This window comes from Streptomyces sp. NBC_01092 (assembly GCF_045039535.1).
GTDB lineage: Bacteria > Actinomycetota > Actinomycetes > Streptomycetales > Streptomycetaceae > Streptomyces.
In genome coordinates, this window is sequence record NZ_CP108659.1 from 5579577 (window position 1) to 5636522 (window position 56946).

The window sequence follows — 56946 nt, forward strand, 5'->3', positions numbered from 1 at the left end:
GTGCGCCGCTGGGCCGTACGAAGAAGATCGCCGCGGCGCGGACGGCCTCCTCCGCGCGCGGCTGCACGCCGAGCCGGTCCCAGTCGACGATCGCGGCCGGAGCGTCGCCCCGGTAGAGCAGGTTGTAGGGGTGGAAGTCGCCGTGCACCCAGCCGACCGAGGCACCGTGCGGGGGACGTCGGCCGGCATGCCGCTCCAGGAGCTCACGGCGTTCCAGGAGGCGGTGCCGGGCGAGTCCGTCGAAGCAGTCGGCGGGGCGGTGGCGGCGGACCCGGGCGAGCAGGTCGTCGATGAGGCCGAAGGTGTCGGCGGGGTCGGCGCTCTCGGCCGGCGCCCGCCCCTCCACCGGCATCACGCGCTCCAGGCTCGCGTGCACCACGCCCAACAACGCCCCAAGGCGCTCGCACTGCCCGCGCGTGAGCTGACCGCCGTGGCGGTGCCGTCCGTCGATCCAGGGGTGCAGGGCGTACGCGTGGCCGCCGACGAGGGCGACCGTCCGTCCGGCGCGGTCCGCCAGCGGTGGGGCCACCGGGACGCCGAGGTCGGCCAGGCGCTGGGTCGCCCGGTGCTGGCGGGCGATGGCGGCCGGGTCGGCGGTCTCGGGGTCGTGGTGGTGCTTGAGGAAGTAGCGGCCGCGGGTCGTGCGCAGCCGGTAGCCGCGGTTCAGCAGGCCCTGGTCGACGGGATCGCAGGCGAGGACACAACCGGCGGCGTACTGGCGGAGAAGGGCGCCCAGAGGGGGCGCGTGAGGCACAAGCGGTGGTACACAGGAGCGCGGCACGCGCCGATGCTAGGGCACGGGCGGATTCCGTGAGCTGGGCGTTGTCACAGCCAGTCGCTGCCGGTCGCCGTCAGTCACTTCCGGTCGCAGAACCGATCAGCACACCTTTTGCAATTCTTGATCGTTTTTGCCGAGCTGGAATACCCGGACATTTCCTTCTTCGTGCGCGAGGGCCATGTCACACCGACTGAGTGATCTGCCCCTCGACTGCTCTTCCCGTGGCCTGGCTCACCGATATAACGTGCCGTTGTTCCGGCCCCCTGCAAGGCTGTGACCAGGAGTTGTTCCCGACTTTCGAGATTTACTTGGAAATCCAAGCAAAATCGCAGGTCAGGAGGGGTTTCACAGAAATGTGGAGCACTGGGTAACGTGCTTTTTGCAGGGCGCTCGCCGGGGCACCTGTCACGCCTGTCCCCATCGAGCCGCACCCCACCCCGTGCGTCCGTAGGGCTGCAGGTGAGCCGCACTGGCACCCGGCGAACCCGGGTAGGCCGGACCGACGGAGGAGCACACGTGACCGTGGAGAGCACTGCCGCGCACAAGCCGCGACGCAGCGCCGGTACCAAGAGCACGGCCGGCAAGACAACCGCAAAGAAATCGCCGAGCACCGACCCCGAACTCGTGCAGTTGCTGACGCCCGAAGGCAAGCGCGTCAAGAACGCCGAGTACGACAAGTACGTCGCCGGCATCACTCCCGAAGAGCTCCGCGGCCTCTACCGCGACATGGTGCTCACCCGACGCTTCGACGCCGAGGCCACCTCCCTGCAGCGCCAGGGCGAGCTGGGCCTGTGGGCGTCGCTGCTCGGCCAGGAAGCCGCCCAGATCGGCTCCGGCCGGGCCACCCGCGAGGACGACTACGTCTTCCCGACCTACCGCGAGCACGGCGTCGCCTGGTGCCGCGGTGTCGACCCGACCAACCTGCTCGGCATGTTCCGCGGCGTGAACAACGGCGGCTGGGACCCGAACAGCAACAACTTCCAGCTCTACACGATCGTCATCGGCTCCCAGACGCTGCACGCCACCGGCTACGCGATGGGCATCGCCAAGGACGGCGCCGACAGCGCGGTCATCGCCTACTTCGGCGACGGCGCCTCCAGCCAGGGCGACGTGGCCGAGTCCTTCACCTTCTCCGCGGTCTACAACGCCCCCGTGGTGTTCTTCTGCCAGAACAACCAGTGGGCGATCTCCGAACCGACCGAGAAGCAGACCCGGGTGCCGCTCTACCAGCGCGCACAGGGCTACGGCTTCCCCGGCGTCCGCGTCGACGGCAACGACGTCCTGGCGTGCCTGGCCGTGACGAAGTGGGCGCTGGAGCGCGCCCGCAACGGCGAGGGGCCGACGCTGGTCGAGGCGTACACGTACCGCATGGGCGCCCACACCACCTCCGACGACCCGACGAAGTACCGGGCCGACGAGGAGCGCGAGGCCTGGGAGGCGAAGGACCCGATCCTGCGCGTTCGCCGGTACCTCGAGGCTTCAAACCACGCGGACGAGGGATTCTTCGCGGAACTGGAGACCGAGAGCGAGGCGTTGGGCAAGGGAGTGCGCGAGGCGGTCCGCGCCATGCCGGACCCGGACCACTTCGCCATCTTCGAGAACGTGTACGCGGACGGGCATGCGCTCGTCGACGAGGAACGCGCCCAGTTCGCCGCCTACCAGGCGTCGTTCGCGACTGAATCTGATAGCGGCTCCGCCGCGGTTTCGGGGGTCTGATCATGGCAGCCGAAAAGATGGCTCTGGCCAAGGCGATCAACGAGTCGCTGCGCCGCGCCCTGGACTCCGACCCCAAGGTCCTCATCATGGGCGAGGACGTCGGCAAGCTCGGCGGCGTCTTCCGCGTGACGGACGGCCTCCAGAAGGACTTCGGCGAGAGCCGCGTCATCGACACCCCGCTCGCCGAGTCCGGCATCGTCGGCACCGCGATCGGCCTCGCCCTGCGCGGCTACCGCCCCGTGGTGGAGATCCAGTTCGACGGCTTCGTCTTCCCGGCGTACGACCAGATCGTCACGCAGCTCGCGAAGATGCACGCGCGCTCGCTCGGCAAGGTCAAGCTGCCGGTCGTCGTCCGCATCCCCTACGGCGGCGGCATCGGCGCGGTCGAGCACCACAGCGAGTCCCCCGAGGCCCTCTTCGCGCATGTGGCGGGCCTGAAGATCGTCAGCCCCTCGAACGCCTCGGACGCGTACTGGATGATGCAGCAGGCCATCCAGAGCGACGACCCGGTGATCTTCTTCGAGCCCAAGCGGCGCTACTGGGACAAGGCCGAGGTGAACACCGAGGCGATCCCGGGCCCGCTGCACAAGGCGCGCGTCGTCCGCGAGGGCACCGACGTCACCCTGGCCGCGTACGGCCCGATGGTGAAGCTCTGCCAGGAGGTCGCCGACGCGGCCGCCGAGGAGGGCCGCAGCCTGGAGGTCCTGGACCTGCGCTCGGTCTCCCCGCTCGACTTCGACTCCATCCAGGCGTCCGTCGAGAAGACCCGCCGTCTGGTCGTGGTCCACGAGGCCCCGGTGTTCTTCGGCTCGGGCGCGGAGATCGCCGCCCGGATCACGGAGCGCTGCTTCTACCACCTGGAGGCCCCGGTGCTGCGGGTGGGCGGTTACCACGCCCCGTATCCGCCGGCGCGTCTGGAGGAGGAGTACCTGCCTGGCCTGGACCGGGTGCTCGACGCCGTCGACCGTGCCCTGGCGTACTGAGGAGAGGGTCGTGACGACGATGACTGAAGCGTCCGTGCGCGAGTTCAAGATGCCCGACGTGGGCGAGGGACTCACCGAGGCGGAGATCCTCAAGTGGTACGTCCAGCCGGGCGACACGGTCACCGACGGCCAGGTGGTGTGCGAGGTCGAGACGGCCAAGGCGGCCGTCGAACTGCCCATCCCGTACGACGGGGTGGTCCGTGAGCTGCACTTCCCCGAGGGCACGACGGTGGACGTCGGCATGGCGATCATCGCCGTGGACGTCGCGGGCGGGACGGCGCCTGCCGCGCCTGCCCCGGCCGCGCAGCCGGAGGCCATGCAGGAGGAGCCGAAGGAGTCGGCCAAGCCGGCGGGCTCGGGCCGCCAGCCGGTCCTGGTCGGCTACGGCGTGGCCCAGACCTCGACGAAGCGCCGCCCCCGCAAGGGGGCCGACGTCCCGCGCCAGGAGCCCGCGGCGCAGGCCCTGCAGGCCGAGCTGAACGGCCACGGTCACGGTCCCGCCGCGGCGGTCGCCCCGCCCCGGCCGCTGGCCAAGCCGCCGGTGCGCAAGCTGGCGAAGGACCTGGGCGTCGACCTGGCCACGGTGACGCCGACCGGCCCCGACGGCATCATCACCCGCGAGGACGTCCACGCGGCGGTGGCCCCGCCGGCCCCGGCCGCCGAGCCGGTGCCCCAGGCCGCCCCGACCGCGCCGGCCGCCGCGCCCGCCCCGGCGCCGTTGGCCACCTACGACACGGCGCGCGAGACCCGTATCCCGGTCAAGGGCGTCCGCAAGGCGACGGCCGCGGCGATGGTCGGCTCGGCGTTCACGGCACCGCATGTCACGGAGTTCGTGACGGTGGACGTGACGCGCACGATGAAGCTGGTCGAGGAGCTCAAGGAGGACAAGGAGTTCGCGGGCCTGCGCGTGAACCCCCTGCTGCTGATCTCCAAGGCCCTGCTGGTCGCGATCAAGCGCAACCCGGACGTCAACGCGTCCTGGGACGAGGCGAACCAGGAGATCGTGCAGAAGCACTACGTGAACCTGGGCATCGCGGCGGCGATCCCGCGCGGCCTGATCGTCCCGAACATCAAGGACGCCCACGCCAGGACCCTCCCGCAACTGGCCCAGGCGCTGGGTGAGTTGGTGGCGACGGCGCGGGAGGGCAAGACGACCCCCGCCGCGATGCAGGGCGGCACGGTCACCATCACCAACGTCGGCGTCTTCGGCGTCGACACCGGCACCCCGATCCTGAACCCCGGCGAGTCCGCGATCCTCGCCATCGGCGCGATCAAGCTCCAGCCGTGGGTCCACAAGGGCAAGGTCAAGCCCCGCCAGGTCACCACCCTGGCGCTCAGCTTCGACCACCGCCTGGTCGACGGCGAGCTGGGCTCCAAGGTGCTGGCGGACGTGGCGGCGATCCTGGAGCAGCCGAAGCGGTTGATCACCTGGGCGTGAGCCACGGGCGACAGCGAAAGGGGCGGCCACCCTCGGGTGGCCGCCCCTTTGCGTGTGACGCGGGGGTCAGCTGATGCGGGCGTAGCCGTAGCTGATCAGCTTCTTCACATCGGTCGTGCGGTTGGCCTCCGAGGAGGCGGTCAGCACGGCGCCCATGACCTGCTCGCCGTTGAGCGTGGCGGCGAAGACGAGGCAGTACTTCGCCTGGGTGCCGGAGCCGGTCTTGATGCCGAGGGTGCCGTTCCAGCCGAGCAGGGCGTTGGTGTTGTTCCAGGCCGCCATCGTCCGGGTGGAACCGGTGCTGGTGATCGTCTTGGCCGTGTAGGACTTCGTCTTCACGACGGCCTTGAACGTGGTGCTCTTCATCGCGCTGCGGGCGAGCTTCGTCAGGTCGCGCGGCGTCGAGTAGTTCGAACCATTGCTTATGCCGTCGAACGAGTCGAAGTGCGTGTTGGTCATGCCCAGGCTCTTGGCCATGGTGTTCATCTTGCCGATGAAGTTGGCCGTGCGGGCCTTGACCGTCGTGCCGGTGCCGAACTTGTCGGCGAGGGACATCGCGGCGTCACAGCCGGACGGCAGCATCATCCCGTAGAGGAGCTGACGCACGGTGACCTTGTCGCCGACGATCAGCCGGGCCGACGAGGCGCCCTTGGAGACGATGTAGTCGCTGACTTCCTTCCTGATCGTGACCTTGGTGTCCAGGTTCAGGTTCGTCTGCGAGAGCACGACCTTGGCGGTCATGATCTTCGTGGTGGAGGCGGTGAGCCTCTTCGTGTCCGCGGCCTTGGTGAAGAGGGTCGCGCCGGTCGCGCCGTTCATCAGGTATCCGCCAGGGGCGGTGATGGTGGGCGTCGTCACGGCCTGCGCGGGAGCCGCGGTGAGGGCTCCGGTGACGAGGACGGCTCCGGTCGTCACGGCGACGGCCGCGGCTCTGCGGATACGGAGGCCCTTGGTGGCAGTTATCAACTGAAATACCCCGATTGCGTCGAATGCCCCGAATATGCGGCCGAGTTGAAGGGGAAGAAAGTGGGGCCGCACGTGTGTGACATGTAAGTAGCACAGAAGGTTGTGCGGCAGCCGACGCCGATGTTGCTTCTTTGCCCGAGGATTTCGTCACGGTCCGCATGATGGACCGACGCCGCGATGCGTACGTGTTGTATCTATGCTGTGGCCATGCCTTCCGCCCCGCCCGCGCCCGTCAAGCAGCCACCCGCCGCCGACCGTGTCTACACCCACGTCAAACAGGGCGTACTGGACCGCCGTTACGAAGGCGGGACCCTGCTCACCGAGGGCGAGCTGGCCGAGGCGACCGGCGTCTCGCGCACCCCGGTGCGGGAGGCGCTGCTGCGGCTGGAGGTCGAGGGGCTGATCAAGCTCTACCCGAAGAAGGGCGCCCTGGTCCTGCCGGTCTCCGCGCAGGAGATCAAGGACGTCGTGGAGACGCGGATACTCGTCGAGGAGCACGCGGCGCGCAAGGCCGTCCCCGCGCCCCCCGGCCTCATCGAGCGCCTGGAGGAACTGCTCGACCGGCAGAAGGCACAGGCCGCCGCCGGCGACCTCGCCGCGGCCGCCGTCACCGACCGCTGCTTCCACGCGGAGATCGTCCGCAGCGGCGGCAACGAGATCCTGTCCCGGCTCTACGACCAACTGCGCGACCGTCAACTGCGCATGGGCGTCGCCATCATGTACTCCCACCCCGACCGGATCGCCAAGACCCTCGCCGAGCACGAGGAGATCCTTCAGGCCCTGCGCTCCGGCGACCCCGAGGCGGCCGTCGAGCTCGTCCACCGGCACATCGACTGGTTCTCGCACCTCGCGCGAGGTGAGGAGCGATGAGGTCCGCCGCACTGCCCGGCGACCCTCCGGGCGGCCGCCGCGCCGTCGCCATCTGGGGCATCGGCGTCTCGGTCTACTTCGTCGCCGTCATCTTCCGTACGTCACTGGGGGTCGCCGGCCTCGACGCCGCGGACCGCTTCGACGTGAACGCCTCCGCCCTGTCGACCTTCTCGATCCTCCAACTGCTCGTGTACGCGGGCATGCAGATACCCGTCGGCCTGCTCGTCGACCGGCTCGGCACCAAGAAGGTGCTGGCCATCGGCACGGTGCTGTTCACCATGGGCCAACTCGGCTTCGCCTTCTCGCCGTCGTACGGCACCGCCCTCGCCTCGCGCGCCCTGCTGGGCTGCGGCGACGCGATGACGTTCATCAGCGTGCTGCGACTCGGCACCCGCTGGTTCCCCGCCCGGCGCGGTCCGCTGATCGCCCAGCTCGCGGGCCTCGTGGGCATGGCCGGCAACCTCGTCTCCACGCTGGTGCTGGCGCGGCTGCTGCACGGGGTCGGCTGGACGGCGGCGTTCGCGGGCAGCGCGGGCGCCGGCGCCGTGGTGCTCGTCCTGGCGCTGCTGTTCCTGAAGGACCACCCCGAGGGACACGAGCCGGAGCCGCTGCCGCACCAGGGCGCGGCGTACGTACGACGCCAGGTCGCCGCGTCCTGGCGGGAACCGGGCACCCGGCTGGGACTGTGGGTGCACTTCACGACGCAGTTCCCGGCGATGGTGTTCCTGCTGCTGTGGGGGATGCCGTTCCTGGTCGAGGCGCAGGGGCTGTCCCGGGCCACGGCCGGTGAACTGCTCACCCTCGTCGTGCTGTCCAACATGGTGGTGGGCCTGGTCTACGGCCAGGTCGTGGCCCGGCACCACGAGGCGCGTCTCCCGCTGGCGCTCGGCACCGTCGCGGCGACGGCGGCGCTGTGGGCGACGACGCTTCTGTGGCCCACCGAGACGGCACCGATGTGGCTGCTGATCGTGCTGTGCGCGGTGCTCGGAGCCTGCGGGCCGGCCTCGATGCTCGGTTTCGACTTCGCCCGGCCGGCGAACCCGCCGGAGCGTCAGGGCACGGCGTCCGGGATCACCAACATGGGCGGTTTCGTGGCCTCGATGACGACGCTGCTCGCGATCGGGGTGCTGCTGGACGCGACCGGGGACGACTACACCATCGCCTTCTCGGTGGTCTTCGTCCTCCAGGCGCTGGGCGTCAGCCAGATCCTGCGGCTGCGGAAGCGAGCGGCCCGCAGGGAGCGGGAACGGCTGGTCGCCAGCAGAGTGGAGACCGTGCACGTTCCCGCGTGAGCCCGAGCGCGGCTCAGAGAGCCGGGACGAGTGTGAGGTAGGCGAGTCCCAGCACCCCGCGGTAGCTCATCCACTGGGCGCGATGGCGGTCGAGGCGCTCACGGGTCTCGTCCGCCAGGGGGTGACCGGGGTGCTGGGCCAGCCACACCTCGAGGTCCGCCTGATACGCCGCCTCGAACTCCTCCCACTCGTCGAGGTTCGCCGTCTCCGTCCACTCGGGGCGAAAGCCCGCGGCGACCACGAGATCGAGGAGAGTGGCGAGGTCGAAGTGGTCGGTGACCTGGGCGCCCGGCCACATGCCCGCGAGCTCGGCGGGGGTCGGAGTGCGCTGCCAGAAGCCCTCGCCCAGCAGGACGCGGCCGTGGTCGCTGACCAGGCGGCGCAGTTCACGCAGGGCTTCGAGGGTGTGGTCCGGCGCCGGGGCCGTGCTCAGGGCCTGGCTCGCACCCACGCACAGGACCAGGTCGGCGGGGCCGCGAGAGGTCCCCGTCGCGGATTCCTCGACGAACTCGACCCTGCCCGCCAGCCCTCTGTCCTCGGCGATACGGCGGCCCCGGGCCAGGTCCTCGGCATGCACGTCCACGCCGACTCCGGTCGCCGCGGGGGCGGCAGCCAGGGTGCGCAGCATCAACTCGCCCCAGCCGCAGCCTATGTCGAGGACGGTGGTGGGCTCCGCCCGGGTGAGCCGCTCGACGAGAGCGTGGGCCCGTGCCTCGGACAGGGGGCCGTGGAAGGTCAGGCGGGTGAGGCGTGGGGGGTGGCCGGCGGTTGCCTCGGGTGCAGTGTTGATCTCTGTGTCTGTCACGGCGGGACCGTAACCGGGGGCGGGGAGGGAGGGACAGCGGTTTTTCCCGCCTCCCCGCCCGGGCCCGGCTCGGGCGCCGCCGCTACTGCGTCACCGCTACTGCGTCACCGTGAAGTTCCGCAGGATCGCCGCCGTCAGGTCCGCGTCGCCCTCCGCCTTCAGCCGGTCCGCCACCGACTCCGCCGTCACTCGGCCGCAGGCCAGACGGACGTAGGTCTCCCAGTCGAGGGTGAGGGTGGCGGCGGGGCCGAGCGCGGGGGCCGTTTCGAGCGTGCCGCGGCCCTGGATGTCGACGCGGATCGTGCGCAGGAACTCGATCGGGCCGTGCACGTCGAAGACGATCGCCGAACTGCGGGGCGCGTCGGCCTTCACGGCGACGATGTCGGGCAGCTGGCCGAGGAGGACGTCCCGGGCCACCTGCGCGCCGGGGGAGTCGAGGTTGCCGGGACGGCCGAGGGCGGCACGCAGGTCCTGCTCGTGCAGCCACACGTTGAACGCGTGGCCCCGCATCGACTCCTCGAAGGTGAGCTCCGCGCCGAGCGGACCGCGCACCTTCGTGCCGGGATCACGGGACTCGTTGCGCAGCTGCCGGTTGCGGCGGATGATCGTGTACTCGAGCTCCGAGGTCATCTCCGGCGCCGTGTGGTGACGGCGGACGTCGACCTGCATCTCCATGTACCGCTGGTGGTCGTTGGTGACGTGGTAGAGGTCGCGCGGGAGCGTGTGGATGGGGCGCGGGTCGCCGAGCATCTCGCAGTCCAGGCCGATGACATGCGAGACCACATCACGCACCGACCAGCCGGGGCAGGGCGTTCGCCGGTTCCACTCGCCCTCGACGAGGGGCGTCACCAGCTCGGATATCGCTTCGATGGAGTGGGTCCAGGCGTCGGCGTAGGGCTGGAGGGTGGGATGCAGACTCACGGAACGGGACCCCTCGGCGGTTGGTACGTGGTACGCGGGCAAGTGGTGGCGTCGGTGCCAGTGGGAGGTGGCGGTGGGAGGTGGCGGCTGTCGGCGGGTGTCTGAAACTCCCCCAAGTTCTCGGCTGCGCTCGAACAGGGGGGACCCCCAAGTTACGCTGCTGTGAGGCACCCCGGCAGTGCTTTCGTGTGACGATCGTAGGCCCGTATGAACGGCTCGAATGCCAGGACGGTGGTAGTGTGCGCGCCTCTCTGCTCCAGATCGACGTCAACGAGGGCGAATCGGTCGAATCGCGCCGTACGCGCGTGGCCTCACTGGTACGGGAGCAGGCCGGCAGGGCCGACCTCGTCGTTCTGCCTGAACTGTGGACGACCGGAGCCTTCGCCTACGAGCAGTTCGCCGACGAGGCCGAGCCGCTCGAAGGCCCGACGTACGAAGTGATGGCGAAGGCCGCGAGCGACGCGGGCGTCTGGCTGCACGCGGGCTCGATCCCCGAGCGGGACCCGGACGGACCGCTCTACAACACCTCCCTCGTCTTCTCCCCCTCCGGCGATCTCGCGGCCGCCTACCGCAAGATCCACCGGTTCGGCTTCGACAAGGGCGAGGCGGTGATGATGGCCGCGGGCGAGGAACTCGTGACGGTCCGGCTGCCCGAGACCACACTGGGCGTGGCCACCTGCTACGACCTCCGATTCCCCGAACTCTTCCGCGGCCTCGTCGACGCCGGCGCCGAGACCCTGGTCGTCCCGGCGGGCTGGCCGGAGCGCCGCCGGGCGCACTGGACGCTGCTGGCTCAGGCGCGGGCGGTGGAGAACCAGGCGTTCGTGCTCGCCTGTGGAACGGCCGGGACGCACGCCGGAGTTCCGCAGGCCGGTCACTCGATCGTGGTCGATCCGTGGGGCGAGGTGCTGGCGCAGGCCGGTGCGGGGGAGCAGGTTCTCAACCTGGAGTTCGACCCGGGCAGGGTCGCCGTGACACGGGATCAGTTCCCGGCGCTCAAGGACCGCATGCTGGGACTGGCGGCGCCGCGCCGCTGACGGCGGGGCCGGTCACGGGGGCGGGACGGTCACGGGGGCGGCCTCAGTCGTCCCTCCGCTCCTTCTCCGCCAGGTGGATCACACACACCGTCACCGCGATCAGCAGCGCCGGATCCGCGTCGTCCCGTACGACGTCCACGCCGTACGTCTCCCGGACGTGCATCCAGCGCCTGGAGACGACGGCCAGCAGCTCGCCGTCGTACTCGATGGCGAACTCCCGGTCCAGGATCTTGCCGCTGACGTCGAGTTCCGTGCTGCCGTCGGCCAGGGCCACCCGGTAGTGGTTGCGCAGCAGGGACAGCCGTTTGCGGCGGATCGTGGCGAGCGGCGCACCGCCCCGCTCGATCACCATCGTGTCGCGCAGGGCGAACATCTTCTGGTGGATGTCGATGACGACATGCCCCTGGGTGTCCTTCAGCTCGAAGGTGTCCCGCAGCCGCATCGCCTTGCCGTCGACGAGGAACACCTTGCTGCCCCGGTCGTCCTCGATCCAGTAGTCGTCACCGAAGCCGAGGAGCCGGTCGCGTACGAGGAATCTCATGACATCAGGGGTTCCCCGCCACCCGGTCCGAAACGCCGCCTGTAGGCCGACGGGCTGAGCCCGGTCGCCTGCGCACGTGGGGCCGCCAAGTGGACACGCCCGCCTCGGGAAGCGCGAGGCGGGCGTGTGCTACCACTGCTCCGGTGACCGGGGCGTCAGCCGCGTCCGAGGCCCGGGTTGGTCGTGGTGCCGTAAGCGGTGATGGTCCTGGACCTGTCGGCCTTGAAATTGATGTTCCCGACGTTGAACCAACCGGGGCCCGTACGCCACTTCCCCTTCACACTGACCTTGATGTGGGCGTTCTTGACTACGCCGATGTTCCAGCACCCACCGCCGGGACGCTCAATCGTGGAGTTGAATGATTGGCCATGTGCCCCGCGATACTTGCCGTGAAGGACCGCATCGTAATTGCCCGTCGCGCAGAACTTGAGCGTCACACGCTGCGGCCCTGCTGCGGCCGCGGATGCGGAGGTTGCCATGGTTGCCCCCATCACAACCGTTGCAAGGGCGGCGGCCGTGCCTCCTGCGGTGCGACGCTTCCACATGTGAGACCGGGTCATCGAGTGTCTCTTCCTCCATGTCGATCGCCTGCCTGAGGCTCTCCCTCACAAGGCGGGTTGCTGTCGCCCGCCACAACGTGCACATCGCCTGTGCGGTTCAAAGGTGATTGGCTGATGGCATGGCAAAGCGCGTACGTGTCCGAGCGCCCGAACTGACCGGCAAGGGCGGCTGGATCAACACAGGTGGCAAGGAGCTGGGCCTCGCAGAGCTGCGAGGACGCATCACAATTGTTGATTTCTGGACATTTTGCTGCGTGAACTGCCTGCACGTTCTCGACGAGCTGCGTGAGCTGGAGGACAAGCACCGGGACACCGTCGTCGTCATCGGTGTGCACTCGCCGAAGTTCATGCACGAGGCCGAGCACGGCGCGGTCGTGGACGCCGTGGAGCGGTACGGCGTCGAGCATCCCGTCCTCGACGACCCCGAGCTCGCCACCTGGAAGCAGTACGCCGTGCGGGCCTGGCCGACGCTCGTCGTGATCGACCCCGAGGGGTACGTCGTCGCGCAGCACGCCGGTGAGGGCCATGTGCACGCCATCGAGCGGCTGGTGACCGAGCTGGAGGCCGAGCACGAGGCGAAGGGCACCCTGCGGCGCGGCGACGGGCCGTACGTGGCGCCCGAGCCGGAGCCGACCGTGCTGCGGTTCCCGGGCAAGGCCCTGCTGCTGCCGTCCGGGAACTTCCTGGTCAGTGACACCACCCGGCATCAGCTGGTGGAGCTGGAGGGGGACGGGGAGACGGTCGTACGGCGGATCGGCTCCGGCACGCGGGCGTTCGTCGACGGTGCCGCGGACTCGGCGGCCTTCAACGAGCCGCAGGGCCTGGCGCTGCTGCCGGACGGCTCGGTCGTCGTCGCCGACACGGTGAACCACGCCCTGCGCCGCTTCGACCTGGAGAGCGGCCGCACCACCACCTTGGCGGGCACGGGCCGCCAGTGGATGCAGGGCGACCCCACGTCGGGCCCGGCCCGCGAGGTCAACCTGTCCTCACCGTGGGATGTGGCCTGGTGGGGCGGCAAGGTCTGGATCGCCATGGCCGGCATCCACCAGCTGTGGGCGTACGACCCGGCCGACCGCACGGTCTCCCGCACCGCCGGCACCTCCAACGAGGGCCTCGTCGATGGTCCGGGCGTCGAGGCCTGGTTCGCTCAGCCGTCCGGCCTCGCCGCGACGCCCGAGCGGCTGTGGCTCGCCGACTCCGAGACGAGCGCGCTGCGCTGGGTGGACCGGGACGGCGCCGTCCACACCGCCGTCGGCACCGGCCTCTTCGACTTCGGTCACCGCGACGGCGCCGCCGAACAGGCCCTGCTGCAGCACCCGTTGGGGGTCACGGCGCTCCCCGACGGCTCGGTCGCGATCAGCGACACCTACAACCACGCCCTGCGTCGCTACGACCCGGCGACCGGCGAGGTCACCACCCTGGCCACGGACCTGCGGGAGCCGTCGGACGCGGTGCTGGCCGGGGACGACATCGTGGTCGTGGAGTCGGCCCGCCACCGGCTCACCCGGCTGCGGTTGCCGGAGGAGGCCGTGCGCGTCGACGCGGTCGCCCACCGCACACAGCGGGCTGCCACCGAAGTCGCCCCGGGCAAGCTCCAATTGGACGTGATCTTCCAGGCCCCGGCGGGCCAGAAGCTGGACACCCGGTACGGCCCGTCGACGCGCCTGCTGGTCTCCGCGACGCCGCCCGAGCTGCTGCTGGCAGGCGAGGGCGCGGACACGGACCTGTCCCGTCCACTCGAACTCAACCCCGAGGTGGCCGAGGGCGTCCTGCACGTCTCGGCGATGGCGGCGTCCTGCGACGACGACCCGGCCAACGAGTACCCCGCCTGCCATGTGCATCAGCAGGACTGGGGCGTGCCGGTCCGCCTGGCCCAAGGGGGCGCGGACCGCCTCCCGTTGGTGCTCGCCGGGATGGACGGCGAGGCGGACGCTCAGACGCCGTAGCCGTCGCTGTACCCGTCCCGCCGGTGGTGGTGGTGGTGCTCGTCCTCGACGACCGGAGTCGTCGGCGGCACCACCACCCGCTTTGCGCCGCGCGATGCTGCGATACGTCGTGGTGCCGATCAGCCCCACGATCATCAGGATGATCCCGACCAGGTCGAGATTGACGCCGTCCATCTCCCAGTCGGTCGCGAACGTGAGGATGGCTCCCACGGCGATGAGGATGATGCACCCTCCCCGAACTACCCCTCCAGGAACCCCACCAGCGAGTTCGCCAGCAGCCACGGGTCGTCCACGCCGCACAACTCCCGCACGCTGTGCATCGACAGGATCGCCACGCCGATGTCGACGGTCTTGATGCCGTGCCGGGCCGCGGTGATCGGGCCGATGGTGGTGCCGCAGGGCATGGAGTTGTTGGAGACGAAGGACTGGAAGGGGACGTCCGCCTTCTCGCAGGCCGCCGCCCAGACCGCCCGGCCCGAACCGTCGGTCGCGTAGCGGTTGTTGACGTTGACCTTCAGGATCGGACCGCCGTTGACGCGCGGGTGGTGCGTCGGGTCGTGGCGCTCGGCGTAGTTGGGGTGGACGGCGTGGCCCGTGTCGGAGGAGAGACAGACGGTGCCCGCGAAGGCGCGTGCCCGGTCCTCGTACGACCCGCCGCGCGCGAACACCGAGCGCTCCAGGACGCTGCCCAGCAGCGGCCCGTCGGCGCCGGTGTCGCTCTGCGAGCCGTTCTCCTCGTGGTCGAAGGCGGCCAGGACCGGGATGCACGGCTGCGCGGCGCCGGAGGTGGCCACCGCGGCCAGCGCCGCCGTGCCCGCGTGCACCGACAGCAGGTTGTCCATGCGCGGACCGGCGACCAGCTCCTTGTCCCGGCCGAGGTACGCCGGCGCCTCGATCGAGTGGACCATCAGGTCCCAGCCCGTGACCTCGCCGGCCGCCAGGTCGGCCGTCTCCTCCAGGAAGGCGATCAGGTCGCCGTCGCGGACGTCGCCGAGGCCCCAGACGGGCTGCAGGTGGCGCTGCTTGTCGAGCTTGAGCCCCTCCGCCGAGACCGAGCGGTCCAGGTGGATGGCGAGCTGGGGGACGCGCAGCAGCGGACGGTCCACGTTCACCAGCCGCGTCGAGCCGTCCCGCAGGGTCAGCCGGCCCGCGAGGCCCAGGTCGCGGTCGAGCCAGGAGTTGAGCAGCGGTCCGCCGTAGATCTCGACGGCCACCTGGCGCCAGCCGTGGGCCCCGGTGTCGGGCAGCGGCTTGACCCGCAGGTTGGGGGAGTCGGTGTGTGCGCCGACGATGCGGAACGGCGTGTGGGGCGCCGCGCCCTCGGGGACGTACCAGGCCACGATCGCGCCACCGCGCAGCACGTACTTGCCACCGCTCGTCCCGTCCCAGGCGTCCGTCTCCGAGACCTGCCTGAATCCGGCCTTCTCCAGCCGTTCGGCGGCGTTCGCCACGGCGTGGTACGGCGACGGGCTCGCCGCCAGGAAGGACATGAGGTCGTCGGTGTGGCCGCGATCGAAGCGGGGGGGTTCGCTCATGGGGTTCACCTTAACGACGTACGAGGGCCCGCTCCCGGAGAAGGGGAGCGGGCCCTCGTAAGGGCGATGTGGAATGTCCGTGACTGACTGGAACGACTGGCTGGAAAGGGGCGGTAGGGGCGCCCCTCGTCGGCTAGAAGGCCGCTTCGTCCAGCTCCATCAGGTCCAGCTCGACGCCCTCGGCGAGCTTGCGCGCACCGGTGACGCCCGGCAGGACGTTGGCCGCGAAGAACTTCGCCGCCGCGATCTTGCCGGTGTAGAACGCCTTGTCCTTGGCGGAGGCGGTCTCCAGCTTCTCGGCGGCGACGGCCGCGCCCTTGAGGAGCAGGTAGCCGACGACGACGTCACCGGAGGCCATCAGCAGGCGGGTGGTGTTCAGGCCCACCTTGTAGATGTTCTTGACGTCCTGCTCGGTGGCCGCGAGGTCGGTCAGCATCAGGCCGACGATCGCCTCCAGCTCCACGGCGGCCTTGGCGAGCTGCTCGCGGGCCGCGCCGAGCTCCTCGCCGCCCTCACCCAGCGCCAGGAACTTCTTGATGTCCTCGGCGAGGGAGTTGAGGGCCGAGCCCTGGTTGCGGACGATCTTCCGGAAGAAGAAGTCCTGGCCCTGGATCGCGGTCGTGCCCTCGTACAGGGTGTCGATCTTGGCGTCCCGGATGTACTGCTCGATCGGGTACTCCTGCAGGAAGCCGGAGCCGCCGAAGGTCTGCAGCGACTGGGCGAGCTGCTCGTAGCCCTTCTCGGAGCCGTAGCCCTTGACGATCGGCAGGAGCAGGTCGTTGAGGGCGTGCTCGGTCTTGGTGTCCTCGCCGGCCGCCTCCTTGACCGCGATCGCGTCCTGCACCGACGCCGTGTACAGCACCAGCGCGCGCATGCCCTCCGCGTACGCCTTCTGCGTCATCAGCGAGCGGCGCACGTCCGGGTGGTGCGTGATGGTGACCTTGGGCGCGGACTTGTCGCCGAACGCCGCGAGGTCGGAACCCTGGACGCGCTCCTTGGCGTACTCAAGAGCGTTGAGGTAGCCGGTCGACAGCGTCGAGATGGCCTTCGTGCCGACCATCATCCGCGCGAACTCGATGATCCGGAACATCTGGCGGATGCCGTCGTGCTTGTCGCCGATCAGCCAGCCCTTGGCGGGGTGCTGGTCGCCGAAGGTCATCTCGCAGGTGTTGGAGGCCTTCAGGCCCATCTTGTGCTCGACGTTCGTGGCGTAGGCGCCGTTGCGCTCGCCCAGCTCGCCGGTCTCGAAGTCGAAGAGGTACTTCGGGACCATGAAGAGCGACAGGCCCTTGGTGCCCGGACCGGCACCCTCGGGGCGCGCGAGCACGTAGTGAAGGATGTTCTCCTCCATGTCGTGCTCACCTGAGGTGATGAAGCGCTTGACGCCCTCGATGTGCCAGGAGCCGTCCTCCTGCTGGATCGCCTTGGTGCGGCCGGCGCCCACGTCCGAGCCGGCGTCCGGCTCGGTGAGCACCATGGTGGAGCCCCAGGTCCGCTCGACGGCGATCTGCGCGATCTTCTTCTGGACGTCGTTGCCCTCGTCGTAGAGGATCCCGGCGAACGCCGGGCCGGAGGAGTACATCCACACGGCCGGGTTCGAACCGAGGATCAGCTCGGCGTACGACCAGATCAGGGACGGCGGAGCCGTCGTGCCGCCGATGGCCTCGGGCAGGCCGAGGCGCCAGTACTCGGAGTCCATGAAGGCCTTGTAGCTCTTCTTGAAGGACGCCGGGACCGGCGCGGTGTTCGTCTCGGGGTCGAAGACCGGCGGGTTGCGATCGGCGTCGGCGAAGGACTCCGCCAGCTCGTTCTCGGAGAGGCGGGTCAGCTCCTCCAGGATGCTTTTCGCGGTCTCGACATCCATCTCCTCGAACGGACCCGTGCCGTACAGCTTGTCGCGTCCGAGTACTTCGAAGAGGTTGAACTCGATGTCGCGGAGGTTCGACTTGTAGTGCCCCATGGTCACGGCTCCGTAGAGGGTCGGCGAGGCACTTGGTTCCTCGCGCTAGTTCACGTACCAACAAGTAGCTACGATGATGCTACCCGCCAGTAATAAGACGCAACCCCGATCCGTAATCTGTGACAGGTCACACCGGAACCGTCAGCGTCGCCGTGTAACCGTCCGCCACGCTGCCCTTCATCGCGGCCAGCTGCTGGTCGTAACCGTCGCTGAAGATGCCGTCCGTTTCCAGGGAGAGGCTGGTGAGGTTGCGCACGCTCTCGGCGTAGCCGTCCGTGGCGTAGACCCTGTCGCAGACGTCCTTCGGGAAGGCGAGCTGCGAGGTGTTCGTGAGGGAGGTGGCCGCCGTGGCGTCCGCCAGGCTGCCGTAGACCTCGAAGTGGATGTGCGGCCAGCGGCCCGAGTAACAGCCGGGGAAGATGCTCGTGAAGGTGACCTGACCCAAGCCGTCGGTCTCCTGGACGCCGCGCAGGTAGTTCTCGTCGGTGACGCCCTCGGAGTACAGGGAGTAGTCGCCCGCCCGGTCGCAGTGCCAGATGTAGACCGCGGCGCCCTCCTTCGGCGTCCCGCAGCCGGAGGCCGCGTCCACGACCGTCAGCGTGACGGTCAGGGGCACGCCCTCGGCGGTGCCGCCCGCGGAGTCGCCGAAGCTCTTGGTGATGTCGCTGCGCACGACACCGCTCTCCTTCAGGACGTTCACGCCGTTCGAGCCGTCGCCCGGGAAGGGGCCGGCGGTCTCGTCCGGGATGGTCGCGCACTCGGCGGGCGAGGCGGAGGCGCCGGAGCCCTTGGAGGAGCCGGCGGCCGAGGTGTCGTCCTCGGAGGTGCAGCCCGCCAGCGGGATCAGGCCCACCCCTGCCATCAGCCCGATCATGCGTCGGCGGGCGAGGAGGGGAAGGTCGTGGGAGAGCCCTCTGTCGTGCTCGTGGGCCTCGTCGTCGTGGTGTCGGTGCATGGCTGTCCCCTTGCCGGTGCGGTGCCCTGCGCGGCACTCCTCGCGATACGGCCGACGCTATGAGCGGAGGCTGTGCGAAACCAGCGCGGTGACTGTCGAGTCGCTGTCAAGTCGCTGTCGGTTTGCCGGAGCGCCGGTACCCGCCCGTTCCGCCCGCCGCTGTCGGTACGCTTGCGCCCATGTACGGCTACGACCAGAACGTCGGCGCACAGCAGCAGTACGCCCCGCCGCAGCAGCCCATGGCCGGTGGCGTCGGCGGGTACGGCCAGCAGCCGCCGCTCTACCCCGAGCCGTCCCCGCCCTCCCTCGCGGACGCGGTGCGGGCCTTCACCACCGGGCAGATGGCCGCCGAGGACTTCCAGCAGGTCTTCGCGACGTCCAAGGTGTACTGCCCGCGCGGCGACAACCCGGGCTTCCTCGCCCTGCACAACACCCAGCAGCCGGTGATCCCGATGTTCACCTCGCTGAAGGAGCTGCGCAGGTACGCGGGCAAGGAGTCCAAGTACTTCGTCATCACCGGCTCCGAGGTGATCGACCTGCTGCCGACCGGCTACGGCTTCGTCGTCGACATGGAGGGCGAGCACCGCATGGTCTTCGACGCGAAGGCCGTGGAGCAGATGGTCGAGTTCGCGATGCGGCGGATGTACGGGTAGCGCTCAGGATCCCGGTGTTGTGAGGCGCAGCGCCAGGCCGTCGAGGACGATGTCCAGGGCGTTCGCGAACTTTGTGTCCCGCATGGTCGCCGGGTCCGTGGTGGCGACCTCCTCCGTCTCGGCGTAGCCCTTCGCCAGGTGTTCGTGGTCCGCCACCGCCTGCTGGGCCGCGGGCATCAGCCGCGCGATGAACTCGGCCTCCGTCTCGCCGGAACGGGCGACCGTGATGAGCCAGGCGCCCTCGGTGGTGCTCATCCCGATGACGTACGACAGGACCGCGTCGATCGCCCCGCTGGGGTCCGGGAACCCGGCGGCCGTGAACAGGGCGGCCAAGCGCTCCGAGTACGACATGAGGTTGGGGCCGAGGTAGGCGAGGCCCGCCTGGCCGAGGACCGAGGACAGCCACGGGTGCCGTAGCGCCGTCGTGCGGAAGGAGTGCGCGGCCTGCGCCACGGCCGCACGCCAGTCGGGGCTGTCCGCCGGCGGTACGTGGATCTCGGCGGCGACCTCGTCGACGGCCAGCTCCATCAGCTCGTCCTTGGTGGCGACGTGCCGGTACAGGGAGGCCGCGCCGGCGTTCAGCCTGGTGGCGAGCTTGCGCATGCTCAGCGCCTCGACGCCCTCGGCGTCCAGCATCACGATCGCCTCGCGCACGATCGCGGCGCGGCTGAGCGTGGGCTGATCGGGCTCGCGCTGGGGGCGGGCCCAGACGGAGGGGATGGGGCTCTGCTTCGTCGTCCTGGCGGCCATCGACACTCCTTCACATCCCGGCGTACGGCGTTCGCATCGAGCGTACAGGAATCGATGGTTGCGAACGCTGTTCCGCTGTGCGTACAGTGTTCGCAACGAAGGAACGGTGTTCACGAACCAGGAGGGGGACGTCATGGACGTCAAGGGAACGCGTGATCCACGCCGCTGGTGGATTCTGATCGTGCTGTGCCTGAGCACGCTGGTGCTGGTCGTCGACAGCATGGCGCTGACCGTGGCGGTGCCGGTGATGACCGGGGAGATCGGGGCGAGCACGCAGGAGACCCAGTGGATCCTGGACTCCTACATCCTGGTGTTCGCGGGTCTGCTGCTCACCTCCGGCAGCCTGGGCGACCGGTTCGGGCGCCGGAAGGTGATGCTGATCGGGCTCCTGCTCTTCGGGGCGGCCTCACTGGCCGCGACCTGGTGCACCAACCCCGGCGAGGTGATCGCCGTCCGCGTCGCGATGGGTGTCGGCGGGGCGCTGATCATGCCGTCCACCCTCTCCATCCTCATCACCGTCTTCGACGAGGACGAGCGCGGCAAGGCGATGGCGGCCTGGAGTTCGGTGTCGATGCTCGGCCTGGTCGGCAGCCCGGTGCTGGGCGGTGTCCTGATCGAGCACTTCTCCTGGCAGTCGATCTTCTTCATCAACGTGCCGATCGTGGTGCTCGCGATCGTCGCCGGACTGACGCTGATGCCGGAGTCCAAGGCGCCCTGGCAGAAGGCCGATCCGCTGGGCGCGGTGCTGTCGGCGACGGGCATGACGGCCCTGGTCTGGTGGATCATCGAGCTTCCGCAGCACGGCGCGCTGGGCGGACGCTCCACGCTCACCCTGGTCGTGGCGCTCGCCTCGCTCGCCGGCTTCGTGATCTGGGAGAACGTCACCAAGTCCCCCATGGTCCCGCTGGTGCTGTTCAAGCACCGCAATTTCAGCGGCGGTTCGCTCTCCCTGGCGCTGGTCCAGATCGGCAACGGCGGTCTGCTGCTGGTCCTGACCCAGTACCTGCAGTTCGTGCTCGGCTACTCGCCGATCAAGGCGGGCCTCGCCTTCCTGCCGCTGGCGATCATGGCCCTGATCGGCAACGGCGTGGGCGTCAAGCTCGCCGCGAAGTACGGCAACCGGTGGGTGATCCTCGCGGGAATGCTGGTGATGGTGGCCTGCTTCGCCCTCATGGCCACGGTCTCGGCGGACTCCGGCTTCACGGTCCCGGCGGTGGCGCTCGGCCTCCTCGGTCTCGGCGCGGGCCTCGCGATGCCGGCCGCGGTCGGCGCGCTGATGGGCACGATCCCCGAGGACAAGGCGGGCGTCGGCTCGGCCCTGAACGACACCATCCAGCAGGCAGGCACCGCGCTGGGTATCGCGATCCTCGGCTCGCTGCTGTCGAGCGGCTTCGCGGACCGGATGCCCGAGGGGACGCCGGACGAGGCGAAGCACTCGATCGCCGGTGCGGTCGCCGGTGGCGACGCCTCTCTGATCGCCGCGGCCCGCGAGGCCTTCACCGCCTCGATGTCCACCACCTTCACGGTCAGCGCGATCGGTGTCCTGGCGGCGGCGCTGCTGGCGACCTTGGTCATGCGCGATGACCGGCAGAAGCCGCACAAGGCCGCCCGTACCACCGACGAGCAGCAGGAACTGGTCGTCTGATCCCACCGCCGCGGCTCTTCCTGACACACTGAGCCGCCGCCGAAGCACCGGATCCTCGTGACGAAGGCCGGCGCCCGCCCAGGGTGTCGGCCTTCGGCCGTGCCCGGCGGGAATGGCCGCCGGGCTTTTCCCGTTAGGGGTAGCAAGAAGTTCAACGCTCAACTAAAGTGGACGCACAAGGAGGTACCGACATGCCTGCAGTGACCGTCGAGAACCCGCTGACGCTGCCCCGTGTCGCCGCGCCCGCGGAGGCCGTGGCCCGTCCCGTGCTCGCCGTCACGACCGCGCCTAGCGGTTTCGAGGGTGAGGGCTTCCCGGTGCGCCGTGCGTTCGCCGGGATCAACTACCGCCACCTGGACCCGTTCATCATGATGGACCAGATGGGCGAGGTGGAGTACGCGCCGGGTGAGCCCAAGGGCACCCCCTGGCACCCGCACCGCGGCTTCGAGACCGTCACCTACATCATCGACGGGATCTTCGACCACCAGGACTCCAACGGCGGCGGTGGCACCATCACCAACGGCGACACCCAGTGGATGACGGCAGGCTCGGGCCTGCTGCACATCGAGGCCCCGCCGGAGTCGCTGGTCATGTCCGGCGGTCTCTTCCACGGCCTGCAGCTGTGGGTGAACCTGCCGGCCAAGGACAAGATGATGGCGCCGCGCTACCAGGACATCCGCGGTGGCAACGTCCAGCTGCTCAGCACCTCCGACGGCGGCGCGCTCCTGCGTGTCATCGCCGGTGAGCTGGACGGCCACCAGGGTCCCGGCATCACCCACACCCCGATCACGATGATCCACGCGACCCTCGCCCCGGGCGCGGAGATCACCCTGCCGTGGCGCGAGGACTTCAACGGCCTCGCGTACGTCCTCGCGGGCCGCGGCAGCGTGGGTGCGGAGCGCCGGCCGGTCCACTCGGGCCAGACGGCGGTCTTCGGCGACGGCGGTTCCCTGACCGTCCGCGCGGACGAGAAGCAGGACTCCCACACGCCGGACCTGGAGGTCGTCCTCCTCGGCGGGCAGCCGATCCGTGAGCCGATGGCCCACTACGGCCCGTTCGTCATGAACACCAAGGACGAGCTCATGCAGGCCTTCGAGGACTTCCAGAAGGGCCGGCTGGGGACGGTCCCGGCGGTGCACGGAATGTCGGAGGGCGGGCTGTAAGCCTGCCGGTCACCTCCAGAGGGTCCGGCCTCTGCCGCTCATGCGGCAGAGGCCGGACCCTTTTCGGCGTTGCATGATCACGGGCGTGTGACGGACGTAAGGGTCCTGTGCCGAGGGGAACGCGGGCCGTGGGCATGCCGTCCTGTGCCGTGTCCACATGTTGTTGCGGGGGAAGGACCCACCTCATGCGCGCTCGCGCCCGTATCTCCACCACTGCCGCCGTCTTCGCCCTCTCGGCGCTGGCCCTGACCGCCTGCGGCGGCAACGACGACAGCAAGGCGGACGGCGACAAGACGTCCGCGAGCGCCTCCGCGTCGACCGGCAGCTCCTCCGGCAACTCGGCTGGCTCGGCGTCGAAGACGAAGGGGACCGGCACGGGCGGCGGCGCCTCCACCGGCGACAAGGACACGAGCTCGGGCACCGGCGGCGACAACGGCGGCGACGGCGGTGCCACGTCGGCGTGCAGCACGAAGAACACCGAGGTCGCGTTCGTCCAGTCCGGCGAGCACGCCGGCGAGCAGGCGCCGGCCACGGGCTACATCCAGGTCACCAACACCTCGAACGCCCCCTGCACCATCGTCGGCGCCACCACGCTGACGGCCAAGGACGACCAGGGCAAGGCAGCCCCCATCGAGACGGACAACGCGGGCAACGGCACCGACGCCGTGGACGTCAAGGCCGGCGGCACGGCTAAGGCGTACGTGGCCTACACGGACGTCAACTTCGAGGGCAGCGCCTCGGGCCGTGAGGTCTGCGCAGTGCAGGCGTCCAAGGTCGAGATCGCCCTGCCCGACGACGTGGCGCGCACCGTGAACGTGACCAAGGACGGCGGCGCCGCCGGCTCCTTCAACGTGTGCACGACGGACGTCCGGGTCGGCGCGTTCGAGACCGCCTGAACGACCCTTCCGCCGGGCCTCTCGTCATCCGTCACCCGCCCGGTCCGCCCGCGCACGACAGCCTTGCCCCGCACGTGATCCGCTGGAACCGTGCAGGCCCCCACCCCGCTGCTCCCCGACCCTGTCCGGCGGCTCGCCGCCTGGTGTGTGGTCGTGTTGCTCGTCGCCGGGGTGGTCTACGTGGGGATCCGGCTGGCCGTGGAGTTCAGTACGGCCGTGGTGCCGGTGCTGCTCGCCCTGCTCGGGACCGCCCTGCTCGGGCCGTTTCACCGGCGGCTGGTGAAGGCCAGGGTGAACCGGTCCGTCGCCGCCATGCTCACCTGCGTCGCCGTCGTGGCCGTCGTCGGCGGCGCCGTGTACATCGTCGCCGCCGCGATCGTCGAGACCGGCGACCAGATCGTCGCCTCGCTCAAGCAGGCGGGCGAGGACCTCACCGAGCACTTCGGGGCCGCCGGGACCTCGCTGGACGACGTCGCCTCCAACTCCAGGGAACTGCTCACCAAGTTCGGCGGTACGGCCGCCTCCGGGGTCATCAGCGGCGTCAGCGTCGTGGGCGAGACCATCGCCATCGCCGTACTCGCGCTGCTGCTGGTCTTCTTCTTCCTGCGGGACTCCGACCGGGCGGCCGGCGCCCTGCGGTCCATGGTGCCGGGCGATGGCGGGGACGTCGTGGAGGCCATGGCCCGCCGGGCCTTCCAGGCGGTGGAGGGGTTCATGCGGGGAACCACCCTCATCGCCCTCATCGACGCCGTCTGCATCACCGTCGGGCTGTTCGTCCTCGACGTGCCGGGCGCGATCGGGCTCGGAGCGCTCGTCTTCGTGGGGGCCTACATCCCCTATCTGGGCGCGTTCATCTCCGGGGCCGTGGCCGTGCTGGTCGCGCTTGCCGACCGGGGGTTCGTCATCGCGCTGTGGGTGCTGGGGATCGTGCTGGCCGTGCAGGTGCTGGAAGGGCATGTGCTGACTCCGGTGATCCAGAGCCGGACCGTGCAGATGCACCCGGCCGTCGTCATGGTGGCGATCACCGCGGGAGCCTCCGTGGCGGGGATCCTCGGCATGCTGCTCGCCGTACCGCTCACCGCCGCCGCGTTCGGCGTCGCGCACGAACTGCGGGAGCGCTACGGCAACTCGACCTCGACTTCGACCTCGACCTCAATCCCGACCGGGCCGGAGCCGCCCACGGAACCCTCGGCGCCCACGGACTCGTAGAGCTCGAACCAGATGCTCTTGCCCTCGCCGCGAGGGTCGACGCCCCACGCCTGGGCCAGCAGCTCGATCAGCATCAGGCCCCGCCCCGACGAGGCCAGTTCTCCGGGGCTGCGCCGGTGGGGCAGGTCGTCGCTGGTGTCCGTGACCTCGACGCGCAGCCGGCGCTCGCCCGGCTCGCCCCGCACCTCGGCCAGCAGCAGGGCGTCCGCGTCGGTGTGCACGAGGACGTTCGTCAGCATCTCGGACAGCAGCAGGACCGCCGAGTCCACCTGGTCCGCACACGCCCAGTCGTGCAGCATCTCCCGCAGCTGGTGACGGGCGATCGCCACCCGCTCCGGCTCGGCCTGCGCGACGGACAGCACGGTGCGCCGGATCGCCGGGCGCAGGATCGCGGTGTCGCCGCAGCCCTCCTCCTGCCGGCGCAGCAGCAGCACCGCTATGTCGTCCTCGCGCCGATCGGCGAGCGGGCCGGTGGTGTGGTGGGAGGACGGGCCGTGGACGGCCTGGACGAGGGCGTCGGCGAGCCCCTCCAGGTCGCCGTCGTACTCCTCCAGGATCGTGCGGATGCGCTTCCAGCCGGTCTCCAGGTCGTGGCCACCGGTCTCGATCAGGCCGTCCGTGCAGATCAGCATGGTCTCGCCGGGTTCCAGGGTGATCCTGGTCGTCGGATAGTCGGCGTCCGGGTCGATGCCCAGCGGCAGACCGCCGGCCGTCGGGCGGGCCAGCACCGTGCCGTCCGTCATCCGGATCGCCGGGTCCGGGTGGCCGGCGCGGGCGATGTCCAGCAGGCCGGACGTGGGGTCGACCTCGACGTACAGGCAGGTCGCGAAGCGCAGGTCGTTCGGATCCTCGTCGAGGGCGCCGAACGTCATCCCGTGCAGGAAGCGGGAGGCGCGGGACAGGACGGCGTCGGGGCGGTGGCCCTCGGAGGCGTAGGCGCGCAGCGCGATGCGCAGCTGGCCCATCAGGCCCGCGGCCCGCACGTCATGGCCCTGGACGTCGCCGATGACCAGGGCGAAGCGGCCGCCCGGCAGCGGGATCATGTCGTACCAGTCGCCGCCGACCTGGAGCCCCCCGCCGGTGGGGACATAGCGTGCGGCGACGCCCATGCCCGGTATCTCGGGGCCCAGCTGGGGCAGCATCGAGCGCTGGAGGCCGTCCGTCAGCTCCCGCGCGGACTCGGTGGCCTCGGCGCGCGAGAGGGCCTGGGCGAGCATGCGGGCCACCGTCGTCAGCACGGACCGCTCGTCGGGGGTGAAGGCGACCGGATAGGTGAACGCCGCCATCCAGGCGCCCATCGTGCGCCCGGCCACGGTCAGCGGCAGGAACGCCCAGGACTGCCGGTCGAAGTGCGCGGCGAGCGGCCAGGTGAGCGGGTAGCGCTCCTTGTACTTCTCGGGCGACGAGAGATAGACGGCGCGGCCGGTGCGGACCACCTCGGCGGCCGGGTAGTCCGTCTCCAGGGCCATATGTGTGAAGGGGTCCTCGTCGCCGGGCTGATGGCCGTGGTGGCCGATGATCGTCAGGCGGTCGCCCGTGACGCCGAACACCGCGAGCCCGTCCGGTGAGAAGCCCGGCATCGACAGGCCCGCCGCGACCCGCAGCACCTCCGCCGTCGACCGGGCCTCGGCCAGCGCCCGGCCCGCGTCCAGCAGGAACGCCTCCCGCGAGCGCCGCCAGTCGCCGGTGACCGCGGTACGCCCCGCGGAGGTGCCCGGCACCGGCTCGGTGACCTCCTGGAGGGAGCCGGTGACCTCGTACGACCGTTTCTCGCGGTCGAAGGACGCGTGGAAGCGGCTGCGGCCGACCCGGACGACCCGGCCCCGCTCGTCCATGATCCGTACCCGTACCTCGCCGAGGGTGCCCTCGGCGACGGCCAGCTGGATCACTCCGCTGATCTCGTTCCAGTCCACCGGATGCAGCCGGGCCCGGACCTGGGCCTGGCTGAGGGTGGACTGCTCGGTGGGCAGCCCGAGCAGCCGTGCCGCCTCCGCGTCGACCGTGACCAGTCCCGTGGCGGTGTTCCAGTGCCACAGACCGGTCGCGAGGGCGGCGAGGACCTCCCCCACGGCGGGCAGGGGCTCACCAGTGCGCATTGCCCCACTCTAAGAAGAGGTGATCGAACGCTGCCACCGAAGCTGTACGGGGCACCTGGTCCGCAGGGGCCCGAAGCCGCGGCGAAATGGTGGGGAGGCGATCTTGGGCTGCCCGGTAGGCTTGGGGGGAGTTTCACGTGAAACAGTCCCTCGATTCACGGGAAACCAAGCCCCCGATCCGCGAAGACTGGATGAACGACGATGCATCGGTACAGGTCCCACACCTGCGGCGAGCTCCGCTCCTCTGACGTCGGCACCGACGTCCGGCTGAGTGGCTGGCTGCACAATCGGCGCGACCTGGGCGGCATCCTCTTCATCGATCTGCGCGACCACTACGGCATCACGCAGCTCGTCGCCCGCCCGGGCACCCCGGCCTACGAGGCCCTCGACAAGGTGACCAAGGAGTCGACGGTCCGCGTCGACGGCAAGGTCGTCTCCCGCGGCGCGGACAACATCAACCCGGAGCTGCCCACCGGCGAGATCGAGGTCGAGGTCGGCGAGGTCGAGCTGCTCGGCGCCGCCGCCCCGCTCCCCTTCACGATCAACACCGAGGACGGGGTCAACGAGGAGCGGCGCCTGGAGTACCGCTTCCTGGACCTGCGCCGCGAGCGCATGCACCGCAACATCCTGCTGCGTACGTCGGTCATCTCGGCCATCCGGCACAAGATGACGGCGCTGGGCTTCAACGAGATGGCGACGCCGATCCTGTCGGCCACCTCCCCCGAGGGCGCCCGCGACTTCGTCGTCCCCTCCCGCCTGAACCCGGGCAAGTTCTACGCCCTCCCCCAGGCCCCGCAGCAGTTCAAGCAGCTGCTGATGATCTCCGGCTTCGACCGCTACTTCCAGATCGCGCCCTGCTTCCGTGACGAGGACGCGCGCGCCGACCGCTCGCCGGGCGAGTTCTACCAGCTTGACGTCGAGATGAGCTTCGTCGAGCAGGAGGACGTCTTCCAGCCGATCGAGCAGCTCATGACGGAGCTGTTCGAGGAGTTCGGGGGCGGCCGCCACGTCACGTCGCCGTTCCCGCGGATCCCGTTCCGCGAGGCGATGCTGAAGTACGGCTCCGACAAGCCGGACCTGCGCGCCCAGCTCGAACTCGTCGACATCACCGACATCTTCGAGGGCTCGGAGTTCAAGGCGTTCGCCGGCAAGCACGTGCGCGCGCTGCCGGTGCCGGACGTCTCCGCGCAGCCCCGGAAGTTCTTCGACCAGCTCGGTGACTTCGCGGTCTCGCAGGGCGCCAAGGGCCTGGCCTGGGTCCGTGTCGCCGAGGACGGTTCGCTGTCCGGCCCGATCGCCAAGTTCCTCACCGAGGAGAACGTCGCCGAGCTGACCAAGCGCCTGTCGCTGGCCGCCGGGCACGCCGTGTTCTTCGGCGCGGGCGAGTTCGACGAGGTCTCGAAGATCATGGGCGCGGTGCGGGTCGAGGCCGCCAAGCGGGCCGGGCACTTCGAGGAGGGCGTCTTCCGGTTCTGCTGGATCGTCGACTTCCCGATGTACGAGAAGGACGAGGAGACCGGCTCGATCGACTTCTCGCACAACCCCTTCTCCATGCCGCAGGGCGGTCTTGAGGCCCTTCAGACCCAGGACCCGCTGGACATCCTGGGCTGGCAGTACGACATCGTCTGCAACGGCGTCGAGCTGTCCTCCGGCGCGATCCGGAACCACGAGCCGGAGATCATGCTGAAGGCCTTCGAGATCGCGGGCTACGACCGCGAGACCGTCGAGGAGAAGTTCGCCGGCATGCTGCGCGCGTTCCGCTTCGGCGCCCCGCCGCACGGCGGCATCGCCCCCGGCGTCGACCGCATCGTGATGCTGCTGGCCGACGAGCCGAACATCCGCGAGACCATCGCCTTCCCGCTCAACGGCAACGCCCAGGACCTGATGATGGGCGCGCCGACGGAGCTGGACGAGGCGCGGCTGAAGGAGCTGCACCTGTCGGTGCGGGGGCCGCAGCCCAAGTAGTCGGCTGAGTGAGGGGCCCGGAACCGTGATCGGTTCCGGGCCCTTTCAGGTTCCACAGGTAACCACAGCCCACACCCATGCCGCTTACAGCGCTCTTACCTAGCGTCCTGGCCATGACGGGAAACCACACGGCCCAAGAGCCGAAGCACAAAAGGGATCTGACGCGCCGCAAGGTCGTGGTCGCCGGAGCGGGAGCCGCCGCAGCGGTGGGCGTGGGCGGCACGCTGGCCGCCGGCGCGTTCGCGGGAGAGTCCGGGGCGAAGGGCGCGCAGGCCTCGGCGAGCAGCACCTCCACGGCCGGGGAAACCTGCTACAAGCTCACCTCGGAGACCACCGAGGGCCCCTACTACATCGACGCGGACAAGCTCCGCCAGGACATCACCGAGGACAAGGAGGGCATCCCGCTCACCCTTCGCCTCAAGGTGATCGACGCCGATACGTGCAAGCCGGTCGGCAACGCGGCCGTGGACATCTGGCACTGCGACGCGCTGGGCCTGTACTCGGGCTACGAGAGCTTCTCGGGCGGCGGCTCAGGCGGCACCCCGCCCACCGACGCCCCCTCGGGCACCCCCACCGACGTGCCGTCCGGCACCCCGACCGGTGAGCCGCCGTCCGGCGGCGGTGGGGGCGGGCACGAGGAGCCGACCAGCGACACCCGCTATCTGCGCGGCACCTGGCGGACCGACCGCAAGGGCTTCGTCACGTTCAAGACCGTCTTCCCCGGCTGGTACCAGGGCCGCTGCGTCCACATCCACACCAAGGTGCATGTGAGCGGCGAGTGGACGGACGCCGGCTACGAGGGCGGCACCACCTGCCACACCGGCCAGTTCTTCTTCGACGAGGAGTCCGTGCTGGCCTCGGCGGAGGTGGAGCCGTACTCGACCTCGACGACCGAGCGCACCACGCTCGACGAGGACACGATCTACGACCAGAGCGGGACGACCGGCGGTCTGCTGAAGCTGAAGTACAAGAAGAACGACATCGCCAAGGGCGTCCTCGCCACCCTCACGGTGGGCGTCGACCCGGAGGCCACCCACACCGGAACCTGACCGGCGGAAGTACGAGATGCGGGGCGGATGCGTGCGGTACACGCATCCGCCCCGTCGTCAGAGGCGCCGGTGACAACCAGCCGGTGTCACTCCTCCTCCGGCGGCGGCCTGAGTGCCTCCTCCTCCAGCAGGCGCTCCGCGATGTCGTCCGCCCATGCCCGCACCCAGCGGCGCAGGTCCGGGACGTCCTCCTCGGCCAGGTCCCGAGCCGTGAACTCACGGTCGTCCAGCAGTTCCGTGGCTTCCAGACGGGCCTGCAGGTCGGCCGGGTCGAAGTCGTCCCAGGCGTGGCGGCGGCCCTGTTCCTCCAGGTCGGGGAAGCTCCAGTGGGCCGCGGCGGCGTAGACGTCGGTCAGGTCGCGGGCGCTGCCGCGGTCGGTCAGGGCGCGGACCTTGGTACCGATGAGGTCTTCGAGGGAGAGCGCCGGACCGAGGTCGGTCATCACCGGCGGGTGCCAGAGGGCTTCCTTCACGAGGTCGACCGGGTGTTCCTTCGCGCCTTCCACGCCGGTGACCAGGAGGCGGGCGGAGAGCGGGTCGGTCTCCAGGGGGCGTACCCGCCAACCGCGTTCGGTCAGGCCGCGCTGGACCGCTGCCGCGATCCGGTCCATGGGCTCGGGTGTCTCGGTCGCCAGCTCCAGCGGCCCCCTCACCGAGCCCTCCGGCGTCAGACCGTGGGCCCGGATCGCGTACTCGCCCGCCAGGACGAGGGGATAGGGGGCGCCGAGCGCGAGGACGTCGGTCAGGAGGTGGTGGCGGAGCGGGATCATCGTGCGCCGATTATGGCGGCCCCGTCGAGGCGGACGGCCTCGGCGGGGCCGGACCGGCGGGCTACTTCGCCACGAACTGCGTAAGGATCGCCTGCACCTCGTAGATGTCCACGCCCTTGGTGAACGTCTTCTCGATCGGCGTCGGCGTCCCCGAGACCCAGATCTTCAGCTCGGCGTCCAGGTCGAAGGTGCCGGCGGTCTCCACCGCGAAGTGCGTGATGCTGCGGTACGGGATGGAGTGGTACTCCACCTTCTTGCCGGTGATGCCCTGCTTGTCGACCAGGATCAGACGGCGGTCGGTGAACAGGATGGTGTCGCGTATCAGCAGGTACGCGGCGTGCACCTGCTCACCGTGGCCCAGCAGACGGGCGAAGTCCTGCTGCGCCTGTCCCGAGTCGATGGTGTGCGCGTTACCGAAGAGCGCCATGAATGGATCCCCCCACTTGATGGCTCTACATGATCTTCGCAATGTATAGCGCGTCGGGGGTGTCCAGGCATAGGGGCGTAAACGATCAGGTGTCGTACGAACCGTCCCAGGGCGCGCCGAAGCCCAGGTTGTCGGGGTGGAGCTCGGCCCAGGGCTCGTCCTCGTCCTCGCCGGTGACGAGGCCGAACAGCACACCGTCGACGGTGAGCTGGAAGGGCCGTATCGCGATGTCCGTGTACGTACGCCGGGGCAGCCTGCGCAGCAGGGTCGCGAGGTGGGCGCGGGCGCGGGACAGGACCGAGTCGGGGCCCTGCGGGGCGCGCTGCTGCTCGGCCCAGGTGCCCGCGCACCAGATGTCGGAGTCGCGGTACCGGCCCTCGGCGTCGAAGGTGTGCAGCACCGCGTAGAGGCGTTTGTGCTCTTCCCAGCCGCTGTCGAGGTCGAAGTCCTTGGGAAAGGCATAAGTGACCGATCCCATGAACTGCCCGTCCGCGTAAAAGCCGATCGCGTCGGTACGGCCGTGCGGCTCGTAGGCGATCGGGATGACCTCAGGGACTGCCATGGCGGAAACCATACGGTCGCGCGGGGGGACATGGTGGCGCCGGGGTGGGATCGATGCCAACAGGATGGACAACATCCGCGTGATGTCCCCGAGTTGGGCACGGATCGGTCAAGAAATTCACGACAGCCTTCGGAAGCCGACGCGGATACCGGGGTCCTCAGGCAGCCGGGGCCTCTTCCAGACGCGGGAAGAGGACCGCGCCTTTCGTGACCGTGGAACCGGCCGGGAGCCTGCCCCAGTCGCCGGAGTCCTGGATCCGCTGATCCGCGAGGGCGCCGAGGGACGCCTCTGCGCCCAGGGAGGCCCAGAGCTTCCCAGAGGTCTCGGGCATGACCGGGTTCAGCAGGACGGCGATGGCCCGGAGGGACTCCGCGGCGGTGTAGAGGATGGTGGCGAGGCGGGCTCGGCCCTCGGCGGAATCGTCCTTGGCGACCTTCCAGGGCTGCTGCTCCGTGAGGTAGCCGTTGACCTGCTTGATGAAGTCGAAGATCGCCAGGATGCCGCCCTGGAAGTCCAGCTCCTCGCCGATCCTGCGGTCGGCCTCCGCGGCGGCCCTGGTCAGGCCGTCGTGGATGGACTGCTCCGCCGTGCCGTCGGCCGTCGACGCGGGCAGCTCGCCGTCGAAGTACTTGCCGACCATCGCGGTGACACGGGAGGCGAGGTTGCCGTAGTCGTTGGCCAGCTCGCTGGTGTAGCGGGCGGAGAAGTCCTCCCAGGAGAACGAGCCGTCCTGGCCGAAGGCGATCGCGCGCAGGAAGTACCAGCGGTACGCGTCCACGCCGAAGTGCGAGGTCAGGTCCTGCGGCTTGATGCCGGTCAGGTTGGACTTGCTCATCTTCTCGCCGCCGACCAGCAGCCAGCCGTTGGCCGCGATCCGGCCGGGCAGCGGCAGGCCGTTCGCCATCAGCATCGCTGGCCAGATGACCGCGTGGAAGCGGAGGATGTCCTTGCCGACGAGGTGGACGTCGGCCGGGAAGGTCGACTCGAACTTCTCCGGGTTCTCGTTGTAGCCGACGGCCGTGGCGTAGTTGAGGAGGGCGTCCGCCCAGACGTAGATGACGTGGTCGTCGTCCCAGGGGACCTTGACGCCCCAGTCGAACGTCGAGCGGGAGACGGAGAGGTCCTGCAGGCCGCCGCGGACGAAGTTCACCACCTCGTTGCGGGCCGACTCCGGCTGGATGAAGCCGGGGTTGGCGTCGTAGTGGGCGAGGAGGCGGTCACCGTACTCGCTGAGCTTGAAGAAGTAGTTCTCCTCCTTGAGGAGGTCCACCGGGCGCCGGTGGATCGCGCAGAGAAGGGTGCCGTCCTCCGCCTCGATCAGCTCGCCGGGGAGCTTGTACTCCTCGCAGGCGACGCAGTACGGGCCCTCGTAACTCCCCTTGCGGATCCGACCGTTGTCGTACAGATCCTGGAAGAACTCCCGCACCCGGTCCGTGTGCCGCTTCTCCGTCGTACGGATGAAGTCGTCGTTCGAGATGTCGAGGTGCTGCCAGAGGGGCTTCCAGGACTCCTCGGCCAGCCGGTCGGCCCAGACCTGCGGCGGCACGCCGTTCGCCTCGGCCGTCCGCAGGATCTTCTGACCGTGCTCGTCGGTCCCCGTGAGGAACCAGACGTCCTCGCCGCGCCCACGGTGCCAGCGGGCGAGGACGTCCGCCGCCACCGTGGTGTAGGCGTGGCCCAGGTGCGGGGCGTCGTTGACGTAGTAGATGGGGGTCGTGACGTAGTACGTCATGACCTCACTCCATCACACCGCGTCGACCGGCCTCATCTGCATTTACGCCGCCTCGCCGCCGAAGCGCTCCTTGTACGCCTCCAGGTCCTCGTCGGTGAGCTTGGCGAAGAGGACCGGGGGGACGGTGAAGGGGGTGCCGACGGGGACTGCGGTCAGGGACTTCGCCTCGTCCGGGCTCACCCAGGTCGCGGTGTCGTCCTTGAGGGCGAAGGCCTGGCGCATGGCGGCCGACGTCGACGGGATGAAGGGCTCCGAGACCACCGCGTAGAGGTGGATCAGGTTCATCGCCGTGCGCAGGGTGAGAGCCGCGCCGTCCTTGTCGGTCTTGATCTCCAGCCAGGGGGCCTTCTCCTCCAGGTAGGAGTTGCCGGCCGACCACAGGGCGCGCAGGGCGGCGGCCGCCTTGCGGAACTGGAGGGCCTCCATCTGCTCCTCGTACTCGGCGAGGAGGCGGGAGATCTCCTCGCCCAGCTTCGCCTCCGCCTCGCCGGGCTCGCCGCCCGCCGGGACCTCCTCGCCGAAGCGCTTCTTGGAGAAGGACAGGACGCGGTTGACGAAGTTGCCGAGGGTGTCGGCCAGGTCCTTGTTCACCGTGGCCGTGAAGTGCTCCCAGGTGAAGGAGGAGTCGTCGGACTCGGGGGCGTTGGCGATCAGGAAGTAGCGCCAGTAGTCGGCGGGGAGGATCTCCAGGGCCTGGTCGGTGAAGACGCCGCGCTTCTGGGAGGTGGAGAACTTTCCGCCGTAGTACGTCAGCCAGTTGAAGGCCTTGACGAAGTCGACCTTCTTCCAGGGCTCGCGGATGCCGAGTTCGGTGGCCGGGAACATCACCGTGTGGAACGGGACGTTGTCCTTCGCCATGAACTGCGTGTAGCGGACGTCGGTGTCGACGTCGTACCACCACGACTTCCAGTCGCGGGTCGACGGGTCGAGGTCCGACCACTCCTTCGTCGCGCCGAGGTACTCGATCGGGGCGTCGAACCAGACGTAGAAGACCTTGCCCTCGGCCGCCAGCTCCGGCCAGGTGTCCGCCGGGACAGGGACGCCCCAGTCCAGGTCACGGGTGATCGCGCGGTCGTGCAGGCCCTCGGTCAGCCACTTGTGGGCGATGGAGGAGGCCAGGTGGGGCCATACGCCGTCGTGCCGGGCGACCCACTCCATGACCTCGCGCTGGAGCTTGGACTGGAGGAGGAAGAGGTGCTTGGTCTCGCGGACCTCCAGGTCCGTGGAGCCGGAGATCGCGGAGCGGGGGTTGATCAGGTCGGTCGGGTCCAGGACGCGGGTGCAGTTCTCGCACTGGTCGCCGCGGGCCTTGTCGTAGCCGCAGTGGGGGCAGGTGCCCTCGACGTAGCGGTCCGGGAGGAAGCGGCCGTCGGTGGGGCTGTACACCTGGCGGATCGCCCGCTCCTCGATGAAGCCGTTCTCCTGCAGCTTGCGGGCGAAGTGCTGGGTGATCTCTACGTTCTGCTCGCTGGAGCTGCGGCCGAAGTAGTCGAAGGCGAGGTCGAAGCCGTCGTAGACCGCCTTCTGGGCGTCGTGGGCCTGCGCGCAGAAGTCCGCCACGGGGAGGCCCTGCTCCTTCGCGGCGAGCTCGGCCGGGGTGCCGTGCTCGTCGGTCGCGCAGATGTAGAGGACTTCGTGGCCGCGCTGGCGGAGGTACCGGGAGTACACGTCCGCCGGGAGCATGGACCCCACCATGTTGCCCAGGTGCTTGATTCCGTTGATGTACGGAAGGGCGCTGGTGATGAGGTGTCGAGCCATCGGGGGCTGCTCCCAGGTCGGTGTTCGTGCTTCTTGCTTCTTGTTTCTTGCTTTTCGCTGCTTTGCGAACCTTGAAATCGTAGCCGACATGGGTGGGCCGCCCGCTTCCCGTTTCGAGGTGTGGGAAGGGGCGGCCCGGGGTGCTCTTCGGTGGTTTTCGGTGGTTACGGGCGCCAGGTCGCCAGGATGCCCTCGTAGATCTCCGCGTCCGTGAGTTCCTTCGGGGTCTCGCCGGCGAGGAAGTGGGACGTGTTGTCCAGCTTCAGCTTGCGGAGGTAGTCGAAGGCTTTGTTCTCCGGGTCGCCGAACGCGACGAAGGAGAAGAACACGGTGGGGTGGGTCTTCGCGGCCTCGGTGAGGGCGTGGGTGGCGGGGGTCTTGGCGTCGGGGGCGCCGTCGGTCTGGAAGACGACCAGGGCGGGGGTGTCGGGGGCGGTCTTGGTGTGGTGGGTGAGGACTTCCTCTACGGCCGCGTGGTAGCTGGTACGGCCCATGCGGCCGAGGCCGGCGTGGAGGTCGTCGATCTTGTTCTCGTGGTCGGTGAGGGTGAGCTCGCTGGTGCCGTCGAGTTCTGTGGAGAAGAAGACGACGTGGATCTTCGGGTTCTCGGGGTTCTCGGGGCCCTCGGGGTCGAGGTGGGCGGCGAGGGCGAGGGTCTGCTCGGCGAGGGCCTGGGCCGATCCGTCCTTGTAGTAGGGGCGCATGGAGGCGGACCGGTCGAGGACGAGGTAGACCTTGGCGGTGGTGCCGGTGAGGTTCTGCTCGTGCAGGACGGTTTCCGCGGCCTTGTAGGCGGTGAGGAGGCCGGCGGGGAGGGAGGGGGCCGTGGCTGTGGCCTCGGCTTCGCCTTCGGCGTCGGTGTTCCCACCCGCACCGCCCGTGCGGGTTTCGTCGTCGGCCGCGGGTGGCCCCTGTGGGGCGTCATCGCCGTCGGCGGCTGCGGGGGTGTCGGTGGTGGCCGTGGCCTCCGCCTCGGCTTCGCCTTCGGCGTCGGTGTTCCCACCCGCACCGCCCGTGCTGGTTTCGTCGTCGGCCGCGACTGGCCCCTGTGGGGCTTCCTCGCCGTCGGCGGCCACCGGCTCCTCTACGGCCGGCTCCGGCTCGGTGTCGGGTGCGACCTCGGCGACCGGCTCCTCCGCGACCGGGTCGGGCTCCGGTTCCGGTTCCGGTTCCGGCGTCGGCTCCTCGGTCACGGCTGCCGGAGCGGGCTCGTCGGCGACGACCTCTTCGACGGCCGGGGTCTGCGCGGCAGGCTCGACCGCGGCCTGCTCCTCGGCGACCGGCTCGACGACCGGCTCCTCGACAGCGGGCGCCTCTGCGGCCTGCTCTTCGGCGACGGTCTCTTCGACGGCCGGGGTTTCCGCGACCGGCTCCTCGACCGCCGGCTCCTCGATCACCGGCGTCTCCGCAACCGGCTCCTCGACCGCCGGCTCCTCGATCGCCGGCGTCTCCGCAACCGGCTCCTCGACGACCGGCTCTTCGACGGCCGGCGTCTCCGTAACCGGCTCCTCGACCGCCGGCTCCTCAATCACCGGTTCCTCAGCCATCGGGGTTGCCGAAACCGGCTCCTCGACCGCCGCCGGCTCTGGAACCGTCACGTTGTTGAATGCTGCTGAGACCAGCTCGTGCTCGTTCTTCTCCGGGGCCGGCGCGGCCTCCGTCGGCTCCGATGCCCGTGGTTCCGGTACCTGTGCGGTGGCCGGAGGCTGGGGTTCCGGGGACGGGGAGGGGACCGTCGGGCGCGGTGCCGGCGAAGGCGTCGTCGCACCCTCTGCTTCGGCGGCACGCTCCTTGCGTGACCGGCCGAACGCGTTCCGCAGGAGAGTGAGAATGCCCATGTGCGCAACCCTTCGCGTGAGTTGATGCCCGTATATCCCTGGCCAGGACGGACACGTAAGGTTAGCGGCCCCAGATGGTGATCTTGGGCAGGGGCGGGCACCTGGGGTCCCCATACGTCAAGGGTCACATCGCGCCGCAGGGGCGCTGCGCCGGGTACGCGCAGCAACTGCCGTACAGATACCTCCAGTTCACCTTTCGTTCATTCAAAGGCCCCGCTCCCGCACAAACGTGCCCCTACCGTCCCCCACGCTGCACTCAAGGGGAAGCAAGGGGAGTACAAAGAGCCATGCGCATTCAGTTGCCGATCGTCAGTGTCAACAATGACTCGCATCACGGTGGCCGAGCGGCCCTGACCTGCCGCTTCCGGTGTGGTGACGCCTGTTTCCACGAGGTGCCCAACACCTCCGCCAACCCGTACGTCGGTGACGTCATCGCCGACGCCCTCAGCCGCCGTACCGTGATGCGCGCCGCCGCCGTCGTCACCGCGGCCTCCGCCGTGGGCGCCTCCGCCACCGTCGCCGCCCCGAAGGCGAGCGCCGCCGAGGCCGCCGCCGACACCGCCGCCACGAGCACCCGGCACGCGTCCCGCGGTGCGCGCGGCCTGCGCTTCAGCCCCGTCGCGCCGAACACCGCCGACGCCGTGACCATCCCGGACGGCTACGCGCAGAGCATCGTCATCCGCTGGGGCGAGCCCATCCTGCGGGGCGCGCCCGCGTTCGACCCGGAGAACCAGACCGGCGAATCGCAGTCGAAGCAGTTCGGCTACAACAACGACTTCCTGGCGCTCCTTCCGCTGCCGGGCGAGCACGGCCGGCAGGTCCTCGTCGCCAACCACGAGTACACCGACGAAGTGCTCATGTTCCGTGGCTACGACGCCGCCAACCCGACCAAGCAGCAGGTCGAGGTCGCCTGGGCGGCCCACGGGCTGTCCGCCGTCGTCGTGGAGAACGACCACCGGACCGGCAAGCTCACGCCCGTGTCCCGGCACCCGCTCAACCGGCGTGTGACCGCCACCAGCGAGTTCAAGATCACCGGGCCCGCCGCCGGCTCCGACCTGCTGAAGACCTCCGCCGACCCGACCGGCACCAAGGTCTTCGGCACGCTCAACAACTGCTCCGGCGGTGTCACGCCGTGGGGCACCACGCTGCACGGCGAGGAGAACTTCAACCAGTACTTCGCCAACGCCACCCGCGCCACGGACAAGCGGTACGGGCTCGGGACGGGTGCGACCGAGCGTAAGTGGGAGCGGTTCGACAAGCGGTTCGACGTGGCCCAGGAGCCCAACGAGCCGCACCGCTTCGGGTACGTCGTCGAGCTCGACCCGTACGACCCCACCTCCAAGCCGCGCAAGCACACCGCGATCGGCCGCTTCAAGCACGAGGGCGCGACCGTGCGGCTGACCGACGACGGCCGTCCGGTCGTCTACTCCGGTGACGACGAGCGCTTCGACTACTTCTACAAGTTCGTCAGCAGCAAGCGGATGAAGAAGGGCAGCAGCCGGTCCGTGCGCGAGCACAACCTCTCGCTGCTCGACGAGGGCACGCTGTACGTCGCCAAGCTCACCGGTGACTCCCCGGCCATCGAGATCGACGGCACGGGCAAGCTCCCGGCCGACGGTGAATTCGACGGCAGCGGCGAGTGGATTCCGCTGGCCACGGCGACGGCGAAGGGTGCCGAATCGCACGTCGAGGGGATGACCGCGGAAGAGGTCTTCGTCTTCACGCGCCTCGCCGGTGACAAGGTCGGCGCCACGAAGATGGACCGTCCCGAGGACATCGAGCCCAACCCGCGCACCGGCAAGGTGTACGTCGCCCTCACCAACAACACCAACCGCGGTGTCGGCGCCAACGCCAAGGCGGACGAGGCCAACCCGCGCAACGCCAACAAGCACGGCCAGATCCTGGAGCTGACCGAGCGCTGGAACTGCGCCGACAGCAAGAAGTTCGCCTGGACGCTGTTCCTGGTCGCCGGTGACCCGGACGACCCGGCCACCTACTTCGCCGGGTTCCCCAAGGACGACGTCTCCCCGATCTCCTGCCCGGACAACGTCGCCTTCGACTCGCACGGCAACCTGTGGATCTCCACCGACGGCAACCAGCTCGGCTCGCACGACGGCCTCTTCGGCGTCGCCACGCGCGGTGACAAGCGCGGTGACCTCAAGCAGTTCCTGACGGTGCCGAAGGGCGCCGAGACCTGCGGTCCGCTCATCCAGGACCGCCGCGTTCTCGTCGCCGTGCAGCACCCGGGCGAGATCGACGGCGCCACGGCCGAGAAGCCGCTGAGCGCCTGGCCCGACGGTGCCGGCAAGATCAACCGCCCGGCCGTCGTGGCGGTCTGGCGCAAGGACGGCTGCGACATCGGCGTCTGAGCCGGTGCCCTTACGGGAGTGCTGGGACCGGCGGCTGCCGCTCACCGTCGTGTTCCAGCCACGCCCGGTACGCCGGCGCCTGGCGCGCCGCCTCCCAGTACGCCTCCTCCAGCGCGGGATACACCCCGTCGAGGTCCGTCTCCGTACGGGCCGCCAGGAGGAGGCGTACCCCGAGCGGGTCGCCGCGCAGGCGCCGTACCGCCATCGTGGGGCTGTCGGCGTGGGTCGGCTGGCAGACCGCGACGACCTCGCCGGTGGCGACCAGGGCGTCGGCGGTGTAGTAGTCGCCGTGCAGGACATGCGGGTTGACGCCGGCCGCGCGGAACATCCGCTGCACGGCGTCCCACTCCCCGTCCACCGTCGGGTCGACCATCCACCGGTCGTCGGCCAGGTCACGCAGGCTGACCTCGGACTTCGCCGTGGCCGGATGGTCGGTCGGCAGTGACACGAACTGCGGCTCGCGCTCCATCAACACGCGTAGGCACAGCGCGGGCGGGATCCGCAGGGGCGAGCCCTCCACCTCGTGCACGAAGGCGACGTCCAGCTGGCCGTCGGCGACCATGCGCAGCAGGGCGTTCGGCGAGACGTTCATGTGGAGGGTGGGGTCCTGGCCGTGGCCGCGCAGCCGGCGCAGCCAGCCCGCCAGTGCCTTGCTCGCGGTGGAGCCGACCCGCAGTTCCGGGCCGCCCACCGCGGCCGCCCTCGCCTCCGCCACCAGGGCACGCATATCGGCCACCAGCGGGCGGGCGCGGCTGAGGACCAGCCGGCCCAGCGGCGTGGGGCGGCAGCCGGTTCTCGCGCGCAGGAACAGCGCGCCGCCCAGCTCCTGCTCGATCCGGCGCAGTTGTGTGCTGAGCGACGGCTGGGCGACGCCCAGCTCGCGGGCGGCCCGGTGCAGACTGCCGGTGTCGGCTATGGCGCACAGCGCGCGGAGGTGTCTCACCTCGAGCTCCATGCCCTGGAAGATTAAAGCGGAATCAAAGCTTTCACCAGCCGCACAAACCCCCTCCGATCACAGCTAATCGGGGCCCCGATAGGGCGGCGCTATCACCGATTGCCATCATCACAGCGGCCACACAGCGGCAGACACTCGCCTTGACGACTCACCCCCCACCTAGGAGTCATCGATGCGCATGTCCTTTTCCCTGTCCGCCCGTTCGGCGATAGCCGTCGGTCTGGGCGTCGCGGCCCTCGGCTTCGGCACCATCGCTCCGGCGTCGGCTGCCCCGGCTCCCGACACCGCCGGCTACATCGCCAAGTCCTCGGACTCCGACGCCAGTAAGGCCTTCTTCCAGGCCGTCCTGAAGTCGGTCGCCGAGAAGCGTGCCGAGAACCCGAGCGCCGCGGCCGTCACCGTCACCTACGACGCCTCCGGGGCGCCCGCGTTCAGCGCGCAGATAGCCCGCAGCACCGAGATATGGAACAGCTCGGTGTCGAACGTCCAGCTCCAGCAGGGCTCGAACGCCGACTTCACCTACCGCGAGGGCAACGACCCCCGTGGCTCGTACGCCTCGACCGACGGTCACGGCAACGGCTACATCTTCCTCGACTACCAGCAGAACCAGGAGTACGACTCGACTCGCGTCACCGCGCACGAGACCGGGCACGTGCTGGGTCTGCCGGACCACTACGAGGGGCCGTGCAGTGAGCTGATGTCCGGTGGCGGGCCCGGTCCGTCCTGCACGAACTCGCAGCCCGACGCCAACGAGACGTCCCGCGTCGAGCAGCTGTGGGCCAACGGGTTCGCCGCCGCGATGGACAAGGCCCTGCACAAGGCCGCCCGCTAGCACCGTCACGTACCCACCCCCCACATGGCGCGGTCGCCCTCCTGCACGGGGCGGCCGCGCCGGCTTTTTGGTTCGCCCAACAGCTCGGGGGATTTCTATCTGTGGGCGGCTGCGGGGTTTCTTGTGGTTGATCGCGCAGTTCCCCGAGCCCCTTTGGGGCGCGTTTTCAGTGTGGGGAGGCGATTGCGCGTGCCGCTGCCACCTCTTGCCGTAGGGGCTCCAGGACGCTGCCGACCGGGCCTGCCAGGTCTGTGCGGACTTCGTACGGGGTCTCGGCCTTCCGTACCCCCTCCGCCAACTCCCGCAGTTGACGTACGACCTGGGTCACCTCGGCGTTGGACGGTGCGGCCGCCCCGTGGCGTACTCGCACCTGTGCCGCCGTCGTCGCGTCCACGATGCGTTCCACCGCCACGACCAGGGGCCACCATGCGGCCGCCCGGCGTCCGGTGGGCGGTGGTTCGGTCAGGGCGCGCTGGAACTCGGTGCGGATGGCGGAGAGGTCGCGGTAGAGGCGGCGGCGCATCCGGGCGCGAGCCGGCGGGTCGACCGCGGACGGGCCGAAGGCGGCCTCGACATAGCGTGCCGTGTCGTCCACGGCGTCAGCGAGCCGGTCGCCGACCCTGGTGTGCCAGCTCTCCGGCCACAGCAGATATCCGGCGACCAGGGCGATGGCGCACCCCATGAGGGAGTCGACCAGGCGGGGCAGCAGCAGCGCGGTGCCCTGGCGGTTCAGGACGTCCGACAGGAGCAGGATCACCGGCGTGATGGCGGCCGTCTGATAGCCGTACCCGCGCGGGGTGAGCGCCGGGATCAGCGGGGCGAGCAGGAGCAGCACCGGTACGTCCCACCAGCCGCGCGGCACCTCCGACAGCACCGCCGCCGCGATCACCAGACCGGCGACCGTGCCGAGGGCGCGCAGCAGCGCGCGGGAGAAGACGGAGCCGAAGTCGGGCTTGAGGACGAAGGTGATGGTGAGGGCGACCCAGTAGGAGCGGGGGACGGGGAGGATCGAGACCAGCACCTGGGCGATGCCGATGCACAGGGCCAGGCGCAGGCCGTAGCGCCAGGAGGCGGCGGACAGGGCGACGCCCCGGGCGGCGCGCGCGGCCCGGATGCTCAGCGCGGCCGGTCGGCCCAGGCGGTCGTCGATGCCTCGGGGGTCGACGTCGGGGGTGGCGACGACCTCGGCGGCGTACCTGAGGGCGTGGTCGACGGCACGGACGGTCTCCGTGGCGTCCGGGGCGGGCGGCTTCAGCCCGGTCGGGCCGGTGTAGCCGGTCTCGACGGCGGACGCGAGATGCCGTACGGCCTGCGGGATCTCCGGCGGGAGCGGGGCGGCGCCGAGGTGGGCGACGGGGGCGGCCTCGACGACCGGCGTGATCGCGTTCAACTGGGCGAGCAGGCGGGCGAGTTCGGGGCTGCGGCCGTGATGCCGGGCGCGATGGGCGAGGACGATGTCGTACGACTGGTTCAGCGACTGGGTGACGGCGTGCCGGGCGTCGTCGTACGCCTGGGTGCCGCCGCCGACGGCTGTGAGCAGCTCGGCGACCGCCCGGTAGGTGTCCGCGACCGCGGTCCGCTCCGGCACGCCCGATCTGAGCGGCCAGGCGAGCAGCGCGAGGACCAGGACGAGCAGCCCGCCGCCGGACATCAGCAGCGGCGCCAGCCACCACTCGCCCGGCATCGCAAGACCCGCGCCGACCACACAGGTCAGCAGCAGCACAAGGCCCGACGCGGAGGCGACGGCGCCGATCGTCGAGATCATCCCGGAGGCCAGCGCGACAGCGGTGACGGCGACGACGGCGACCCAGCCGCGGCCGTACACCAGGGCGCCGAGGGTGATGCCGACGGCGCCGAAGAGCTGCGGGATGGCGATGGTGGGGACGCGGACGCGGTAGGCGGCGGCGGTGTCGCTGATGACGCCGGTGAGGGCGCCCATGGAGGCGAGGGCGCCGTAGAAGGGGCGGTCGACCGCGAGGCCGATGGCCAGGGGCAGGGCGATCGCGACGGCGGCGCGGATCACGGCGGCCCGGTTGACGGGGGCCTGCTGGGCCCGCAGGTTCCGCACGAGCCAGTCGGGGGGTGTGAGGCCGATCGGGAGCTCGCGGGGCATGCGGCCCATTATGGGCACCGGTGTTCAGCTCATCGCCGCTGGTGGAGCGTGAGGTCGGCGACAAGTGCGCGGTGGTCGGTGTGCTTCAGGTCGAGGAAGCGGGTGGCGCCGACGGAGAAGTCGTCGGAGAGCAGCACATGGTCGATCTGCACGCCGAGCGTCGGTGCGGTCCGGGCCGGCCAGCTGGGCGCGCGGTCGTGGCCGGCGAGCCGGGCGGCGTCCTGCAGGCCGGTGTCCAGGATGCGGCGGAAGGCGGCGTGGTCCTGGGAGGCGTTGAAGTCCCCGGCGAGGACGAGGGGCGTGCGGTGGTCCTCGGCGGCGAAGTCCCGCAGCTCGCCGAGCTCGCGGCGCCACTCGTCGGTCCGGCCGGGCAGCGGCGGCATGGGGTGCGCCAGTTGGAGCCGTACGGCCTGTCCGCGGACGTCGGCGACGGCGCCGGGCATGGCCATGGCGCCGTCGACGCCGCCGGCGGGGTCGAGCGGGAAGCGGCTGAGGACGACCGAGCCCTTCGAACCGCCGGCGATCTGTGCCGCCCGGTGCGGATAGGCGGTGCCGAGGGCCTTCCTGAGGGTGTCGTCGCAGGTCTGCTCGCATTCCTGGACGAAGACGATGTCCGGCTTCTCCCGGCGGACGGCGGCGACCAGGGCGTCGGTCCCGTGCCCGAACTCGACGTTCGAGGTCAGTACCCGGAAGGAGGCCAGCCCGGGTCCGCCCGGCCGGCTGCTCTTGCCGTACGGCTCGATGAACCAGGCCAGCAGACCGATCAGCGCGACGGCCCACACGACGCCGAACCACCAGCGCGACAGCACGGCGAGCAGCAGCCCGAGGGTGGCGGGCACGAGCAGCCACGGGAGGAAGGCGAGCGCCTGCGGGACGGGGGTGATGCCGTCGGTGTCCGCGACCCGGCAGCCGACGATCACGCTGACGGCCAGGAACAGCAGCCCGGCCAGCCAGGCGCCGAACCGCCGCCCGGCGCGACGTCCCGGGGTGCCGTCCGGGGGCGCCGTCCACTCGGCAGCCGCAGTGTCCACGTCCCCGGCCTTCCGCTCGCGAGTGGGATGCCCGAATCCTCCCTCAAAGACGGGGGCCGTGGGGCGAAGGTTGCGTGGCGCGGGAGGAGGCTCAGTTCCGGGAGGAGCTGTCGACCTGCCGCAGGAACGCCGTCAGGGCTTCGTTGAACTCCGTCGGCCGTTCGAGGTTGGGCATGTGCGCCGCCCCCTCGATCACGCGCAGGGTCGAGTCCGGGAGGGCCGCGTGCATCGCCTCCGCGTCGGAGACGGGCGTGTAGGCGTCGTCGGCGCCCACGACGACCAGGGCGGGGACGGTGACCCGGGTCAGCAGGTCGCGGTAGTCGGGGCGTTCGGCGCGGCCGCGCAGGGCCGCCGCTGCGCCTTCGGGCGGGGTCGCCGTCATCATGCGGTGGACGTGGGCCTTGACCTCGCCCGTCGCATACGGCGCGACCATCTTCTCCAGCACCTCGTCGGCGTATCCGCGCATGCCCTCGCGCAGCAGCCGGTCCGCCATGGCGCCGCGCGTCCGCTTGCCCGCCTCGGTCTCCGCCGCCGGGAAGGTGTCCGCGAGGACCAGACCGCGGATGCGCTCGGGGAAGCGGGCGTAGCACTCCATGACGATCTGGCCGCCCATCGACAGGCCCGCCAGCACGAAGGTCTCCACCTTCAGGTCGTCCAGGAGCGCCTCGATGTCCTCGGCGAAGGCGGAGAGCGGGGTGATGCCGGGGACGACGGGGGAGGCGCCGTAGCCGCGCAGGTCGGGGGCGACGACCCGGCGTGTGGCGGCGAACGTCTCGATCTGCGGGGCCCACATCGTGCGGTCGAAGGGGTGGCCGTGGACGAGGACAAGCGGAACCGAAGGGCTATCGGCGCCTTTGTCCTCGTATGCGAGGAAAGGGGTCATGTGAACGACCCTAGATCCCCTCAACTCCTCGGTGCAATAAGATCTTTGCCCTCGGTGCAATGTCAGGGGAGGGCGCGTGAACGACTACCGGCGTATCGCCGACCGCATCGCGGACGACATCACCGCCGGACGGCTGCGGCCCGGCGAACGGCTGCCCCCGCAGCGGGCGTTCGCGCGCCGCCGCCAGATCGCCGGGTCGACGGCGGGGCGGGTGTACGCCGAACTCGTGCGGCGGGGGCTGGTCGTCGGCGAGGTCGGCCGGGGGACCTTCGTACGGGCCGCTCCGGTGGGGACCGGGCGTGCCCTCGTCGAGGCCGTGACGGCGGCGCCGGTCAACCTGGAGCTCAACTACCCGAGCGCGCCCGGCCAATCGGAGCTCCTCGCCCCGGCCCTCGCGCCGCTCCAGCGCCCCGACGTCCTCACCGAGGCCCTGCGCCCGTCCCCCGCCACCGGCACATTCGCCGCACGTGAGGCGGCGGCCGCGCTGCTCGCCACCCCCGGTTGGCACCCCGCCCCCGAGCGGCTGCTGTTCACCGGCAACGCCCGCCAGGCCGTCGCCGCCACCCTCGCCTCGCTGGTCCGGCCGGGCGGCCGGGTCGGCGTCGAGGCGCTGACGTACCCCGTGGTCAAGGAGATCGCCGCGCGGCTCGGCATCACCCTGGTGCCGCTCGCCACTGACGAGGAGGGCCCGCGACCGGAGTCGGTCGCCGCCGCCCACCGCACCGCTCCCCTGGCCGCGCTGTACCTCCAGCCGACGCTGCACAACCCGACCTCGCTGACGACCGGCCCCGAGCGGCGGCGCCGGCTCGCCCGCACCGTGCTCGACCTGGGCATCCCCGTCGTGGAGGACCGGATCTGGTCCTTCCTCGCGGACGACGACCCCTTCGCCGCGCACGCGCCCGGCCTCACCTATGTCGTCGACGGCCTCTCCAAGCGCGTCGCACCCGGCCTCACCGTCGGCTTCGTCGCCGTGCCGGAGGGGTGTGTCGAGGTGGTGGCGGCGGCCGTGCGGTCCGGTGGGTGGAGCGCGGGGCGCTTCGCGCTGGAGGCGGCCGTGCGGTGGATCGCGGACGGGACGGTCGAGCGGCTGGTCGCGGCGAAACGGGCGGACGCGGCGCGCAGACAGCGCATCGTCGGCGAGGAGCTGCGAGATTTCGCCGTACGGTCCGATCCCCGGGCCTATTTCGCCTGGTGGGAGCTGCCCGCCCCATGGCGCGCCGACACCTTCACGGCCGCCGCGGCAGCGCACGGCATCGCGGTCACCCCGGGCCCCGCCTTCACCGTCGCCCCCCACCACACCCCGGACGCCGTCAGACTCGGGCTCGCATCCGCTGCCGAGCCGGATCTGCGACGGGCGCTGCGGACGCTCGCCGACGTGGCGCGAGGTGCCCTGTGAGGGCGGCAGGTGAGGGCAGCCGCGGCAGGTGAGGGCACCTGGGACGCCCGTCAGACTCGGGCTCGTGTCGGCTGCCGGGCCGGATCTGCGACGGGCGCTGCGGACGCTCGCCGACGTGGCGCGAGGTGCCCTGTGAGGGGCGGCAGGTGAGGGCAGCCGGGACGCCCGTCAGACTCGGGCTCGCGTCGGCTCGTGAGCCGGGTCTGCGGGGGGTGTTGCGCCGGCTCGGCGGCGTTGGGTGACGTATGCCGTGAGGCGGCAGGTGAGGGCCGCGGTCAGGCCCACGGCGATCAGCAGCCAGGACACCGTGCACAGGGTCTGCGTCAGGGCGTCGTAGATCGCGCCTGCTGCCGGGCGGTGGGTCGGGTCGGGGATGTCGGCCAGGGTGAGCCGGCGGCCGATCGCCACCGCGAGGGCGAGGAACGCGCCGCCGAGGGCCGTGCCCAGGGCGGTCGCCGTGACCGCGCGGCGACGGCACGCGGCGACGCCGATGCCGGCCGTGGCGAGGACGGCGGCCGAGACGGGCAGCCAGAATCCGGCGACTTCGAGCACGTCGTACCCCTTCCTGAGCCGGTCGAGATCGTCGGCCGGGAGCACCGGGACCTCGGTGTGCTCGACCGGGATGTGGCGGGCGAGCGAAGCGAGATGGGGGTCCCCCCGGCCGGAGGCTGGGGGAGGGACGTGGTCGTCGGTGAGCCGGCGCTTGACCTGGGCGGTGATCGGGGCCAGGTCGACGGTCACCGCGCGCTCGCGGCCGTCCTGCACGGCTGAGAGCACCGCGTCGTGGACCGCCCTGTTGCCCGCGTCCCACGCCGTGCGGAAGGCAGCGGTCCGGGTGAAGGAGCGCACCGCGTCGGCCACGAAGGGGCGCACGCCGTCCGCCGCCGGTGACGCCTGCAGCCGGCGGTCCATCTCGTCAGTGATCCCGGCGCCCACGGTGTCCGCGACCGCGCCCTGCACCGCCGGATCCGCCGCGAGCGGCGCCATCGTGGCGACGTATCTGCCGGTGTCCGCCAGCCCGTACATCGCCCAGGCCGCCAGCGCGCCGAACGGCACGAGCAGGCACGACAGGGCGATCAGCGCTGCCGACAGGGCGTTCCGCACACGGGTGGGCACCCCTTCAGGCAAGGGTCACGGGGCCGGGCCCGCCAGCGGGGCGCCCGCATACGGCCGCACCGCACCGCTCTCCGGTGGAGGGTTCACCCGAACGGGTGTCTCATGGAGCAGGGGAACGAGTAGGGCCGGGTTTGTGGGTGGATGAAGGGGAAACGGGTCGGTGCCGTGAGCGGCCGGGGCCGACCCGTCCACCCCTCAGCGGTAGCGGTGCCCCTGGGCGTCCTCGTGCGTGTAGTAGCGGTAGAACAGCACGACGAAGAAGACCGCGCCGATCACGAGCCCCATGATCGAGGACCTCAGGACGGACGCGTCGGTCTGGCTGTACAGGAACCCGAACGAGCCGCCACCGAAGACGCCCCACACGATCGCGTGCTGCTCACGCCGCATGTGCGGGGCGAGGGCGCGGACGCCGACGTAGAGGATCATGAACGCGATCGCCGTGACGAAGCCGAAGAGCAGGTTCCAGCCGGTGATCTCGCCGCCGGAGCGCCGGTTCGCCGCGGCCCAGTAGCCGTAGACCAGCCCGAGGACGATCGGTGCGACCACGCCCGCGATGCGGTGCGTCCGCGCGCTGAACACGTCGGGCAGTCGGCCGGTGCCCGTCACTGAGGCCCGTCCGCCGGGCGCGGGTGCCGCATGAGCCATGAGAGCACTCCTCTCTCCTCGCCCCCCGCCCTCCAGGGCACACCTGGGGCGCCCGCCTGGCAAGTCGGCGACGCGCTTCTTCCGCGCCGGCACCCGCCTCGGGTACCCGGATGCGGCAGGGCGAGCGCCGTGCTTCGCTGAGGGCCATGAGGGCCGTCAGCGACGGTGCAACCGGCCTGAAGGGCGACGCGCGCCGGCAGGGCCTGCTGCGCGTGCGGGGCCGCGGCGTCGCCTGGGTGCCGCCGCTGCTGCTGCTCGTCGCCATCGTGGCGGTCGACTTCCGGACCAGCAGCGACTTCCGGATCCTGTCCTGGATCGTGCTGGTGCCCGGTATCGCCGCCGCGATCTGCGGGGTGTGGGGGACGGCCGCGTTCGCGGTGCTCGCACCCGCCACGTACGTCGCCGCGGACGTCGCCCTGCCGCACGAGTTCGAGGCCGGCCTGCCCGACCTGGTCCTCGCCGGCATCGGCGGCGTCCTCGCCACGGCGGCCTGTGTGGTCCGGGTGCGCAGCGAGCGGCGCATGGTGCACATGCAGGACGTCGCCGCCACCATCCGCCGCACCGTGCTGCGCCCGCTGCCGCCGGGCTGGGGCGGCCTGGAGCACGCCGCCGTCTATCTCGCCGCCGACAGCGAGGCCAGGGTCGGCGGCGACTTCTACGACATCCAGATCGGCCTGTACGGCACCCGCGTGGTCCTCGGCGACGTCCAGGGCAAGGGGCTGGGCGCGGTGGAGGCGGCGGCCGCGCTGCTCGGCACGTTCCGTGAGGCCGGCTACCACGAGCCCGAACTGGCCACGGTCGCCGATCGCATGGAGGAGCGCCTCCAGCGGCACATCCTGATGCGGGTGGCCCTCGGCCGGGAGGACGGCGAACGGTTCGCCACCGCCGTGCTGATCGGCTTCCCCGACGAGGAGCCGGATGCGGTGGAGGCCGTCGTCCTCGGCCACGACCGCCCGCTCGTCGTCGGCCCCGACGGGGTACGGCCCCTGCCGCCCGGCCACGGCCTCCCCCTCGGCATGGCCGCACTCGACCCCGCGGGCGACCCGCTGCCCGTGCACCGCGTGCCCTTGCGTCCCGGCGAGACCCTGCTGATGACCACGGACGGCGTGACCGAGGCCCGCAACAGCGACGGCGTCTTCTACCCGCTCACCGACGACGTCGCCGCCGCCGTCGCCGCCGACCCGGGCATCGCACGGCCCGGGCGGCTGGTCGCCTTCGTGCGGGAGCGCACGCTGCGGCACAGCGGCGGGCGTCTCGCCGACGACACGACGGTGTTCGCGGTACGGCGGATCAAAGTTGCGGAGGGTGTGGGGAATGGGGACGGAAACGGACGTTTGCAGGCCTGAGATCCCCCCTTTGCACCCGCAGCGGTTACGGTGCTGCCGTAAGTGATCGACGGGGGATGGGGAGGGACCGATGCCCGGAACCGTGCTGCTGCTCGCCGCCTCACCGGCCGGCAAGGGGTGTCTGGTGGACGCCGCCTCCGTGCTTCCCATCCTCGCGGCCGTGCCGCCCGCGGTGCTGTCGGGCACCGACACCGCGAACGTCGTCGAACTCGCCGACCCGCTGGAGCCGCAGGCCGTCCTCACCCGCCTGCGCGCCGCCGCGGCCGCCCCCGGGCCGCTCACCGTCTTCGTCGCCGGCCAGCTCCAGCTGGACCGCCGCCAGCACCTGCCCCACCTCGCGCTGGCCCGCTCGACCCCGGCGACCGTGCGCTACACCGGGTTCCCCTGGCACTGGTTCCGCGAGGAACTGCGCCTGCGCGCACCGGGTTCGACCTCCCTCGTCGTCGATCTGCACGCCGACACGGAGACCTGGGAGTGGCTGCTGGCCAACCCCCTCGACTCGGGGCGCACCAGCGCGGTGTACGGCCGCGTCGCGCCGCCGCCGAACCGCCGTACGGTGGCGGGCCCGGCGTACATGAAGGCGGTCGCGACACTCCTGCGCAGCGGACACCGGCCGTCCCTGGACGAGCTGCACCAGCAGGCGCTCACGCGGATCTCGCCGGAGGGCGGCGTGGGCACGGACATCGTGCTGACGGCGCCGCCGACGGCCTTCGGGGGCTCGGCCCCCAGGCACCCTTACCGGCCCGAACGGCCTCGTTCTCAGGCACCGCAGGGGCTGGTCGTGGCGAGCCCCCAGCCCAGCCCGCAGACCGTCGTCCTGAGCGCCCCGAGCATCCCGCCCCTCCCCGCCCACAACCCCGCCCCCACCGACCCGCACACCGCCATCACCGCCGCCGTGCAGTCCGGGCAGCACGGCGACGCCGACACGTTGGCCGCCCGGGAGGAGCAGGTGGCGATGCGGGCGCACGGGCACGCCTCGCAGGAGGCCCTGCACTGGAGTGAGGTGCGGGCGGATCTGGCGATGCTGGCCGGGGACCCGGTGCGCAGCTGCCGTACCTGGCTGACGGTCGCCTCGGCCCGGCTCGGCGCGGGGCAGGCCCCGGACGCGCCCGCGGTGGAGGCCGCGGTGGACCGGGCCCACCACCAGTGGGGGCAGATCCGCGACGCCGGGCCCGCGCGCGAACTGGGCTCCGCGCTGGCGGAGTTGCGGAGCAGGGTGCCAGGGCGCCGGCGCGGCGCCCTGGCCAATGTCCATCGGCGGCTGAAGGAACTGCAGGTCAGCGGCTGAGGGTTCAGCGGCTGAAGGTTCAGCGGGTGAGAGTTCAGCGGGTGAAGGTGAAGTACTTCCACCCGCCGTACGTCGTCGCGTTGACGTTGTCGCCCGACGCCGTGTCGATGTAGGACGAGCGGATCCGGAAGCGCACGCCCGTGGGCGGGTTGTCCTCCAGCAGGACCGAGTCCTTGCCGTAGCGGTCCAGGCCGAAGTACTCGGAGGCCGTCGTGTGCCAGGCGCCGCTGGAGAACTGCTGGATCTGGAACTGGTACTTGCGGCCCGGGTACATCGTCATGGCCGTGTTGTAGACCGGGTCCTTGGTCTGGCGGAAGTAGGAGTACGTCTCGTTCCAGGCGGTGGCCGTCTTGTACGCGCCGCTCAGCGACGACGAGACGCTCACCTTGGTGTAGACGGTGTTGGTCGTCGTCTTCGCCGCGTATCGCGTGTCACCGGTGAACTTCGCGCTGATCTTGGCGTCGCGGGTGAGGCGGACGGTCGCCGTCAGGTTGCCGTTCGCATCGACCGTGCCCTTCTTGACCAGGGCATTGGGCTTGTCGGAGCCGTAGGGGTCGGCCCAGATCTCCACCGTGCGGTTCTTGTAGGTGGTCCCGAGGTGCGCGGTGAAGGGGACGCTGCTGTTGTAGCCGTACACCTTGAGGTTGTTGTTCAGCGTCACCGTGGCCGCCGACTTGGCGACCGTCACCGAGTGCGCGGCGGTGGCGCCCGTGTGGTCCGCGTCGCCCGCGTACGTGACGGTGTACGTCACCTTGCCGCCGGCCTGCGGGGTGTCCGCGAAGGAGTACGAGCCGTCGGCCGCGACGGTCGCCGTGCCGAGCGCCTTGCCGGCCGGGGACTCGTCGTCGGTACCGGTGACGGAGACCTCGGTACCGGCCGGGAACGCGGCCGAGGAGGTCAGCGTGCCGGTGACGGTGAGGGCCTTGGCGCGGGGGGCGGTGGCCGGCCCGGACACGGTGACGGTGGACGACACCTTGGTCGGGTCGTCGTAGACGTACAGCGTGTTGGCGCTGGAGACGGCGAACAGCTTGCTGCCGTCCGGCGCCCAGGCCAGCCCGCGCGGGGCGAGCGCGCCGCTGAACGTGAACTCCTTGAACGCAAGCGAGGTGCCCGGCTTGAACAGGTGGACGTCCGCCTCGTCCATCGAGTTGGTGCCCGCCGCGACATCGCCGTTCGGCGCGACGTCCACCGCGTTCGGGTACGGGTTGGTGACGTACTTGCCGTCCTTGGACAGGTCCGTGAGCTTGTAGACCGCCTGGTAGTACGGAGCCCCGCTGGCCGTGACCACGTCCTTGCCGTCGGGCGTGACGGCCATGTCCATGAGGTTGCCGCCGCCCGTGGAACCCGGGTCGAAGGCGTACGCGGTCCGGCTCGGCGTGCCCGACGAGACGTCGTACACCGCGAGGACCACCGGGCTCTGGTCGGGTGCGCCCGCGACCAGCGTGCCCTGGGCGCCGGCGGAGGCATCCAGCATCGGGGCGGAGTACCAGCTGTTCCCGGGTGCCTGGTTCAGGGTGAGCACCGGGTCCGTGCCGCTGATGTCGAGGGAGCCTATGTTGCCGGCGGCGGCTCCGCCGTAGCCGAACCAGATCTTGCCGCCGGTCGCGGCCAGGTACTTCGGGTCGGCCGTGCCGGTGGACCAGCGGTGGGCCTCGGTCGCCGTGGCGGTGTCGATCGCGGCGATCGCGTCGGCGTCGAAGACGGCGGCGTACACGGTGGAGGAGTCGGCGGACAGCTCCAGGCCGCTCACGCCGGGCAGCGAGCCGATGGTGCCGACGAGCTGGCCGGCGTAGTCGGTGACGAGGACCTGGCCGGCGGTCGGGTCGCTGATGAAGACCCGCTGGTGGGCCCCGTCGACGACGACGTCGCCGGTCGACTTCAGGGGCAGCGTCGTGCTGGAGTCGGCGGCCGCCGACCCGGCGCCGGTCGCGACCAGGGCGACCGAGCTGAAGAGGACCGCGAGTGCCGTCGCGGCCGGAAGAGTGCGTCTGCGCACGGTTTTTCGAACCCCCCGGAACGAAAAAGAAGTGAGGCTGACGCGGCAGAAGAGGGCACGCGTCTCGCCGTAAGTGATCGAAGGCTAGGTCATGGCACCGACAGCCGGGTGAAGGGGGGCGTAAGAGGCGGGTGAGAGCGGGAGCCCCCGGCGGGACAGGGGGGAGTGTCCGCGCCGGAGGGCGCAGTGGCGGGGAGTAGGGGGCCGGCGGAGTTCCTCCCAGCGGTGTCACGTCGTCACCCGGACGGACCCGCGCGCTGGTGGTCGTAGTCCCGGGGTGGTGCCTTGAGAAGGCGTGCCGATCTTGGGCGCGTCCTCGACACCAGTTCAGGAGGCCCGCGATGCCCCGTCCCCCGGCCCGTGCCCTCATCGCCCCGGCGCTCTGTGCGGGCGCGTTGCTGACCGCGTCCGCGTGCTTCCCGTCGCCGGGCAAGGCGTCCTCGGCCCTGCCCGCGGCCCCGAGCACCGGGCCGCGGACCCCCTCGGCCGCCCAGACGCTCACCGAGGGCCAGGCACGGGCGGCGCTGATCACCGAGAAGGACCTCGGGGAACCCTGGGCGCCCACCGAGGGGTTCGCCACCTGGCGGGACTCCATGCTGAAGGCGAGCGCCGAGTCACCCGAGTGCGGGCGGCTGCTCGACGCCCTGTACACGGAGGACCTGTTCGGGCCGGACGCCCGTACCCGCGCGACGGTCGGGCTGGACGACGCGTGGGACGGGGCCCAGCTGCGCTACCAGATCGTGGCCCACCGGCCCGAGGACGTCGACGCGACGCTGGCGTGGCTCGGCAGCCTGCCGGACGAGTGCGGGCAGTTCACGGCGGCCGCCGGGGGCGGAGAGCTGGACGTGGAGGTCACGGAGGCGGAGATGCCGGAGGTGGGGGACGCCCGCCAGGGGCTGCGGGTCGTCCTCCGGGGCATCTCCGAGTACGACGACGGGCCCCAGCTCACCCTGCACCTGGCCGCCGTCCGCGTCGGTGACGACGCCGTCACCGTCACGAACGGCGGCCTCGCCGACGTACCTGCCGACGCCACCTGGACGGCCGTCGAACTGGGCGCCCGCCGTCTCGCGGAGGTCAGGAAGCAGGGCCGGCACGACGTCTGAGCGACTAGGCCATGCGCTCGACCGCGTCCTTGGCCTCCTTCAGGCCCGCGCCGGTGATCTCCCGGTAGACCTTGATCGCCTGGATCTTCTTGTCGTCACGCAGGAGCGCGAGGACCTCGTCCATACGGGGCTCGTTCTCGCGCAGCCCCAAGTGGTCGATGATCAGGTCGAGTTTCCGCTCGACCCGGGCAACTCGCTTGTCCGCCTGGGAGATCCGGCTCTGGACGCCCATGACCGCCAGGACACCGATGAGGATGAAGAAGAGACCAGCTATTTCCATGGTCCACGATCCTAGGTCCGTGGCAGAGTCACTGATGCGTTGCCTTGCTCGTCACCGTCATGGACTCCCCGCAGTCGAGGAGGGCCCCCACGGCCGCACCTGGACTCTGCGGGCGGGCGGCGTTCATCTGGTCGCCGCACTCCTGGAGTTCCCGGTGGAAGAGTTCGAGCTCGGCGTGGGTGATGGTGCCGGAGGCCGAGACGTTCCGCGGGCCGTCCACCGTGGCGATGGCGCTGAAGTGCGCGAACTCGCTCGCGCTGAGCGTCTGGGCGCACCGGCCGAACTCATCGGTGTTGTTCCCCGCGGCGATCAGATTGTGGATGCCGACCTCCCCGTTCATCGTGGAATTGATGAACTCGCCCTCGGTGTCGAGCCGTCCGAATGCCTGCGGATCGAGAAGCGTGTTGGTGCAGTTCACGAGATTGTCGACGTCGGCCGCGATCGCGTCGGCGTGTGTGGGCGTTATCTCGTCCACGAAGAAGACTTCCCCGGCGATCTGGTCGGGGTCCTTGACGAAGACTTCTCCTTCGAACGTATTGCGGCCCACGAAGAGCGCGTTGCCGCGAATGATGATGGTGTTCGCGACGAAGTTGTTGCCTTCGTAGACACCGCCGGCAAGGTTGATCGTGCCGCCTCGGACGTTGAAGCTGTTTCCGAGGTAGAGATTTTCCTGGTGGTAGCGCGTCAGCACGTCGCCGGTGATGTTGAGAGCGGCGCGTTCGACTCCGCAGTCCCTGTACTGGGCGCTTCCGACGGTGATGTTCCTGGCGTTGAAGCAGTTGCCCGCGAAGATGCTCGCACCCCCCACCGTGACGTATTCCCCGTCGAACGACTGGGTCGCGTGCGGCACCGCAGACGTGCTACCGGGAGCCATGGGGGCGGTGCCTTCCTCGGCCTGGGCGGCCGGGACGGCGAGAAATCCGCTGAGCGCCACGGCCACCGTCGCGCCGACCCTCGCCAACGCACGCCGCGCTATTCCGCTTCTTTCCACGGTGATTTCCCTCGTTTCCGTGTTCCGTTTCACCGGATCGCGGCCCGCCAGTTCTGGCGGGCCGCGAGGTCATGCCGGTGACGTTAGCGGCGACGTCGCACGGATAGCGGACTTGTGCGCCTTACCAATTCCTTACGCCGAATTTCAGTCCTGGTCGTCGTCGAACCGCAGCCGGTGCGCCACGACATCCCCGGCCACGTCCAGCGCCGTACGCCCATGCGCGAACGCGTGCGCCCGCAGCCGCGCCAGCGCCTCGTCCGTGCCGGCGCCCAGCTGCGCCATGATCATGCCGGTGGCCTGGTAGACCTGGTCATGGTCGGCGGCCAGGCCGCTCAGCCACCGCTCGTCCCCCGGGTCGCCCGTCTCCTCCGCGTGCGGCAGCGCCATCAGCGCCACGGTCATCATCCCGGCCACCAGCCGCGCCGTGCGCAGCTCCAGGTCGGTGAGGTCGCCGGGGGACTCGCGGTAGAGGTCGAGGGTGCCCACGCACACCGTGTCGTTGCCGAGCGGCATCGAGTAGACCGCCCGCACCCCGGCGGCCGTGGCCTGCTGGGCGAAGACCGGCCAGCGCAGGACGTCCTGTCCGGCCGTCAGGTCGCGCGCCAGCACGGGGGCGCCGCTCTGCGCGGCCGACTGGCAGGGACCGTCGCCCAACGTGGCCTGGATCTCCGTCACATACGCCGCCTGCGCACTGCTCGCGCCCAGCTGCACGGGCATGCCGTCATTGTGCAGCGACACGCTCGCGCCGCTCACGGGCAGCAGATCCACGGCCACGGCACACAGCCGGCCCGGTACCTCGCCCGGTCCCATACCGCGCACACCCTCGACAAGGGCGTCCGCGGCGCCCGCCCCTTCTCGTCCTCGCTCCCCACGATGATCGTCTCTGGGCCGCACGGCAGCCTCCTCGTTCGAGCGCGGCCTGCTGGTCTCGCCTCCGACGACGCCCGACTACCCGTAGCGGCCCCCACGAAACCCGCCCGGCTGCCACGCCCCAAGGAGCGCGGGGAACTGCGCGACCAACCCCCACCGGCCCGAAGACGACCAACGACCCGGCCCGGCACTCACCGCTTCTCGTACGGATCGGCCGGCTCCGCGATCCGCCGCACCGACCCGGCATCCAGCACAGGCGGCCACGCCGCGTCCGTGCCGAGCCCGCCCTTGGGGCGCCAGGTGCCGGTGACGGTGACCCACGCGTCTTCCGGCGGAGCCTGCCCGCCCCGGATCTCGACCTTGCTGGTGGTGGCGTCGGCGGCGCAGCAGGCGACGAGGAGCCGGGTGACGTACCAGGTGCCGTCGTCGTCCCGGGTGACGAAGCCGGTCAGCCGGACCGTACGGCCCGACAGCGACCGCCCGCTGTCATAGATCGCCCGGGAGCTGAACTCCGCCAGCGTCAGCCGCACCGGGTTCCCGGCCGGCAGCGCCGGGAAGTGCCCGACCCCCTGGGCCGCACGCCCCGCGGCCTCGCGCTCGGCGCTGTAGGAGCCGAGGGCGGGGGGCGGGAAGAGGAGGAGGGCGAGGGCGGGGAGGGTGAGGAGCCAGGCGACGCGGGGGCTATGGTGGCCGCCGTGCTGATCGTGGGCCTGGGAATCGTCGTCGGACTCGTCGTGCTCGCCGTGCTCGCGTTGCTGATCGCGGCCGGCGTGTTCATCGTGCTCTGTGGGCTGGCCCTGCTCGGCGTGCGGTTCCTGTTCCGGTCGCCCGACAAGCGCCGCGGCCACCGCCAGCAGCACCAGCACAAACCCGGACACCACCAGGTATGGCCGTAGTCCCGCCTGCACGTACCGCA

Annotated in this window: 48 protein-coding genes and 1 pseudogene (2 of these 49 running past the window's edge); 20 read left to right on the forward strand and 29 right to left on the reverse strand. The window is 70.6% G+C overall.

Features of this window, described 5'->3' with window-relative positions; translation table 11 throughout:
* Positions 1-754: the 5' portion of a phosphotransferase gene (locus tag OG254_RS25330; protein WP_405585746.1), read on the reverse strand. 242 nt of this gene lie to the left of the window's left edge; only the first 754 of its 996 coding nucleotides appear in the window; its start codon is at positions 752-754; its stop codon lies off the left edge, out of view.
* Positions 755-1294: 540 nt separating this feature from the next.
* Here OG254_RS25330 and pdhA point away from each other — a divergent pair.
* The 3 genes from pdhA to OG254_RS25345 are packed head-to-tail and all read left to right on the forward strand — an operon-like array spanning position 1295 to position 4915.
* Complete coding sequence (gene pdhA / locus OG254_RS25335) at positions 1295-2494, forward strand: pyruvate dehydrogenase (acetyl-transferring) E1 component subunit alpha (RefSeq protein WP_405585749.1); 1200 nt, start codon at positions 1295-1297, stop codon at positions 2492-2494.
* Positions 2495-2496: 2 nt separating this feature from the next.
* On the forward strand, positions 2497-3477 hold the full coding sequence (locus tag OG254_RS25340; RefSeq protein ID WP_351195381.1) for an alpha-ketoacid dehydrogenase subunit beta: 981 nt from the start codon (positions 2497-2499) through the stop codon (positions 3475-3477).
* 10 nt (positions 3478-3487) lie between these two features.
* Complete coding sequence (locus OG254_RS25345) at positions 3488-4915, forward strand: dihydrolipoamide acetyltransferase family protein (RefSeq protein WP_405585753.1); 1428 nt, start codon at positions 3488-3490, stop codon at positions 4913-4915.
* Between the two features lie 66 nt (positions 4916-4981).
* Here OG254_RS25345 and OG254_RS25350 read toward each other — a convergent pair whose 3' ends face one another.
* A complete protein-coding gene (locus OG254_RS25350) occupies positions 4982-5881 on the reverse strand; it encodes a D-alanyl-D-alanine carboxypeptidase family protein (RefSeq protein WP_405585756.1) in 900 nt (299 codons plus the stop codon).
* 207 nt (positions 5882-6088) lie between these two features.
* Here OG254_RS25350 and OG254_RS25355 point away from each other — a divergent pair, with 207 nt between their 5' ends.
* Together OG254_RS25355 and OG254_RS25360 are read left to right on the forward strand one after the other, a co-directional pair.
* Complete coding sequence (locus tag OG254_RS25355; RefSeq protein ID WP_405585758.1) at positions 6089-6751, forward strand: GntR family transcriptional regulator; 663 nt, start codon at positions 6089-6091, stop codon at positions 6749-6751.
* On the forward strand, positions 6748-8043 hold the full coding sequence (locus OG254_RS25360) for a nitrate/nitrite transporter (RefSeq protein ID WP_405585760.1): 1296 nt from the start codon (positions 6748-6750) through the stop codon (positions 8041-8043). Before OG254_RS25355 ends, OG254_RS25360 begins: the two co-directional genes overlap by 4 nt.
* A 13-nt stretch (positions 8044-8056) precedes the next feature.
* Here the strand turns inward: OG254_RS25360 and OG254_RS25365 are convergent, their stop codons facing one another.
* Positions 8057-8848, reverse strand: coding sequence for an SAM-dependent methyltransferase (locus OG254_RS25365; RefSeq protein WP_405585763.1), 792 nt, complete (start codon positions 8846-8848; stop codon positions 8057-8059).
* Positions 8849-8944: 96 nt separating this feature from the next.
* Complete coding sequence (locus tag OG254_RS25370; RefSeq protein ID WP_405585766.1) at positions 8945-9769, reverse strand: maleylpyruvate isomerase family mycothiol-dependent enzyme; 825 nt, start codon at positions 9767-9769, stop codon at positions 8945-8947.
* Positions 9770-10008: 239 nt separating this feature from the next.
* Here OG254_RS25370 and OG254_RS25375 point away from each other — a divergent pair, with 239 nt between their 5' ends.
* The gene (locus OG254_RS25375) at positions 10009-10806 is read left to right on the forward strand and encodes a carbon-nitrogen family hydrolase (protein ID WP_405585769.1); all 798 of its coding nucleotides are present in this window, start codon (positions 10009-10011) and stop codon (positions 10804-10806) included.
* Between the two features lie 43 nt (positions 10807-10849).
* On the opposite strand, the gene OG254_RS25380 is transcribed toward OG254_RS25375, so the two are convergent.
* Both OG254_RS25380 and OG254_RS25385 read right to left on the reverse strand, forming a co-directional pair.
* Positions 10850-11347: an LURP-one-related/scramblase family protein gene (locus tag OG254_RS25380; RefSeq protein ID WP_405585771.1), complete on the reverse strand. Its 498-nt coding sequence runs from the start codon at positions 11345-11347 to the stop codon at positions 10850-10852.
* Between the two features lie 155 nt (positions 11348-11502).
* Positions 11503-11826, reverse strand: coding sequence for a hypothetical protein (locus tag OG254_RS25385; RefSeq protein WP_405585774.1), 324 nt, complete (start codon positions 11824-11826; stop codon positions 11503-11505).
* A 200-nt stretch (positions 11827-12026) separates the two neighbouring features.
* Here OG254_RS25385 and OG254_RS25390 point away from each other — a divergent pair, with 200 nt between their 5' ends.
* Entirely contained in the window at positions 12027-13853 is a 1827-nt protein-coding gene (locus tag OG254_RS25390) for an NHL domain-containing thioredoxin family protein (RefSeq protein ID WP_405585777.1), read from the forward strand.
* On the opposite strand, the pseudogene OG254_RS25395 reads toward OG254_RS25390, so the two are convergent.
* The 4 genes and pseudogenes from OG254_RS25395 to OG254_RS25410 form a co-directional block, all read right to left on the reverse strand.
* Positions 13841-14135: pseudogene (locus OG254_RS25395) on the reverse strand (DUF6458 family protein). The gene OG254_RS25390 and the pseudogene OG254_RS25395 overlap by 13 nt on opposite strands.
* Positions 14093-15388, reverse strand: a complete 1296-nt coding sequence (locus tag OG254_RS25400; RefSeq protein WP_351195359.1) for a M18 family aminopeptidase — start codon at positions 15386-15388, stop codon at positions 14093-14095. Before OG254_RS25400 ends, OG254_RS25395 begins: the two are co-directional and overlap by 43 nt.
* Positions 15389-15521: 133 nt before the next feature.
* Positions 15522-17348, reverse strand: a complete 1827-nt coding sequence (locus OG254_RS25405) for an acyl-CoA dehydrogenase (RefSeq protein ID WP_405585780.1) — start codon at positions 17346-17348, stop codon at positions 15522-15524.
* 127 nt (positions 17349-17475) lie between these two features.
* Positions 17476-18303, reverse strand: coding sequence for an intradiol ring-cleavage dioxygenase (locus tag OG254_RS25410; protein ID WP_405585782.1), 828 nt, complete (start codon positions 18301-18303; stop codon positions 17476-17478).
* A gap of 179 nt (positions 18304-18482) precedes the next feature.
* Here OG254_RS25410 and OG254_RS25415 point away from each other — a divergent pair, with 179 nt between their 5' ends.
* Entirely contained in the window at positions 18483-18956 is a 474-nt protein-coding gene (locus tag OG254_RS25415) for an SseB family protein (protein WP_148000411.1), read from the forward strand.
* 3 nt (positions 18957-18959) lie between these two features.
* Here OG254_RS25415 and OG254_RS25420 read toward each other — a convergent pair whose 3' ends face one another.
* Positions 18960-19706: a TetR/AcrR family transcriptional regulator C-terminal domain-containing protein gene (locus OG254_RS25420; protein ID WP_405585785.1), complete on the reverse strand. Its 747-nt coding sequence runs from the start codon at positions 19704-19706 to the stop codon at positions 18960-18962.
* 133 nt (positions 19707-19839) lie between these two features.
* On the opposite strand from OG254_RS25420, the gene OG254_RS25425 reads away from it, so the two are divergent.
* From OG254_RS25425 to OG254_RS25440, 4 genes are all read left to right on the forward strand, one after another.
* A complete protein-coding gene (locus OG254_RS25425; protein WP_405595183.1) occupies positions 19840-21351 on the forward strand; it encodes an MFS transporter in 1512 nt (503 codons plus the stop codon).
* 191 nt (positions 21352-21542) lie between these two features.
* Positions 21543-22514, forward strand: a complete 972-nt coding sequence (locus OG254_RS25430) for a pirin family protein (protein ID WP_405585788.1) — start codon at positions 21543-21545, stop codon at positions 22512-22514.
* Positions 22515-22699: 185 nt separating this feature from the next.
* Entirely contained in the window at positions 22700-23410 is a 711-nt protein-coding gene (locus OG254_RS25435) for a DUF4232 domain-containing protein (RefSeq protein WP_405585791.1), read from the forward strand.
* A gap of 90 nt (positions 23411-23500) precedes the next feature.
* On the forward strand, positions 23501-24619 hold the full coding sequence (locus tag OG254_RS25440) for an AI-2E family transporter (protein WP_405585794.1): 1119 nt from the start codon (positions 23501-23503) through the stop codon (positions 24617-24619).
* Here the strand turns inward: OG254_RS25440 and OG254_RS25445 are convergent.
* Positions 24529-26715: a SpoIIE family protein phosphatase gene (locus OG254_RS25445; protein ID WP_405585796.1), complete on the reverse strand. Its 2187-nt coding sequence runs from the start codon at positions 26713-26715 to the stop codon at positions 24529-24531. The two genes, OG254_RS25440 and OG254_RS25445, sit on opposite strands and share 91 nt — an antisense overlap.
* A gap of 201 nt (positions 26716-26916) precedes the next feature.
* On the opposite strand from OG254_RS25445, the gene aspS reads away from it, so the two are divergent.
* Positions 26917-28680 carry an aspartate--tRNA ligase gene (gene aspS / locus OG254_RS25450; protein ID WP_405585799.1) on the forward strand — a complete coding sequence of 588 codons (1764 nt, stop codon included), beginning with the start codon at positions 26917-26919 and terminating at the stop codon, positions 28678-28680.
* A 113-nt stretch (positions 28681-28793) separates the two neighbouring features.
* On the forward strand, positions 28794-29729 hold the full coding sequence (locus tag OG254_RS25455) for an intradiol ring-cleavage dioxygenase (RefSeq protein ID WP_405585801.1): 936 nt from the start codon (positions 28794-28796) through the stop codon (positions 29727-29729).
* Between the two features lie 86 nt (positions 29730-29815).
* Here OG254_RS25455 and OG254_RS25460 read toward each other — a convergent pair whose 3' ends face one another.
* The 6 genes from OG254_RS25460 to OG254_RS25485 form a co-directional block, all read right to left on the reverse strand.
* Positions 29816-30499 carry a nucleotidyl transferase AbiEii/AbiGii toxin family protein gene (locus OG254_RS25460; RefSeq protein ID WP_405585804.1) on the reverse strand — a complete coding sequence of 228 codons (684 nt, stop codon included), beginning with the start codon at positions 30497-30499 and terminating at the stop codon, positions 29816-29818.
* Positions 30500-30560: 61 nt separating this feature from the next.
* Positions 30561-30926, reverse strand: coding sequence for a PH domain-containing protein (locus tag OG254_RS25465; protein ID WP_030950219.1), 366 nt, complete (start codon positions 30924-30926; stop codon positions 30561-30563).
* Between the two features lie 85 nt (positions 30927-31011).
* Positions 31012-31488 (reverse strand): hypothetical protein, encoded by a 477-nt coding sequence (locus OG254_RS25470; RefSeq protein WP_405585807.1) that lies wholly within the window; start codon positions 31486-31488, stop codon positions 31012-31014.
* Between the two features lie 157 nt (positions 31489-31645).
* Positions 31646-33220: a methionine--tRNA ligase gene (gene metG, locus OG254_RS25475; RefSeq protein WP_405585810.1), complete on the reverse strand. Its 1575-nt coding sequence runs from the start codon at positions 33218-33220 to the stop codon at positions 31646-31648.
* A gap of 42 nt (positions 33221-33262) precedes the next feature.
* Positions 33263-34978 carry a methionine--tRNA ligase gene (gene metG, locus OG254_RS25480; RefSeq protein ID WP_405585813.1) on the reverse strand — a complete coding sequence of 572 codons (1716 nt, stop codon included), beginning with the start codon at positions 34976-34978 and terminating at the stop codon, positions 33263-33265.
* Between the two features lie 164 nt (positions 34979-35142).
* The gene (locus tag OG254_RS25485; protein ID WP_405585816.1) at positions 35143-36525 is read right to left on the reverse strand and encodes a VWA domain-containing protein; all 1383 of its coding nucleotides are present in this window, start codon (positions 36523-36525) and stop codon (positions 35143-35145) included.
* 578 nt (positions 36526-37103) lie between these two features.
* Between OG254_RS25485 and OG254_RS25490 the strand changes: the two genes are divergently transcribed.
* Positions 37104-39185, forward strand: coding sequence for a PhoX family protein (locus OG254_RS25490; protein WP_405585819.1), 2082 nt, complete (start codon positions 37104-37106; stop codon positions 39183-39185).
* Between the two features lie 10 nt (positions 39186-39195).
* Here OG254_RS25490 and OG254_RS25495 read toward each other — a convergent pair whose 3' ends face one another.
* On the reverse strand, positions 39196-40140 hold the full coding sequence (locus tag OG254_RS25495) for a LysR substrate-binding domain-containing protein (protein ID WP_405585822.1): 945 nt from the start codon (positions 40138-40140) through the stop codon (positions 39196-39198).
* Between the two features lie 172 nt (positions 40141-40312).
* On the opposite strand from OG254_RS25495, the gene snpA reads away from it, so the two are divergent.
* Positions 40313-40972, forward strand: a complete 660-nt coding sequence (gene snpA, locus OG254_RS25500; protein WP_405585825.1) for a snapalysin — start codon at positions 40313-40315, stop codon at positions 40970-40972.
* A 166-nt stretch (positions 40973-41138) separates the two neighbouring features.
* On the opposite strand, the gene OG254_RS25505 is transcribed toward snpA, so the two are convergent.
* The 3 genes from OG254_RS25505 to OG254_RS25515 all read right to left on the reverse strand — a co-directional run bounded on the left by OG254_RS25505 (position 41139) and on the right by OG254_RS25515 (position 44999).
* Positions 41139-43085 carry an FUSC family protein gene (locus OG254_RS25505; protein ID WP_405585828.1) on the reverse strand — a complete coding sequence of 649 codons (1947 nt, stop codon included), beginning with the start codon at positions 43083-43085 and terminating at the stop codon, positions 41139-41141.
* A gap of 29 nt (positions 43086-43114) precedes the next feature.
* Positions 43115-44116 (reverse strand): endonuclease/exonuclease/phosphatase family protein, encoded by a 1002-nt coding sequence (locus tag OG254_RS25510; RefSeq protein ID WP_405585830.1) that lies wholly within the window; start codon positions 44114-44116, stop codon positions 43115-43117.
* Between the two features lie 91 nt (positions 44117-44207).
* Positions 44208-44999, reverse strand: a complete 792-nt coding sequence (locus OG254_RS25515; protein WP_405585833.1) for an alpha/beta fold hydrolase — start codon at positions 44997-44999, stop codon at positions 44208-44210.
* 76 nt (positions 45000-45075) lie between these two features.
* Here OG254_RS25515 and OG254_RS25520 point away from each other — a divergent pair, with 76 nt between their 5' ends.
* Positions 45076-46395: a PLP-dependent aminotransferase family protein gene (locus OG254_RS25520; protein ID WP_405585836.1), complete on the forward strand. Its 1320-nt coding sequence runs from the start codon at positions 45076-45078 to the stop codon at positions 46393-46395.
* A 168-nt stretch (positions 46396-46563) separates the two neighbouring features.
* Here OG254_RS25520 and OG254_RS25525 read toward each other — a convergent pair whose 3' ends face one another.
* Positions 46564-47511 (reverse strand): hypothetical protein, encoded by a 948-nt coding sequence (locus OG254_RS25525; protein WP_405585839.1) that lies wholly within the window; start codon positions 47509-47511, stop codon positions 46564-46566.
* A 195-nt stretch (positions 47512-47706) separates the two neighbouring features.
* Complete coding sequence (locus tag OG254_RS25530) at positions 47707-48156, reverse strand: hypothetical protein (protein ID WP_405585842.1); 450 nt, start codon at positions 48154-48156, stop codon at positions 47707-47709.
* 146 nt (positions 48157-48302) lie between these two features.
* On the opposite strand from OG254_RS25530, the gene OG254_RS25535 reads away from it, so the two are divergent.
* Both OG254_RS25535 and OG254_RS25540 read left to right on the forward strand, forming a co-directional pair.
* Positions 48303-49502 carry a PP2C family protein-serine/threonine phosphatase gene (locus tag OG254_RS25535; protein WP_405585845.1) on the forward strand — a complete coding sequence of 400 codons (1200 nt, stop codon included), beginning with the start codon at positions 48303-48305 and terminating at the stop codon, positions 49500-49502.
* A 70-nt stretch (positions 49503-49572) separates the two neighbouring features.
* Entirely contained in the window at positions 49573-50790 is a 1218-nt protein-coding gene (locus OG254_RS25540) for a hypothetical protein (protein ID WP_405585848.1), read from the forward strand.
* 34 nt (positions 50791-50824) lie between these two features.
* On the opposite strand, the gene OG254_RS25545 is transcribed toward OG254_RS25540, so the two are convergent.
* Positions 50825-52786 carry an Ig-like domain repeat protein gene (locus tag OG254_RS25545; RefSeq protein ID WP_405585850.1) on the reverse strand — a complete coding sequence of 654 codons (1962 nt, stop codon included), beginning with the start codon at positions 52784-52786 and terminating at the stop codon, positions 50825-50827.
* Positions 52787-53127: 341 nt separating this feature from the next.
* On the opposite strand from OG254_RS25545, the gene OG254_RS25550 reads away from it, so the two are divergent.
* Positions 53128-53889: a hypothetical protein gene (locus tag OG254_RS25550; RefSeq protein ID WP_405585853.1), complete on the forward strand. Its 762-nt coding sequence runs from the start codon at positions 53128-53130 to the stop codon at positions 53887-53889.
* 4 nt (positions 53890-53893) lie between these two features.
* Here the strand turns inward: OG254_RS25550 and OG254_RS25555 are convergent, their stop codons facing one another.
* The 4 genes from OG254_RS25555 to OG254_RS25570 form a co-directional block, all read right to left on the reverse strand.
* Positions 53894-54169 (reverse strand): ribosomal protein L7/L12, encoded by a 276-nt coding sequence (locus OG254_RS25555; protein ID WP_405585855.1) that lies wholly within the window; start codon positions 54167-54169, stop codon positions 53894-53896.
* 28 nt (positions 54170-54197) lie between these two features.
* On the reverse strand, positions 54198-55160 hold the full coding sequence (locus OG254_RS25560; protein WP_405585858.1) for a hypothetical protein: 963 nt from the start codon (positions 55158-55160) through the stop codon (positions 54198-54200).
* A 144-nt stretch (positions 55161-55304) separates the two neighbouring features.
* Positions 55305-56054 (reverse strand): GAF and ANTAR domain-containing protein, encoded by a 750-nt coding sequence (locus OG254_RS25565; protein ID WP_405585861.1) that lies wholly within the window; start codon positions 56052-56054, stop codon positions 55305-55307.
* Positions 56055-56221: 167 nt separating this feature from the next.
* Positions 56222-56946, reverse strand: partial view of a TIGR03943 family putative permease subunit gene (locus tag OG254_RS25570; protein WP_405595185.1) — the 3' portion only. 82 nt of this gene lie beyond the right edge of the window; only the last 725 of its 807 coding nucleotides appear in the window; its start codon lies beyond the right edge, outside the window; the stop codon is at positions 56222-56224.

What these genes read in the sequence shown, in the direction of transcription:
- OG254_RS25540 (WP_405585848.1), top strand. Translation starts at nt 49,573, where the DNA reads ATGCCCGGAACCGTGCTGCTGCTCGCCGCCTCACCGGCCGGCAAGGGG.
- OG254_RS25425 (WP_405595183.1), top strand. Translation starts at nt 19,840, where the DNA reads ATGGACGTCAAGGGAACGCGTGATCCACGCCGCTGGTGGATTCTGATC.
- OG254_RS25385 (WP_405585774.1), bottom strand. Translation starts at nt 11,826, where the DNA reads ATGGCAACCTCCGCATCCGCGGCCGCAGCAGGGCCGCAGCGTGTGACG.
- OG254_RS25340 (WP_351195381.1), top strand. Translation starts at nt 2,497, where the DNA reads ATGGCAGCCGAAAAGATGGCTCTGGCCAAGGCGATCAACGAGTCGCTG.
- OG254_RS25455 (WP_405585801.1), top strand. Translation starts at nt 28,794, where the DNA reads ATGACGGGAAACCACACGGCCCAAGAGCCGAAGCACAAAAGGGATCTG.
- OG254_RS25490 (WP_405585819.1), top strand. Translation starts at nt 37,104, where the DNA reads ATGCGCATTCAGTTGCCGATCGTCAGTGTCAACAATGACTCGCATCAC.
- OG254_RS25495 (WP_405585822.1), bottom strand. Translation starts at nt 40,140, where the DNA reads ATGGAGCTCGAGGTGAGACACCTCCGCGCGCTGTGCGCCATAGCCGAC.
- OG254_RS25530 (WP_405585842.1), bottom strand. Translation starts at nt 48,156, where the DNA reads ATGGCTCATGCGGCACCCGCGCCCGGCGGACGGGCCTCAGTGACGGGC.
- OG254_RS25445 (WP_405585796.1), bottom strand. Translation starts at nt 26,715, where the DNA reads ATGCGCACTGGTGAGCCCCTGCCCGCCGTGGGGGAGGTCCTCGCCGCC.
- OG254_RS25400 (WP_351195359.1), bottom strand. Translation starts at nt 15,388, where the DNA reads ATGAGCGAACCCCCCCGCTTCGATCGCGGCCACACCGACGACCTCATG.
- OG254_RS25415 (WP_148000411.1), top strand. Translation starts at nt 18,483, where the DNA reads ATGTACGGCTACGACCAGAACGTCGGCGCACAGCAGCAGTACGCCCCG.
- aspS (WP_405585799.1), top strand. Translation starts at nt 26,917, where the DNA reads ATGCATCGGTACAGGTCCCACACCTGCGGCGAGCTCCGCTCCTCTGAC.
- OG254_RS25460 (WP_405585804.1), bottom strand. Translation starts at nt 30,499, where the DNA reads ATGATCCCGCTCCGCCACCACCTCCTGACCGACGTCCTCGCGCTCGGC.
- OG254_RS25535 (WP_405585845.1), top strand. Translation starts at nt 48,303, where the DNA reads ATGAGGGCCGTCAGCGACGGTGCAACCGGCCTGAAGGGCGACGCGCGC.
- OG254_RS25550 (WP_405585853.1), top strand. Translation starts at nt 53,128, where the DNA reads ATGCCCCGTCCCCCGGCCCGTGCCCTCATCGCCCCGGCGCTCTGTGCG.
- OG254_RS25420 (WP_405585785.1), bottom strand. Translation starts at nt 19,706, where the DNA reads ATGGCCGCCAGGACGACGAAGCAGAGCCCCATCCCCTCCGTCTGGGCC.
- OG254_RS25515 (WP_405585833.1), bottom strand. Translation starts at nt 44,999, where the DNA reads ATGACCCCTTTCCTCGCATACGAGGACAAAGGCGCCGATAGCCCTTCG.
- metG (WP_405585813.1), bottom strand. Translation starts at nt 34,978, where the DNA reads ATGGCTCGACACCTCATCACCAGCGCCCTTCCGTACATCAACGGAATC.
- snpA (WP_405585825.1), top strand. Translation starts at nt 40,313, where the DNA reads ATGCGCATGTCCTTTTCCCTGTCCGCCCGTTCGGCGATAGCCGTCGGT.
- OG254_RS25380 (WP_405585771.1), bottom strand. Translation starts at nt 11,347, where the DNA reads ATGAGATTCCTCGTACGCGACCGGCTCCTCGGCTTCGGTGACGACTAC.
- OG254_RS25355 (WP_405585758.1), top strand. Translation starts at nt 6,089, where the DNA reads ATGCCTTCCGCCCCGCCCGCGCCCGTCAAGCAGCCACCCGCCGCCGAC.
- OG254_RS25360 (WP_405585760.1), top strand. Translation starts at nt 6,748, where the DNA reads ATGAGGTCCGCCGCACTGCCCGGCGACCCTCCGGGCGGCCGCCGCGCC.
- OG254_RS25555 (WP_405585855.1), bottom strand. Translation starts at nt 54,169, where the DNA reads ATGGAAATAGCTGGTCTCTTCTTCATCCTCATCGGTGTCCTGGCGGTC.
- OG254_RS25435 (WP_405585791.1), top strand. Translation starts at nt 22,700, where the DNA reads ATGCGCGCTCGCGCCCGTATCTCCACCACTGCCGCCGTCTTCGCCCTC.
- OG254_RS25470 (WP_405585807.1), bottom strand. Translation starts at nt 31,488, where the DNA reads ATGGCAGTCCCTGAGGTCATCCCGATCGCCTACGAGCCGCACGGCCGT.
- OG254_RS25430 (WP_405585788.1), top strand. Translation starts at nt 21,543, where the DNA reads ATGCCTGCAGTGACCGTCGAGAACCCGCTGACGCTGCCCCGTGTCGCC.
- OG254_RS25405 (WP_405585780.1), bottom strand. Translation starts at nt 17,348, where the DNA reads ATGGGGCACTACAAGTCGAACCTCCGCGACATCGAGTTCAACCTCTTC.
- metG (WP_405585810.1), bottom strand. Translation starts at nt 33,220, where the DNA reads ATGACGTACTACGTCACGACCCCCATCTACTACGTCAACGACGCCCCG.
- OG254_RS25485 (WP_405585816.1), bottom strand. Translation starts at nt 36,525, where the DNA reads ATGGCTGAGGAACCGGTGATTGAGGAGCCGGCGGTCGAGGAGCCGGTT.
- OG254_RS25390 (WP_405585777.1), top strand. Translation starts at nt 12,027, where the DNA reads ATGGCAAAGCGCGTACGTGTCCGAGCGCCCGAACTGACCGGCAAGGGC.
- OG254_RS25465 (WP_030950219.1), bottom strand. Translation starts at nt 30,926, where the DNA reads ATGGCGCTCTTCGGTAACGCGCACACCATCGACTCGGGACAGGCGCAG.
- OG254_RS25505 (WP_405585828.1), bottom strand. Translation starts at nt 43,085, where the DNA reads ATGCCCCGCGAGCTCCCGATCGGCCTCACACCCCCCGACTGGCTCGTG.
- OG254_RS25410 (WP_405585782.1), bottom strand. Translation starts at nt 18,303, where the DNA reads ATGCACCGACACCACGACGACGAGGCCCACGAGCACGACAGAGGGCTC.